49 protein-coding genes, 1 rRNA gene and 1 pseudogene (1 of these 51 only partly in view) are annotated in these 56,856 nt (G+C 75.4%); 31 read left to right on the top strand and 20 right to left on the bottom strand.

From position 1 onward, the window contains the following. The 4 genes from SNE206_RS23320 to SNE206_RS23305 form a co-directional block, all read left to right on the top strand. On the top strand, positions 1–14 hold the final stretch of the coding sequence (locus SNE206_RS23320; RefSeq protein WP_407915428.1) for a glycosyltransferase family 4 protein. Its footprint begins 1,177 nt before the window's first position; only the last 14 of its 1,191 coding nucleotides appear in the window; the start codon falls outside the window, past its left edge; it ends in the stop codon at positions 12–14. A 30-nt stretch (positions 15–44) separates the two neighbouring features. Next, complete coding sequence (locus SNE206_RS23315; RefSeq protein WP_407915427.1) at positions 45–770, top strand: sugar transferase; 726 nt, start codon at positions 45–47, stop codon at positions 768–770. A 74-nt stretch (positions 771–844) separates the two neighbouring features. Then, on the top strand, positions 845–1,468 hold the full coding sequence (locus tag SNE206_RS23310; RefSeq protein WP_407915426.1) for a NeuD/PglB/VioB family sugar acetyltransferase: 624 nt from the start codon (positions 845–847) through the stop codon (positions 1,466–1,468). A gap of 137 nt (positions 1,469–1,605) precedes the next feature. Next, positions 1,606–2,097 carry an NUDIX hydrolase gene (locus SNE206_RS23305; RefSeq protein ID WP_407915425.1) on the top strand — a complete coding sequence of 164 codons (492 nt, stop codon included), beginning with the start codon at positions 1,606–1,608 and terminating at the stop codon, positions 2,095–2,097. Here SNE206_RS23305 and SNE206_RS23300 read toward each other — a convergent pair. Both SNE206_RS23300 and SNE206_RS23295 read right to left on the bottom strand, forming a co-directional pair. Continuing rightward, a complete protein-coding gene (locus tag SNE206_RS23300; RefSeq protein ID WP_407915424.1) occupies positions 2,084–3,013 on the bottom strand; it encodes an NAD-dependent epimerase/dehydratase family protein in 930 nt (309 codons plus the stop codon). The two genes, SNE206_RS23305 and SNE206_RS23300, sit on opposite strands and share 14 nt — an antisense overlap. Positions 3,014–3,120: 107 nt before the next feature. After that, on the bottom strand, positions 3,121–3,660 hold the full coding sequence (locus SNE206_RS23295) for a PTS-dependent dihydroxyacetone kinase phosphotransferase subunit DhaM (protein ID WP_407915423.1): 540 nt from the start codon (positions 3,658–3,660) through the stop codon (positions 3,121–3,123). A gap of 283 nt (positions 3,661–3,943) precedes the next feature. Between SNE206_RS23295 and SNE206_RS23290 the strand changes: the two genes are divergently transcribed. The 3 genes from SNE206_RS23290 to SNE206_RS23280 all read left to right on the top strand — a co-directional run bounded on the left by SNE206_RS23290 (position 3,944) and on the right by SNE206_RS23280 (position 6,904). After that, the gene (locus SNE206_RS23290) at positions 3,944–4,180 is read left to right on the top strand and encodes a DUF397 domain-containing protein (RefSeq protein ID WP_407915422.1); all 237 of its coding nucleotides are present in this window, start codon (positions 3,944–3,946) and stop codon (positions 4,178–4,180) included. A gap of 740 nt (positions 4,181–4,920) precedes the next feature. Continuing rightward, entirely contained in the window at positions 4,921–5,415 is a 495-nt protein-coding gene (locus tag SNE206_RS23285; protein ID WP_407915421.1) for a hypothetical protein, read from the top strand. Positions 5,416–5,710: 295 nt separating this feature from the next. Further along, positions 5,711–6,904, top strand: a complete 1,194-nt coding sequence (locus SNE206_RS23280; RefSeq protein ID WP_407915420.1) for an acyl-CoA dehydrogenase family protein — start codon at positions 5,711–5,713, stop codon at positions 6,902–6,904. A 15-nt stretch (positions 6,905–6,919) separates the two neighbouring features. Here the strand turns inward: SNE206_RS23280 and SNE206_RS23275 are convergent, their stop codons facing one another. After that, on the bottom strand, positions 6,920–8,089 hold the full coding sequence (locus SNE206_RS23275; protein ID WP_407915419.1) for an aminoglycoside phosphotransferase family protein: 1,170 nt from the start codon (positions 8,087–8,089) through the stop codon (positions 6,920–6,922). Positions 8,090–8,530: 441 nt separating this feature from the next. On the opposite strand from SNE206_RS23275, the gene SNE206_RS23270 reads away from it, so the two are divergent. From SNE206_RS23270 to SNE206_RS23260, 3 genes are all read left to right on the top strand, one after another. Then, a complete protein-coding gene (locus tag SNE206_RS23270) occupies positions 8,531–10,006 on the top strand; it encodes a hypothetical protein (protein WP_407915418.1) in 1,476 nt (491 codons plus the stop codon). 563 nt (positions 10,007–10,569) lie between these two features. Then, the gene (locus SNE206_RS23265; RefSeq protein ID WP_407915417.1) at positions 10,570–12,015 is read left to right on the top strand and encodes a HEAT repeat domain-containing protein; all 1,446 of its coding nucleotides are present in this window, start codon (positions 10,570–10,572) and stop codon (positions 12,013–12,015) included. A gap of 94 nt (positions 12,016–12,109) precedes the next feature. After that, entirely contained in the window at positions 12,110–12,856 is a 747-nt protein-coding gene (locus tag SNE206_RS23260; RefSeq protein WP_407915416.1) for a DUF1775 domain-containing protein, read from the top strand. A gap of 94 nt (positions 12,857–12,950) precedes the next feature. On the opposite strand, the gene SNE206_RS23255 is transcribed toward SNE206_RS23260, so the two are convergent. After that, positions 12,951–13,793, bottom strand: a complete 843-nt coding sequence (locus SNE206_RS23255; RefSeq protein ID WP_407915495.1) for an undecaprenyl-diphosphate phosphatase — start codon at positions 13,791–13,793, stop codon at positions 12,951–12,953. A 297-nt stretch (positions 13,794–14,090) separates the two neighbouring features. Here SNE206_RS23255 and SNE206_RS23250 point away from each other — a divergent pair, with 297 nt between their 5' ends. Further along, on the top strand, positions 14,091–14,879 hold the full coding sequence (locus SNE206_RS23250) for an SDR family NAD(P)-dependent oxidoreductase (RefSeq protein ID WP_407915415.1): 789 nt from the start codon (positions 14,091–14,093) through the stop codon (positions 14,877–14,879). An 11-nt stretch (positions 14,880–14,890) separates the two neighbouring features. On the opposite strand, the gene SNE206_RS23245 is transcribed toward SNE206_RS23250, so the two are convergent. The 5 genes from SNE206_RS23245 to SNE206_RS23225 form a co-directional block, all read right to left on the bottom strand. Continuing rightward, on the bottom strand, positions 14,891–15,742 hold the full coding sequence (locus SNE206_RS23245; RefSeq protein WP_407915414.1) for a biotin-dependent carboxyltransferase family protein: 852 nt from the start codon (positions 15,740–15,742) through the stop codon (positions 14,891–14,893). Next, complete coding sequence (locus SNE206_RS23240; protein WP_407915413.1) at positions 15,735–16,364, bottom strand: 5-oxoprolinase subunit B family protein; 630 nt, start codon at positions 16,362–16,364, stop codon at positions 15,735–15,737. The genes SNE206_RS23245 and SNE206_RS23240 overlap by 8 nt, the downstream gene beginning before the upstream one ends. Beyond that, positions 16,364–17,140: a LamB/YcsF family protein gene (locus tag SNE206_RS23235; RefSeq protein WP_407915412.1), complete on the bottom strand. Its 777-nt coding sequence runs from the start codon at positions 17,138–17,140 to the stop codon at positions 16,364–16,366. The genes SNE206_RS23240 and SNE206_RS23235 overlap by 1 nt, the downstream gene beginning before the upstream one ends. 168 nt (positions 17,141–17,308) lie before the next feature. After that, entirely contained in the window at positions 17,309–18,118 is an 810-nt protein-coding gene (locus SNE206_RS23230; protein WP_407915411.1) for a ferritin-like domain-containing protein, read from the bottom strand. Next, positions 18,115–18,717 carry a hypothetical protein gene (locus SNE206_RS23225; protein WP_407915410.1) on the bottom strand — a complete coding sequence of 201 codons (603 nt, stop codon included), beginning with the start codon at positions 18,715–18,717 and terminating at the stop codon, positions 18,115–18,117. The genes SNE206_RS23230 and SNE206_RS23225 overlap by 4 nt, the downstream gene beginning before the upstream one ends. Before the next feature lie 619 nt (positions 18,718–19,336). Here SNE206_RS23225 and SNE206_RS23220 point away from each other — a divergent pair. The 7 genes from SNE206_RS23220 to SNE206_RS23190 all read left to right on the top strand — a co-directional run bounded on the left by SNE206_RS23220 (position 19,337) and on the right by SNE206_RS23190 (position 31,206). After that, on the top strand, positions 19,337–20,359 hold the full coding sequence (locus SNE206_RS23220) for a TauD/TfdA dioxygenase family protein (protein ID WP_407915409.1): 1,023 nt from the start codon (positions 19,337–19,339) through the stop codon (positions 20,357–20,359). Between the two features lie 109 nt (positions 20,360–20,468). Continuing rightward, positions 20,469–21,968, top strand: coding sequence for a hypothetical protein (locus tag SNE206_RS23215; RefSeq protein WP_407915408.1), 1,500 nt, complete (start codon positions 20,469–20,471; stop codon positions 21,966–21,968). A 34-nt stretch (positions 21,969–22,002) separates the two neighbouring features. After that, positions 22,003–22,875 carry a hypothetical protein gene (locus tag SNE206_RS23210; RefSeq protein WP_407915407.1) on the top strand — a complete coding sequence of 291 codons (873 nt, stop codon included), beginning with the start codon at positions 22,003–22,005 and terminating at the stop codon, positions 22,873–22,875. A 136-nt stretch (positions 22,876–23,011) separates the two neighbouring features. Beyond that, complete coding sequence (locus tag SNE206_RS23205) at positions 23,012–27,592, top strand: hypothetical protein (protein WP_407915406.1); 4,581 nt, start codon at positions 23,012–23,014, stop codon at positions 27,590–27,592. Between the two features lie 107 nt (positions 27,593–27,699). Beyond that, positions 27,700–28,263: a GNAT family N-acetyltransferase gene (locus SNE206_RS23200; protein ID WP_407915405.1), complete on the top strand. Its 564-nt coding sequence runs from the start codon at positions 27,700–27,702 to the stop codon at positions 28,261–28,263. Positions 28,264–28,392: 129 nt separating this feature from the next. Beyond that, positions 28,393–29,157 (top strand): metallophosphoesterase, encoded by a 765-nt coding sequence (locus tag SNE206_RS23195; RefSeq protein ID WP_407915404.1) that lies wholly within the window; start codon positions 28,393–28,395, stop codon positions 29,155–29,157. Between the two features lie 90 nt (positions 29,158–29,247). Next, positions 29,248–31,206, top strand: coding sequence for an acyl-CoA dehydrogenase (locus tag SNE206_RS23190; RefSeq protein ID WP_407915403.1), 1,959 nt, complete (start codon positions 29,248–29,250; stop codon positions 31,204–31,206). A gap of 85 nt (positions 31,207–31,291) precedes the next feature. Here the strand turns inward: SNE206_RS23190 and SNE206_RS23185 are convergent, their stop codons facing one another. Continuing rightward, entirely contained in the window at positions 31,292–32,797 is a 1,506-nt protein-coding gene (locus SNE206_RS23185) for a SulP family inorganic anion transporter (RefSeq protein ID WP_407915402.1), read from the bottom strand. Between the two features lie 306 nt (positions 32,798–33,103). Between SNE206_RS23185 and SNE206_RS23180 the strand changes: the two genes are divergently transcribed. The 3 genes from SNE206_RS23180 (at position 33,104) to SNE206_RS23170 (ending at position 34,660) form a co-directional block, all read left to right on the top strand. Further along, positions 33,104–33,970: an SMP-30/gluconolactonase/LRE family protein gene (locus SNE206_RS23180; protein WP_407915401.1), complete on the top strand. Its 867-nt coding sequence runs from the start codon at positions 33,104–33,106 to the stop codon at positions 33,968–33,970. A gap of 142 nt (positions 33,971–34,112) precedes the next feature. Then, a complete protein-coding gene (locus SNE206_RS23175) occupies positions 34,113–34,310 on the top strand; it encodes a hypothetical protein (RefSeq protein ID WP_407915400.1) in 198 nt (65 codons plus the stop codon). 2 nt (positions 34,311–34,312) lie between these two features. Continuing rightward, positions 34,313–34,660 carry an ArsR/SmtB family transcription factor gene (locus SNE206_RS23170; RefSeq protein ID WP_407915399.1) on the top strand — a complete coding sequence of 116 codons (348 nt, stop codon included), beginning with the start codon at positions 34,313–34,315 and terminating at the stop codon, positions 34,658–34,660. A 62-nt stretch (positions 34,661–34,722) separates the two neighbouring features. Here SNE206_RS23170 and SNE206_RS23165 read toward each other — a convergent pair whose 3' ends face one another. Then, positions 34,723–35,121 (bottom strand): ArsR/SmtB family transcription factor, encoded by a 399-nt coding sequence (locus tag SNE206_RS23165; protein ID WP_407915398.1) that lies wholly within the window; start codon positions 35,119–35,121, stop codon positions 34,723–34,725. A gap of 113 nt (positions 35,122–35,234) precedes the next feature. Here SNE206_RS23165 and SNE206_RS23160 point away from each other — a divergent pair, with 113 nt between their 5' ends. Beyond that, complete coding sequence (locus SNE206_RS23160; RefSeq protein ID WP_407915397.1) at positions 35,235–36,326, top strand: NADH:flavin oxidoreductase/NADH oxidase; 1,092 nt, start codon at positions 35,235–35,237, stop codon at positions 36,324–36,326. 55 nt (positions 36,327–36,381) lie between these two features. Here the strand turns inward: SNE206_RS23160 and SNE206_RS23155 are convergent, their stop codons facing one another. After that, positions 36,382–36,696 (bottom strand): hypothetical protein, encoded by a 315-nt coding sequence (locus SNE206_RS23155; protein ID WP_407915396.1) that lies wholly within the window; start codon positions 36,694–36,696, stop codon positions 36,382–36,384. Between the two features lie 221 nt (positions 36,697–36,917). Continuing rightward, complete coding sequence (locus tag SNE206_RS23150) at positions 36,918–37,613, bottom strand: FadR/GntR family transcriptional regulator (RefSeq protein ID WP_407915395.1); 696 nt, start codon at positions 37,611–37,613, stop codon at positions 36,918–36,920. A gap of 111 nt (positions 37,614–37,724) precedes the next feature. On the opposite strand from SNE206_RS23150, the gene SNE206_RS23145 reads away from it, so the two are divergent. Together SNE206_RS23145 and SNE206_RS23140 are read left to right on the top strand one after the other, a co-directional pair. Continuing rightward, positions 37,725–38,264 (top strand): gluconokinase, encoded by a 540-nt coding sequence (locus tag SNE206_RS23145; protein ID WP_407915394.1) that lies wholly within the window; start codon positions 37,725–37,727, stop codon positions 38,262–38,264. Beyond that, positions 38,261–39,658: a GntP family permease gene (locus SNE206_RS23140; protein WP_407915393.1), complete on the top strand. Its 1,398-nt coding sequence runs from the start codon at positions 38,261–38,263 to the stop codon at positions 39,656–39,658. The genes SNE206_RS23145 and SNE206_RS23140 overlap by 4 nt, the downstream gene beginning before the upstream one ends. Positions 39,659–39,923: 265 nt before the next feature. On the opposite strand, the gene SNE206_RS23135 is transcribed toward SNE206_RS23140, so the two are convergent. The 5 genes from SNE206_RS23135 to mmuM all read right to left on the bottom strand — a co-directional run bounded on the left by SNE206_RS23135 (position 39,924) and on the right by mmuM (position 46,260). Next, entirely contained in the window at positions 39,924–41,519 is a 1,596-nt protein-coding gene (locus SNE206_RS23135) for a glycerol-3-phosphate dehydrogenase/oxidase (protein ID WP_407915392.1), read from the bottom strand. Positions 41,520–41,667: 148 nt separating this feature from the next. Next, on the bottom strand, positions 41,668–43,206 hold the full coding sequence (glpK, locus tag SNE206_RS23130; protein ID WP_407915391.1) for a glycerol kinase GlpK: 1,539 nt from the start codon (positions 43,204–43,206) through the stop codon (positions 41,668–41,670). 106 nt (positions 43,207–43,312) lie between these two features. Continuing rightward, entirely contained in the window at positions 43,313–44,155 is an 843-nt protein-coding gene (locus SNE206_RS23125) for an MIP/aquaporin family protein (RefSeq protein WP_407915390.1), read from the bottom strand. A gap of 200 nt (positions 44,156–44,355) precedes the next feature. Beyond that, positions 44,356–45,120 carry an IclR family transcriptional regulator gene (locus SNE206_RS23120; RefSeq protein WP_405014277.1) on the bottom strand — a complete coding sequence of 255 codons (765 nt, stop codon included), beginning with the start codon at positions 45,118–45,120 and terminating at the stop codon, positions 44,356–44,358. Between the two features lie 93 nt (positions 45,121–45,213). Next, entirely contained in the window at positions 45,214–46,260 is a 1,047-nt protein-coding gene (gene mmuM, locus SNE206_RS23115) for a homocysteine S-methyltransferase (protein WP_407915389.1), read from the bottom strand. A gap of 314 nt (positions 46,261–46,574) precedes the next feature. Here mmuM and SNE206_RS23110 point away from each other — a divergent pair, with 314 nt between their 5' ends. From SNE206_RS23110 to SNE206_RS23085, 6 genes and pseudogenes are all read left to right on the top strand, one after another. Continuing rightward, on the top strand, positions 46,575–47,429 hold the full coding sequence (locus tag SNE206_RS23110) for an NUDIX hydrolase (protein ID WP_407915388.1): 855 nt from the start codon (positions 46,575–46,577) through the stop codon (positions 47,427–47,429). Continuing rightward, complete coding sequence (locus SNE206_RS23105; protein WP_407915387.1) at positions 47,426–48,487, top strand: molecular chaperone DnaJ; 1,062 nt, start codon at positions 47,426–47,428, stop codon at positions 48,485–48,487. Before SNE206_RS23110 ends, SNE206_RS23105 begins: the two co-directional genes overlap by 4 nt. Before the next feature lie 9 nt (positions 48,488–48,496). Then, positions 48,497–49,489 (top strand): hypothetical protein, encoded by a 993-nt coding sequence (locus SNE206_RS23100; protein WP_407915386.1) that lies wholly within the window; start codon positions 48,497–48,499, stop codon positions 49,487–49,489. Positions 49,490–49,656: 167 nt separating this feature from the next. After that, positions 49,657–50,748 (top strand): annotated as a pseudogene (locus SNE206_RS23095) (adenylosuccinate synthetase); the annotation flags it as partial. A gap of 240 nt (positions 50,749–50,988) precedes the next feature. Then, the gene (locus SNE206_RS23090; RefSeq protein ID WP_407915494.1) at positions 50,989–51,537 is read left to right on the top strand and encodes an NUDIX domain-containing protein; all 549 of its coding nucleotides are present in this window, start codon (positions 50,989–50,991) and stop codon (positions 51,535–51,537) included. 214 nt (positions 51,538–51,751) lie between these two features. Then, positions 51,752–53,770, top strand: coding sequence for an acetoacetate--CoA ligase (locus SNE206_RS23085; RefSeq protein WP_407915385.1), 2,019 nt, complete (start codon positions 51,752–51,754; stop codon positions 53,768–53,770). An 84-nt stretch (positions 53,771–53,854) separates the two neighbouring features. Here SNE206_RS23085 and ptsP read toward each other — a convergent pair whose 3' ends face one another. Further along, a complete protein-coding gene (gene ptsP / locus SNE206_RS23080) occupies positions 53,855–55,525 on the bottom strand; it encodes a phosphoenolpyruvate--protein phosphotransferase (protein ID WP_407915384.1) in 1,671 nt (556 codons plus the stop codon). Between the two features lie 78 nt (positions 55,526–55,603). Beyond that, on the bottom strand, positions 55,604–56,053 hold the full coding sequence (locus tag SNE206_RS23075) for a PTS glucose transporter subunit IIA (RefSeq protein WP_407915383.1): 450 nt from the start codon (positions 56,051–56,053) through the stop codon (positions 55,604–55,606). A gap of 733 nt (positions 56,054–56,786) precedes the next feature. Between SNE206_RS23075 and SNE206_RS23070 the strand changes: the two genes are divergently transcribed. Further along, positions 56,787–56,856: ribosomal RNA gene (locus SNE206_RS23070) — 16S ribosomal RNA — on the top strand; the annotation flags it as partial.

The following is a 56,856-nucleotide window of genomic DNA, read 5'->3' as shown; positions in this document are numbered from 1 at the left end:
GGACGGTCGGCTGAGGCCGCACACCACACACCGTTGGGGGAGACATGCAGCCTGCTGGGGGAGGGATCGGGCGCGGAGGCGACCTGCTGATCGCCGCGCTCGCCGGGATCGTCGCGCTACCGCTGGGCCTGCTGATCGCCGTGCTCGTCCGCTGCACCATGGGCGGCCCGGTGCTGTTCCGGCAGACCCGTACGGGCCTGCGCGGCGACGAGTTCGACATCCTCAAGTTCCGCACCATGCGGGACAAACGTTTCGCCGACGAGCCGGACGCCCCGCGCATCACCCGGCTCGGACGGCTCCTGCGCACCACCAGCCTCGACGAACTGCCGCAGCTGTGGAACGTCGCCCGAGGCGAGATGGGCGTCATCGGGCCCCGGCCGACCCTGCCCGAGCAGGTCGTCCACTACACCGACCGGCAGCGCGGCCGCCTCGCCGTCCGGCCCGGCCTCACCGGCTGGGCCCAGGTGCGCGGCCGCAACTCGATCAGCTGGCCGCAGCGCATCGAACTCGACCTCTGGTACATCGTCCACCGCTCGGTCCTGCTCGACGTCCGCATCCTCGCCCTGACCGTCGGGGTGCTGCTGCGCCCGCACGGCGTCACCGCCGCCGGGGGCGTCAACCCGGGATTCCCGGTCCCGGTCCCGGCCGCGGCCGCGGCGTCCGCCGGGACCAATCCGGCGGTGACCGAACTGCCGACCGCCCGGGTCGTCCTGCCGCGCCACGTCGCCGCGGCGCGGCTCGGCCGGGCGGCCGTCGAGGAGGCGTCCTGACCGGGGCCCGCGCCCTGCCCGCCGGCCGGGAGGGCCGCGGGCCCGTACCGCAGCCGTGACCCGATGATGGAGCCATGACCGACGCACCGCTCTGGATCGCCGGCGCCGGGGGCGTCGGCCGTGAGGCCTACGACACCGCCCTCGCCGCCGGCACCCCGGTCGCCGGGTTCCTCGACGACCGGGCCCGCGGCACCACCGTCCGCGGCCTGCCGGTGCGCGCCCCCGAGGACCTGCCGCCCGGCGCCCGCTACCTCGTCGGCATCGCCGACCCGGCCGTCCGGCTGCGGCTGGCCGCCCTGCTCGACGCGGCGGGCGGCACGCCCGCGGTGCTCGTCCACCCGCGCGCCCTGATCGCCCCGGAGACCGAGCTCGCCCCCGGCTGCCTGGTCATGGGCGGCGCGTACGTCTCCAGCAGCGTCCGGCTCGGCGCGCACGGCCAGGTGCACTACAACGCGACGGTCGGCCACGACACGGTGCTGGGGGAGCGGGTCACCGTCTACCCGGGAGGCAACGTGTCGGGGTCGGTACGGCTGGGGGACGGCTCCACCGTCGGCTCCAACGCCGTCGTGCTGCAGGGCCTCACGGTCGGCGCGGGCGCCTTCGTCGGGGCCGCCGCCGTGGTCACCCGGGACGTCGCGCCCGGCGCGGTGGTGGCGGGCGCGCCCGCCCGTCCGCTCGTCCGGCGCCGCGCCGACTGAGACCGGCGGCCGACCCGGGCCGACCCGACCCGACCTGGGCCGACCTGGGCCGGGACCGCGCAGACCCGGACCGACGGGGACCGGCCGCCGACGGGGGCCGGCGGCCGACCCGGGCCGGTCGGTCTAAGGTCGGGAGCATGGCCATTCCGACCTTCCTCGCCGAACTCCGTGCCGTCGTCGGCACCCGCCCGCTCTGGCTCTCCGGTGTCGCCGCCGTCATCGTCGACGACCGGGGCAGAGTGCTGCTCAACCGCCGCAGCGACAACGGGAAGTGGGCGCTGATCGGCGGCATCCTCGACCCGGGGGAGCAGCCCGCCGAGGGCCTGGCCCGCGAGTGCTTCGAGGAGGCCGGCGTGACGGTCGAGCCCGAGCTCCTCACCTCGGTCAGCGTCTCCCCGGAGATCCACTACCCGAACGGCGACCGGGCGACCTACCTCGACCTGACGTTCCGCTGCCGCGTGGTGGCGGGGGAGGCCCACGTCAACGACGACGAGTCGCTGGAGGTCGCGTGGTTCGGGCCCGACGCCCTCCCCGAGCTCGACGACTACACCCTGGACCGGCTGAAGACCGCCCTGTCCGGCGCGGACCGGACGGTCTTCGCGTTCGCGCCGCCGGTCAGCGGGAGCTGAACCACTCCGCCGTCCGCTCCAGGCCCTCCCGCAGCTCCACGGGCCGGACGTCCGGGAACAGCGCCCGCAGCCGCCCGTTGTCGGCCTGCGAGTCCCGGACGTCCCCGGCCCGCGGCTCGGTGTGCGCGGTCTCCAGCGGCCGTCCCAGCACCGACCCCAGCTCGGCGACCAGCTCCATCAGCGTCGTCCGGGTGCCGAACGCCAGGTTGACCGGGTCCGGGTGGACGACCCGGCGCAGCACCGCCTCGGTCAGCACCTGCGCCACCGTGCCGACGTACGTGAAGTCGCGGCTCTGCCCGCCGTCGCCGTGCACCGTGAGCGGCCGGCCGGCGATCGCCGCGTCCAGGAACGCCGGCACCACGGCCGCGTACGCGTGCCCGGCCGGCTGCAGCGGGCCGAAGACGTTGAAGAACCGCAGCGGCAGCACGCCGAGCCCGTAGCAGTGGTGATAGGCCGCCAGGTACGCCTCCGTGGCGAGCTTGCTCACCGCGTACGGGCTCATCGGGGCGGTGCGCATCGTCTCGCGCTTCGGCAGCTCCCGGTTGGCGCCGTACACCGAGGACGAGGAGGCGGCGGCGACGTAGAGGCCGCCCGCCCGGCGGGCGGCCTCCAGCACCTGCAGGGTGCCGGTGGCGTTGGCGTGGTGGCTGGCCAGCGGGTCGGCCACCGAGCGCGGCACGGACGGCAGCGCGGCCAGGTGCACCACCGCGTCGGCGCCCGCGAAGGCGGCGTCGAGCAGGGTCGGGTCCAGCACGGTGCCGTGGTGGAAGGTGATGTCGAGGCCGTCGAGGTTCGCCTTGTCGCCGGTGGACAGGTCGTCCACCACCCGGACCTCCTCGACCTCCGGGCGGGCCAGCAGGGCCCGCGCCAGGTTCGCGCCGATGAAGCCGGCTCCGCCGGTGACGACCACGCGCATGCTGGGATCCCCTTCGCAAGGCCGGAGCCTCCCCGCCCCGGCACCGCCCCGATGCTAGCGGCGCACCCGGCCGTGCCGCGGGCGAACCCCACATGTGGGGCCGGACCTCACAGGGGAGGCCGACCCGTCTTGTGCTGCCGGAACGTCTCCTCCGCGGCGTCGAGCACGGCCGTCAGGTCGCCGCCCGCGGTGGCCGTCGCCACGGCCGCCACCGCGCCCTCCACGAACGGCGCGTCGGCGAAGCGCACCGGGAACGGCAGCCCGTGCTCGTCCGCGTCGGCGATCAGCGCGAGGACGGTGGAGACCGTGCCGTCCAGGTCGGAGAGCACCGCCACCCCGTGCCCCTGGTCGACCCGCCGGGCCGCGGCCGCGACGAGCACGGCGCTCGTGCCCAGCCCGTCCGGGCTGCCGCCGGCCGCCGCGACGGGCGCCGGGTCGTCGCCGTGCGCGAGCGACAGCGCGAGCTTCCGTACGGCCAGGGCCAGTTCCTCGCTGTGCGACACCAGCACCACGCCGACCCGGCCGAGCCCCGCGGGCCGGCCGGGCCGCGGCACCGGTGCCGGCCGGGCCGCGGGCGCGACGGCGGCGGGGGCCGACGGTGCGTCGGAGATCGGGATCACGTCGCGCGTGCCGGCCCGGCGGTCCATCAGCGGCTCCCTGGGGCTGCGGTCCTGTACTGACGAGTCCGGTACGGACGGGTCCGGTACGGACGGGTCCGGTACGGACGGGTCCGGTACGGATCCGAAGGCTCGAAGCAACCACTCTGGCAGCCCGGCGCGCCCGACCCGGCCAATGGGCGGCCGTGTCTACCACAACGGCCCGGTGCCGGACGGGTGATCCGCGGAATCCGCTCCCCGGAGCGGGAAGCCGGCGACCCGGCGGCGGCCCGCTGACTACGCTGGAGGCCGGACGACGGCGGAGGAGCACGGCATGACGGCCAACACCGTGACGGGCGCGGCGGACACCGCGAAGCACCGGCCCGATCTGGGCGGCGCGGAGTGGCTCTCGGGGAGCCGGGGAACGGGCGACGTGCAGATCGCGTTCGTCGACGGCTGCATCGCGATGCGGGACGGGCGGCAACCGGACGGGCCGGCCCTGATCTTCACCCCGGCGGAGTGGCGGGCCTTCGTCCTCGGCGCCCGGGACGGCGAGTTCGACCTCGGCTGAGGCGTACGCCGCGACGGCGGGCGGCCGACGCGCCGCGGACCTGGGGCTGAACCGGCGGTGACGGCCGGGAGGTCACAAATGAATTCTGATGGTCCGAAACTCGTTGACTGCCGCACGAGCCGCGGCTCACAGTATGGAGCAGGCAGACGCCGTGCCGACCGCCCCCACGCGGTCGTGCACGGCGCCCGCTGTGCTGCCCGCCACCGGCTACGGCGACGGACTCCTCCCGTTGTGTCCCCACGCACCGGAGTGCGTCGGCCGGCCCGGCCCCGTGGAGGGCCGGTGTCGCCGGGAGGCAGGCACCACGACCGAGAGCTACTCGGTCAAGGTGCCGGTGTGTCCGGGATCCGCACGCCCCCACGCGGCGGTGTCCCGGACAGGTCCGCGGAAGCGACGGGCCTGGGGCCCCGCGAACCTGGCTCTTGGTGTTGTCCGGTCACGACCGGCCGGCCCCGCACCGGCGTCCGGGCGGACGACGGTGCCGACGACGGTCGATCAGGTCTGTTCGCACGACGGTGTGCTGGATGAGGTACAGCGTGGCATGGCACGCCTGAACAAGCCGCCCCCCGGTGGGACGTGCCCACAGCGGTTGTCGTGCTGAACCGAACGTAGCCCGGACGGTTGCTCAGAGTCAACATTGGTCTCTGAGCGTCGATGCCCGGCCGACGGCCGCCGCGCGCCCGCGTGCGCCGGGGCACCCGCGCGCCGTCCGGACGGCAACGGCCACGTACGATGGTGCCATGTCTTTCCTCCGCCGTCGCTCCGGCTCCCCCGCAGGCCCGGACTTCGACGTGCTCGCGATGGACCCGGGCGACTGGCCCGGCCACTTCGGGGCCATGACCATGACCGGCCAGGACGGCTCCTGTCAGGGGATCTTCCTGCGCTACGACCTCTTCGGCGGCCGCGGACCGGCCATGTTCATCGGCAACCTGCCGGACGGCTCGCCGGCCCGCGAGCCCGAGGACGGCGTGCCCTTCGAGATCCGGCAGCTGCTCGCCGCGCTGGAGAACGACGAGCCGGTGGACCTCGTCTCGACCGAGGACTTCCCCGTGCTGCTCGGCGACGACCTCCTCATCGTGAAGAAGGTCAAGGTCAGCGAGGGGCGGGTGTTCTGCTCGCAGTTCGGCCGCAGCGACGGCGTGCTCGTCACCATCGCCTCCTGGGACAGACCGATCGCCGACGACCTCTACCAGCTTCTCAAGCCGCTGCCCGCGGAGATGTTCCAGCAGGGCTGACCGCACCGGTACGGCCGCGCTTGACGGTGTCGATCAATGCTTCGTACAGTCACGGGCATGCCGTGCCGCCCCCTGCTCACCCGCCGCAGAGTCGTCGACCTGCGCCGTGACGCCGGCGGGACGTGTCCGGGCCGCTGATCGGGGGCCCCGCCTCCTCACCGTCCCCACGGCACCGGGTTCCCTCCGGCCGCCGCCCTCCACGCGGGACGCCGGTGCCCGCCGACCGCCGGGGCCGTACTGCCGGCCCCCGCGTGCCGCCCGCACCCTGCCGCGTCCCCAGCCCGGAGGCACCTCCATGACCCCGACGCCGCTGCCGGCCGACGACCGCGCCGCCGTCGCCGACGCCCTCGGCCGCCTGCCCCGCGTGGCCGACCTCCTCGCCGCCCGCGCCGAGGAGCACGACCGCGACGGCACCTTCCCCTACCAGGGGATCGAAGCCGTCCACGAGGCCGGTCTGCTCACCCTGACCGTCGCCCGCCGCCACGGCGGCGCCGGCGCCGGACTGGCCGACACCGTCCGCGCCCTGGCCGGTCTCGGCCGCGGCGACGCCTCCGTCGCCGTGCTCACCGCCCACACCCTGCTGCTCCACGCCGAGCAGGCCAGGGCCGGCCTCTGGCCCGCCGCCGCCTACCGCCGCCTGCTCACCGAGTCGCGCCGGGGCCCCGCCCTGCTCGGAATGCTCCGCACCGAACCCGGCGGCCAGGCGGGCGCACCGCCCGCCACCGTCGCCCACTGGGACGGCGAGGCCTGGGAACTGACGGGCCGCAAGACCGACTGCAGCGGCGCCGAAGCGCTCTCCTGGATGGCCGTGCCCGCCCGCACCGACGAACCGGTGCCCCGGACGGGCGTCTTCCTCGTCCGCGGCGACAGCCCCGGCCTGGAGATCGACCCGGTCTGGGACCAGCTCGGCCTGCGCGCGAGCGCCGGGCACGACGTCCTCCTGGACGGTGTGCGCGTCGCCGCCGACCACGCCGTGCGCCTCACCGTCTCCGGACCGGCCGACCCCGACCGGCACGCCGCCGCCGACACGTCACGGGCCTGGCACCTCCTCGCGCTGTCCGCCGTCCACCTCGGCATCGCCCGCGCCGCACAGGACTGGCTGATCCGCTTCCTCCAGCAGCGCACCCCGGCCAACCTCACCGAGCCGCTCGCCACCCTGCCGCGCTACCGCACCGCGCTCGGCGGCATCGAGGCCTCGCTGATCGGCGCCGAGGAACTCCTCGACGCCCTCGCCGCCGGCGTCGACCGCGGCGACCCCGCCGCCGCCGAGCGCGCCGCGGCCGGCCAGCTCCTCGCCAACCGGGCCGCCACCGACGCCGTGCAGCAGGCCGTCACCCTCACCGGCAACCCCGGCCTGAGCCGCCGCCACCCGCTGGAGCGCTACCTCCGCGACGTGCTCAGCGGCCGGATGCACTTCCCCGCCGAGGAGGCCGTGCTGGAGGCCGTGGGCCGCGCGGCGCTCGCCCGCGGCGGACCCCGCCGGGCCTGAGGTCCGGCCGGTCGGTCAGCGGGTGCCGACCGCCGTGCGGACGGCCCGGCGGGCGAGCGCCGCGTCGTCGTACAGCCGGCGGATCATGATGCGCTGCTCCTCGCCGGCGCCCGGCACGTCGTGCAGGCGGATCTCCCGCATCAGCACCAGCACCAGGTTGACCAGGAAGGCGTCCCGCGCCAGCGTGCCGCCCGACTGCGCGAGCTGGCTGATCTGCCGCCGGGCCGCGGTGTCGCCGGAGAGCACGCTCCACAGCACCGCCAGGTCGTAGCCCGGCAGGTACCAGCCGGCCTCCTCCCAGTCGAGCAGCACCGGGCCGGACGGCGCCAGCAGCAGGTTGCCGAGCAGCGCGTCGCCGTGGCAGAGCTGCCAGGGGGTGTTCGACAGGCCGTGCAGCAGCTGCCGCAGGTCGCCCGCGTCCCGGTCGGTCAGCTGGCCGACCGAGTGGAACCGCGCGATCTCCGTGCCGTAGTCGAGCGGCCGGCCGAAGACGTCCGCCGGCGGACGCCACAGGTTGAGGGTGCGCACCGCACCCAGCACCGCCCGCACCTCGCCGGGGGTCGGCGGGTTCACCGGGTGGCGCTCGCGCGCGGCCGGCCGGCCCGGCACCCGCTCCAGCACCAGCACGCAGCGGTCGTGGTCGGCCGCCACCAGCCGCGGCAGCCGTACCGGCGGACGGTGCCGGACGAACGCCCGGTACACCGCCACCTCGTGGTGGAAGCGCGCGATGAGCTGCTCGTCCCTGGCCGCCTGCGGGGCCAGGCACTTGGCCACCACCGGGGCCCGGCCGATCGTCCCGGCGATGATGATGTGCCGGCTTCCCTCCCGCAGCACCTGCCGCGGCAGGAAGGCGGGACATATCCGCGAGATGGAGGCGAGCGCCGCCTTCACGGCGGGCGTCTGCAGCGCCGCCGGGTCGACCCGGTCGACGAACCCCTCCGCGGTGCGCGTGGTCAGCACACGGCCGCCGAGCGGCCGGGGTGCGGCCTCGCCGGGCCGGGGCCCGATCACGGTGCGCGCCAGGGCGGCGCGGGGGTCGCGGACCTCGGCACCGCGGAGTGCGGGCCGGCCGCCGGTCGCGGTCGGGGGACGCAGGCCCGGGCGGGCCTGTCCCTGGGGGTGGCGTGCCGTACCCGGATCGGCGGCCGGGGTGGTGCGCGTGCCGGTGCTGGCTGTGGAGTACATGGGCTGGTGAGGGTCCCTTCCTGGCGACTGGGTGCCGTCGTGCCCGGCGGCGCCTGCTTCCTCCGCGGTGCCGTGGGCGGGCCCGGGTGGAGTGCGGGCGTCGGGCGCGGTGCCGGCGAGCCCGTTCCGTCCGCACCCTGGGGAGTGCGGTCGTCCCGTACTGCCGCGCCGTGCCCGACGCCCCCGCGCCACCCGGCTGCGCCACCCCCTCCACGAGACCCCTTCCGGGGCCCCGCCCGGTGCTCCTGACGGCCTGTCGGGCCGGAACCGTGGACGTTCCGGCCCCGACCGGATCCGAAGTCGGGGTGGCGCATTCCTACCTGACACCCCGTCGGTACTGGCACACCATGTGGCGTGCCCTGGCGAAGCCTGGCGAATGGTCGCCTGGCATGTGACAGAGCCACTACTGTCGAAAGCAGCCGAGGAACCTGGGGGCTTCACGTGAGCAAGGGGCCGAACACCAGACTCGCCGACCTCTTCGCCCTGACCGGATGGTCCAAGGGCGAGCTGGCCAGGCTGGTCAACCGGCGCGGTGCGGCGATGGGCCAGCAGCAGCTGTCCACCGACACCTCGCGGGTGCGGCGCTGGATCGAGCAGGGGGAGATCCCCCGCGATCCGGTGCCGAGGGTGCTCGCCGCGGTGTTCACGGAGCGGCTCGGTCGTGTCGTCACCACGGAGGACCTCGGTCTGGAGCGACACCGGCCCACCAGGGCTGGCACCCCCACGGAGACGGCGGCGGTGGTGCCCTGGCAGCCGGATCGGACAGCGGCGGTCCTCACCGAGTTCACGGGAATGGACCTCATGCTGAACCGCCGCGGACTGGTCGGCGCGGGCGCAGCCCTCGCCGCCGGCACCGTCATCGCCGACAACCTCCACGACTGGCTCACCGGCGACGGCGTCGCGTACGCCGCCGAACGCCCCGGGCCACGCCACGTGCTCACCCGTGGCGGCCCGCAGCCCGTCGTCGACGTCTACGACGCCGGCCCCGTCGGCAACGACGAGGTGACGGCCCTCGAACGGTCCGTCGACGTCTTCCGCGCCTGGGACGCCTCCCGCGGAGGCGGACTCCAGCGCAAGGCCGTCGTCGGCCAGCTCAACGAGGTCGGCGGCCTGCTCACCCACCGCCACGCCCCCGCCGTCGAGCGCCGGCTGTGGACGGTCGCCGCCAACCTCGCCGTCCTCGCCGGCTGGATGTCGCACGACGTCGGCCTGGAGCCCACCGCCCAGAAGTACTTCGTCATCGCCGCGCAGGCCGCCAAGGAGGCCGACGACCGGCCGCGGGCCGGCGAGGCCATCTCCCGCGCGGCCCGCCAGATGCTGCACCTCGGCCGCGCCGACGACGCCCTGGAACTGATGCAGCTCGCCCAGGCCAGCGCCGGCGACCGGGCCCAGCCCCGCACCCGCGCCATGCTGCAGACCGTCGAGGCTTGGGCGCAGGCCTCGCTCGGACGCTCCGAGGCCACCCGGCGGGTGCTCGGCGAGGCCGAGGACCTCTTCGTGCAGGAGGCCGACGAGCCGCCGCCGAGCTGGATGCAGCTCTTCAACGAGGCCGAGCTGCACGGCATGCAGGCCCTCGTCTACCGCACCCTCGCCGAGCACGACCCCGGCGCGACCCGGCTCGCCGAGCACCACGCCCAGCGGGCCATCGCGCTGCGCCCCACCGACGGCCGCGAGCGCTCCGCCCTGCTCGACCAGATCACGCTGGCCTCGGTCTACTGGATCTCCGGCGAGCCCGACGCGGCCTGCCTGCAGGCGAAGCTGGCGATGAACGCGATCAACCAGACGTCCTCCCTGCGCACCTGGGACCGGCTGCGCGAGATGTACCGCCTGGCCGGCCGCTACCAGGGCCTGCCGGAGGTGGCCGAACTGCGCGCGGAGATCGACTCCGTCATGCCCGACCGGCGCCGCCGGGTCTGACCCGCCCGCCGGCCGCCCGCCGCGGTCCCGCCCGGCGGATCCCGCCGGGCGGTCCGGCGCTGCGCGGCGCCGGTGCTGCAGGGCGCGTCCGGGCCTTGGGAGACGCCGGTCCGCGGCCGGGCCGGCGACCGGAGCGTCGGGCCGGCGACCGGGGCACCGGGGTGGTGCCGGAGGGCCGCATCGCCCCGCACGGCGGCCGACCTCGTCGCGGCGGCGGAACCCCGTCTCCCGGGTGCGCGCCGCGCTGGTGGCGCCGTAGCGGTCGGACACCCGTGCCGGGCCCGGGCTCCGGCGGGCCGTGTCCGGTCCGGGGGGATCTGCACACATCGGTGAAGATTCCTCCTCCGGCGCGGGCGGGTGCCCCGGCGGACCTCCGGAGGAGGGGCGTGCGGCAGGCCTCCGGGGCCGGGTGCGGGGGCCGTTCTGCCTTGCCCTGTGTGCGGACCGGGCGGTCAGGCGGTAACCTTCGGTGATTCCGGCGCCCGGGCGCCTGTCCAGGACATTCCACCCCCGGCGACGGAAATCCCGTTGCCACGACGACCGCCGCAACGGATGCTGACCTCATGTTCGAGCCAGTGATAGCGCCCAGTGCCAGCCTTGTCGGCCTCCTCCAGAGAGGCCGCGGCGACGGGCAGCTGCATGCCCTGGCAGCCGACCGGGCCGAGGCCGTCACCGCGCTGGAGACCTGTGTCACGCAGGACCCCCGGGCCGACTGGCAGGTCGAGAACCGCTCCCTCTACTACGCGCGCCTCTACATGGAGCTGGAGGCGCCGCTCACCGGCCTCCGCGGCCATCTGCACTCCGCCGACGACGCCCTCGACCAGGACGAGGCCCGGACGGGCCTCGCGCTCGCCGTCCTCGGCCACCTCGCCGCCTACGGCCGCCGCGACGCCCTCGACCTGCTGCGCGGCTACGCCGCCGCCGGCTGGAACTGGGCCTGGGCGCTGGACGAGCTGGCGCTGCGCGACGACGACCGGTCGCTGCTCGACCTGGCCCCCGCCGTCCTCGACCGCTTCCCCGCGGGCCCCGCCGGCGACGCCGACCTGCGGGCCGCCATCCGCGGCGCGTACGAGCCCCGCCCCTGGCGGCTGTGGGCCGCGCACCACCCCCGGGTGGCCGCCGCCGGTGAGCAGTCACCCTTCGACCTCTGGCAGCGCCAGCTGAACCGCGGCGGGGTCACCCCCGGCTGGAGCACCGCCGACGTGCTCGCCTGGGCCGACCGGCCCGAACCGGACGCCGCCGGCGAACCCGACACCACGGCCGCCGCACGCCGGGCCGCCGCGGCCGCCCGCTGCCTGGCCGCCGTCGTCCGCCCGCAGGACCGCGAAACGGTGCTCGACGCCGCCCGGCACGGTGAGCCGGGGGCCCGCAGAGCCGCCCTCCGCTACCTGGTCGACCAGAGCGATCCCGCGGCGGCCGGCCTGATCGAGGCGGCCGCCGCCGACGTCGACGAGCGCATCGTCACCGGCGCCCTGGAGGTGCTGGGCCGGATGCGCGGACCCGAGGCCCTCGGGCACGCCCGCCGCTGGGCCGACCCCGCGACCGGCGGAGCCGACAGCGCCCTCGGCGAGGCCGCCGTGCAGCTCCTCGCCGACGCCGGGGAGCCCGCCGACGGCCCGATGGTGGTGGACGCGCTGCGCCGCTGGATCTCCGCCCGCGGGGTCGAGGGCGCCGGACTGGCCACCCTGGTCGACGGCGTGGGGCGGCTGGCCGCCGCCGGTGCCGTACCCGCCCTGCGCCACGTGTACGGCGAGACCGTCTCCTCCGAGCTCCGCGGCCGCGCCGCCCGTGCGCTGGCCGTCACCGACCCGCACTTCGCGCAGGGACCGGCCGTCGAGTGCCTCTGGGACTGCGAGGAGTCGACCCGTGAACTGGCCGCGCGGCACGTCACCACGACGGGTGACGTGCGCGTGCTGGAGCGGTTGCGGCGGCTGGCCGCCGATCCGGCCGAGGAGGCCGAGGTGCACGCCGCCGTACGCGTGCGGCTGACCGCCCGGGAACGGCCCTAGATCATCGAAGGCGGCGATTCCGGACGGGGCGCGCCGGACCGTGCGGCATGATGGGCTGGCCCACCGTCAGCTCGCCCCTTTGGAGCACCGGCGCATGAACCGACCCCGTCTCCTCGCCCGCCTCGCGACGCTGCCGGCCGCCGTGCTGGGTGCGCTGGCCCTGGCCGGCCCGGCCTCCGCCCACGTCGAGGTCGAGTCCTCCCACGCGCAGGCGCTGGCCGTCGACGCCGTGATCGCCTTCGACGCCGAGGGCGAGTCCGCCACCGCCGGGATCGACAAGGTCACCGTCGCGCTGCCGGCCGGGATCGCGCCCGCGGACGTGACCCTCGTCGAGGCGCCGAAGGGCTGGACGTTCACCCCGACCCCGGACGGCTACCAGGTGGCGGGCACCGCGCTCGCCCCGGGGAAGAGCGCCGCGTACAAGGTGAAGGTCCGCCAGCTGCCGGACGCGTCGTCGGTCGCCTTCAAGTCGCTCGTGACGTACTCCGACGGGCAGGTCGACCGGTGGATCGAGCTGCCGAAGAGCGGCGCGACACCGGCGCACCCGGCGCCCGTGCTCAAGCTGGCGGCGGCCTCGCCGGGGGCCACGCCGCTCCCGGCCGCTCCGGCCCCGTCCGCATCCGTGCCCGCGTCCCCCTCGCCGTCGGCTCCGGCCCCGTCGGCGCCCTCCGGCGAGCCCTCCCCGTCGGCGTCCGCGGGCACGACGCCGTCCGACTCCTCCGGCGACTCCTCCGACGGCCTCTCCGGGGGCGGCATCGCGACGATCGTCGGGGTGGGTGTCCTGGCCGTGGCGATCGTGGCGGTGCTGGTGCGCCGCCGCCGGCTCGGCGGCCGGGACTGACCGCGGACGTGCCGGGGGGCCCGTCCGTACGGACGGGCCCCCCGGGCTGCGGCAGACGTGGTGGTGCGGCGGACGTGGTGTGCGGAGGCGCCGGTTACTCCACGGCCCCGGCGTCCGGTGCGAGCACGCCCGCGGTGACCAGCCCGATGATCAGCAGGCCCAGCAGCACGCGGTAGACCACGAACGGCATGAAGCTGTTGTGCGAGATGTACTTCAGGAACCACGCGATGGCGGCGTAGCCGACGACGAAGGCGATCACGGTGGCCAGCAGGGTCGGACCCCAGGCGGGCGCCGGGCCCTCGCCGATCTTGAAGAGTTCCAGCGTGCCGGAGGCGAGCACCGCCGGGATCGCCAGCAGGAACGAGTACCGGGCCGCGGCCTCCCGGCTGTAGCCGAGGAGCAGGCCGGCGCTGATGGTGCCGCCCGACCGCGAGACCCCGGGGATCAGCGCGAGCGCCTGCGCGAAGCCGTACGTGACGGCGTGCGGCAGGGTGAGGTCGCTGATCGGACGGGCGTTGCGCACCGCCCGGGAACGGTCCGCGACGGCGAGGATCAGGCCGAAGACGACGAGCGTCGTGCCGATCACCCGCAGGTCGCGCAGCGAGGTCTCGATGGTGTCCTGGAACACCGCGCCGAGGATGCCGATCGGGAGGGTGCCGACGATGACGAACCAGCCCATCCGGGCGTTGGGGTCGCTGCGGCGGGCGGGGTCGAACAGCGAGGCGAACCAGGCGCCGATGATCGCGGCGATGTCCTTGCGGAAGTAGATGAGCACCGCCGACTCGGTGCCGAGCTGGGTCACCGCGGTGAACGCCGCTCCCGGGTCGTCCCAGCCCAGCAGCGCCGAGGACACCCGCAGATGGGCGCTGGAGGAGACGGGGAGGAACTCCGTGAGTCCCTGGATGAGGCCGAGGACGGCCCCGTGGAACCAGTCGATCACCGGGCACCCGCCAGGGGTGTCCGTCGGTCGGTGCGCATCGGGTCGGGTGTTTCCTGTTCTTGTGGTGGCGGCCGTGCGCGCCGGGGTGCGGCCGCGGTCGCCGCGGCGTTCCGCACCGTCCGGCGCAGCTGGAGGATAAGCAGCCAAGATGGCCGGGACCTGTCCGCACGGTCAAGATCCGGTATCGGGAGCCCCTCCGGGCCGCAGCCGTGGCCGGACTGACGGCATGTCAGCTCTCTCCCGGGCGGTCGCCGCGGCATGCTGGGCGGGCACACCACGGACGGGAGCGGCGGCATGGGCGATGGCGTGGGCGTGGGCGTGGGCGGACGGCTGGCGGGCAGGTCGGCCCTGGTGACGGGTGCCGCCCGCGGCATCGGACGGGCGACGGCCGAGCTCTTCGCCGCCGAGGGCGCGCGCCTGGTGCTCGCCGACGTCGACGGCGACGCCGTCACCGCCCTGGGCGGAGCCCTCACGGCCGGCGGCGCCGAGGCCCGCACGGTGACCGGGGACGTCTCGGTGCCCGCGGACGCCCGGGCGATGGTCGACGCGGTGGTGGACGCCTACGGGCGGATCGACGTGCTCGTCGCCAACGCGGGCGTCCTCCCCCTGCACACCGTCGCCGAGGCCACCCCCGAGGACTGGGACGCCGTGATGGCGGTCGACGGCCGCGGCATGTTCCTCACCTGCAAGTACGCGATCGAGCGGATGGCGGCGGCCGGCGGCGGCTCGATCGTCTGCCTCTCCTCGATCTCCGGCGTCGCGGGCCAGGCCGGCCAGGCGGTGTACGGCCCGGCGAAGTTCGTCGCCACCGGGCTCACCAAGCACCTCGCGGTCGAGTGCGCGCCGCAGAACATCCGGGTCAACGCCGTGGCCCCCGGCACGATCCGCACCGACCGGGTGATCCGGCTCGCCGACGAGCCGGGCGGGCCGGAGTACCTCGGCGCGATCGTCGGACGCCACCCGATGGGCCGCCTCGGGGAGCCGGCCGAGGTCGCGCGGGCCGTCCTCTTCCTCGCCTCCGACGAGGCGTCGTTCGTCACCGGCGCCGTGCTCCCGGTGGACGGCGGCTACCTCGCGCAGTGAGGCGGGCGCGGTCAGCGCGCCGGGCGCACCGGCAGGAAGCGCAGCGGCGTACCCGGGCGGGCCTGGGCGGCCGCGGCGAGGTCGGCCCGCGGCACCACCCCCACGACCGGGTAGCCGCCGGTCGTGGGATGGTCGGCGAGGAACACCACCGGCAGGCCGTCCGGCGGCACCTGCACGGCGCCCAGCACCATGGCCTCGCTGGGCAGTTCGCCCGGCCGGGCACGGTGCAGCGGCGGCCCTTCGGTGCGCAGGGCGATCCGGTTGGACGCGGCGGCCACCGTGTAGCCGCCGCGGGGCGGCGCGTCCTCGAACCAGTCGTCGTGCGGGCCGGGCAGCAGCCGCAGCAGCAGCTCCGCGGGCGGGCCGGGCAGGGCGACCGGCCCGGCCGCCGCAGGGGTGCCCGGCGCGCCGACCGGCAGCCGGTCGCCCGCCGCGAGCGGTGCCGGGCCCAGCCCGGAGAGCAGGTCCGCCGAGCGGCTGCCGAGCACCGGCGGCACGGCGACCCCGCCCGCCACCGCCAGGTAGCTGCGCACGCCGTGGGTGGCCGTCCCGACCTCCAGGACGGCCCCGGCCCCGACCCGGACCGCCGCACCCCACGGCACCGGGCGCCCGTCGACGCGCACGGGTGCGGGAGCGCCGGTCACGGCCACCACCACGGGGGCGGTCACCCGGACGGCGACGCCGCCGAGCGTCGTCTCCAGCGCGGCGGCCCCCGGCGCGTTGCCGAGCAGCCGGTTGGCGGCGACCAGTGCGGGCTCGTCCAGCGCCCCGGCGCGCGGCACCCCGAGATGCGCCACGCCCCGGCGGCCGAGGTCCTGCACGGTGGTCAGCGGCCCCGGCCGCACCACCACGAGCTCAGCCATCCGTCGCCTCCGCCGTGAAACGCACCCGGGTGCCCGGCGCCAGCAGCGCGGCGGGCTCGCGCGCCGCGTCCCACAGCGGCAGCGCGGTGCGCCCGAGCAGCTGCCACCCGCCGGGCGACGACCGCGGGTACACCCCGGTGTACGGGCCGGCCAGCGCCACCGACCCGGCCGGCACCGCGCTGCGCGGCGTCGACCGGCGGGGCACCTCGTACCGCCCGGGCAGACCGGTGAGGTAGGCGAAGCCCGGGGCGAAGCCGCAGAACGCCACGCGGTACTCGGCCCCGGTGTGGATCCGGACGGCCGCCTCGGGGGAGACCCCCCAGCGACCGGCGACCTCGGCGAGGTCGGCGCCGTCGTACACCGTCGGCACCGTCACCAGCGGGCCCGCCACGGGCGGGTGCCCGGGCAGCGTCCAGCCGTCCAGCAGGCGGGCGAGCGCGGCCCGGTCGGCGACGCCGTCCAGCAGTACGGTCCGCGCGGCGGGCACGATCTCGGCCGTCTCGGGGAGGTCGGCGCGGTGCTCCAGCAGGGCGGCGTACAGCGCGGCGACCTGCTCGGCGGAGTCGGCGCCGACGAGCAGGGCGTCCTCGCCGACCGGACGGAACGTCAGCCGGCCCGCCATCAGGTGAAGGCCTCCACCCGGACGCCCGCCGTGGCCAGGGCGCCGCGCACCCGCCAGGCCAGCTGCGCGGCCCCCGGCGTGTCGCCGTGCACGCACAGCGAGCGGGCCCGCACCGCCACCCGCTCGCCGCCGGCCGCGGTCACGGCGCCGTCCCGGGCGATCCCCACCGCCCGGGTGATCACCGCCTCCGGGTCGTGCACCACGGCGTCCGGCTCCCGGCGCGGCACGAGCGTGCCCGCCCGCGTGTAGGCCCGGTCGGCGAACGCCTCGGCGACCACCGGCAGGCCGACGCCCTCCGCGACGGCCAGCAGCCGGGAGCCCGGCAGGCCCAGCACCGGCAGCGGGCCGTCGCAGACCGCCCCCGCCCGCAGGACCCCGGAGACCACCGCCTCCGCCTGCTCGTCGTCGGCGACCACCCGGTTGTAGAGCGCGCCGTGCGGCTTGACGTAGCTGACACGGGAGCCGGCCGCCCGCGCGAACACCTGCAGGGCGCCGATCTGGTAGGCGATCTCGTCGGCCAGCTCGTCCGGCGGCACGTCCATCGCCCGCCGCCCGAACCCGGCCAGATCGCGGTACGAGACCTGCGCCCCGATCCGCACACCGCGCTCCGCGGCGAGGGAGCAGACCCGGCGCATCGTGGACGGGTCGCCCGCGTGGAAGCCGCACGCGACGTTGGCGCTGGTCACCACCGACAGCAGCGCCTCGTCGTCGGTCAGGGTCCAGCGTCCGAACCCCTCGCCGAGGTCCGCATTGAGATCGATCACCGCGTCCGACACGCGTCGCCCCGCCTTCCAGCTGCTCCTGGGGGTGATCGTAGGGCCTGATCGTTTGCCCGGGCGCCGGGCCCGTTGGCGCGGGGCCGCGTTTTGCCGGACGTTCGCCCTCCGTTCGCGGCCGCCCGGCGCCGCCGGGTGCCGGCCGGCCCTGCCCCGGAGGGGAACCGTTCACGGCGTCGTCCGGAGCTCGCGTGCGACCTGTCCGGCCAGTGCGGCCCCGTCCAGGAGGAACCGCAGCCGGCCGACCCCGAGCAGCCGCAGCGCCGGGCCGTGGTCCAGCGCGACGAATCCCCCCGCTGCCACGGCCAGCAGCCGCCAGCCGGTGGCGGCGGGCGCCCGCAGCGGCCGCGGCAGCGCGGCGAGGGACTCGCGCAGCCTGCAGCAGTGGAAGGGGACGTGCCGCACCTCGTCGGCCAGGACGAGCCCCGCCGTCTCCGCGATCAACGGGTCGCGGGCGCCGTCCCGCACCGCGCGGTAGTACCGCACCGCGACGACCTCGGCGACCAGCAGCACCATGAGCTCCAGCCGCAGCCCCAGCAGCCGCCGGAACCGGACGAAGAGGGCGTCGCTCCAGTGCGACCCGAGCAGCGGCACGCCGCCGGCGTCGAGCAGCCGGGCCAGCAGCCGGGCGTGGTTCTGCTCCTCGGCGACGAACAGCCGCAGTGCGGCCGTGTACGCGGGGTCGCCGAAGGCCTCCGCCTTGGCGATCAGCTGGGTGCCGTCGCCGTCCTCGCCGACCTGGAACCGCTGCAGGCTGCGCCAGAGGGCGGGGTCGGCCGTGGCGCCGCGGGAGGTGTCCGGGTCGGCGCGGCGGCTGCGCCGGTGGGCCTCGGCGGTGAAGTGGGCCACCCAGCCGGGATGGTCGAGCACGGCCGGAGGGGCGGGGGCCGGGGCAGCCGCCCGGGCGGTGGCGGTGGCGGTGTCGGTGGTGGCTGTGGTGGTGGTGGTGTCGGCGGTGGCGCCGGCCGGCGCGGTCATCCGGCGGCCGCCGTCCGGGCGAGGCCCGGGCGGGTGCCGCCGGGGTCGGGGTGGGCCCCGTCGAACAGCGCGACGGCGAACGGGGGCGCCGCGACGGCCCGGGCCCACTCCAGACGGCGGATCGCCCGCAGGACGACGAGGAGCGGGACCGCGCCGACGACACCGAACGACATGTCGATGAATCGCCACATGAGCGGGATCTCGCGCAGCGGGCCGCAGATCAGGGCGAGCGGGACGACACCGGCGCAGGCGAGCAGGGCCCAGCGGATCACCCAGACGTTGCGGAGGGGGTCGCGGAGCGGTCCCCAGAAGGCGGTGGCGATCACCAGGTGGGCGAAGGCGAGCCAGTCGGTGCCGTACGCGAGGAAGGGGTGGCGGAGGTTGGTGTCGGCGACGCCGTCGCGGACCCGGTCCGTCCAGCCGGCGATGCCGGGCCAGTGCTCGCCGAGGCCGCTGCGGTGGACGGCGTCGGCCAGCCAGCGGGTCTCGGTCTCCAGCGGGAAGGCGGTGAGCCCGCTGAGCGCGAGGCAGACGATGAAGATCCACAGCCAGGTGCGGATCTTCCGGAGCTCGGCCCGGGGGCCGGGTTCGGTGGTCATGGGGCACTCCCGGGACGGCGCGTCGAAGGGGGGGCGGCCCGGGGTGTCCGGGCGGCGCAGGATCACTGTAGACCTCAGTATTGAACATGTTCAAGATGGGAATTGAACGCGTTCAGCATGGGCCTCGGGGAGGGGCGGCGAGCATCCGCGACGCCGCCCGGACACCCGCCGGCGGACCCTGCCGGGTGCGGCGGCGCGGACGCCCGCCATGACCCGCAACATGCTGAAACGGCACCGCAACACCCACTCCCACCAGGCGAGATGGCGATTGACAGCAGCCTGGTCGGGTGGCCAGCATGATGCTGTCGAACCCGCCGCGACCCAGAGGAGGACGCCGAACCATGAGCCGTGTCAGCTGTCCCCCGTGTCGCCGCGCGACCGCCTCCTGAGCGAGTCGCCACCCCACTCCCGGCGCTGACCGCCATCCCTTGCGCTGCGCCCCCTTGCGCTGCGCCGCCGTACGCTGCGCCGCCTTGCGCCGGGCTGCCGTGCACCCGCTCCGCGTCGCCCTGCACCGTTCCGTGTCGCCCTGCTCCGCCGCGCCTCCGCCGTGCCCGCCCTGCCGCCGGCCCGGACGCGCCGCCGGGCCCCGTCGTGCCGAGAAAGCCGAGGATCCGCCATGACCGCTGTCGCCACCGAGATCGCCACCGACACCGACACCGCCACTGCCGCCGCCGCCCCCGCCGCCACCGCCCCCGTCGAGCTCCGCCTCACCCCCGTCGCCGGGCGGATCGGCGCGGTCGTCCACGACGTCCGCCTGGGCGGCGACCTCGACGCCGCCACCGTCGCCGCGGTCGAGACCGCGCTCCACCGCCACAAGGTGCTGTTCTTCCGCGGCCAGCACCACCTCGACGACGCCGGCCACGAGGCCTTCGCCCGTCTGCTCGGCCACCCCGTCGGCCACCCGACCGTGCCGAGCGCCGACGGCCGGTACGTCTTCGAGCTCGACGCCACCAAGGGCGTGCGCGCCAACAACTGGCACACCGACGTCACGTTCGTCCCGTCGTACCCGAAGGCGTCGATCCTGCGCGCCCTGGAGCTGCCGGAGGCGGGCGGCAGCACGGTGTGGGCCAACACCGCGACCGCCTACCAGGACCTGCCCGCGCCGCTGAAGGCGCTGGCCGAGAGCCTGCGCGCGGTGCACACCAACGACTACGACTACGCGGCAAGCCTCGCGCTCGCCCCCGAGCTCGCGGACGACGCGGAGGTCGCGAAGCTGTTCCGGCAGGTCTTCGTCTCCACCACCTTCAGGACGGAGCACCCGCTGGTGCGCGTCCACCCGGTGACCGGCGAGAAGAACCTGCTGCTCGGCTCGTTCGCGCAGCGCGTCCAGGGCGTCTCCGGCGCCGACAGCAAGGCGCTGATCGCGCTCTTCCAGCGCTACGTGGAGCGCCTGGAGAACACCGTCCGCTGGAACTGGCAGGTCGGCGACGTCGCGATCTGGGACAACCGCGCCACCCAGCACTACGCCGTGGCCGACTACGGCGACCAGCCGCGCCTGGTCCGCCGGATCACCCTCGACGGCGACCTGCCGGTGGGCGCGGACGGCGTGCCGAGCCGCCTGCTGGAGCCCGCCGACCCGCCGGCCGTGGCGGGCCTGGTGCCGGCCGGGCAGCTGGAGGCCGCGGCGCTCGGAGGCTGACGACCGGGCCCCCGGCGCGCAGCCGCGCCGGGGGCAGGGGCGCCGCCGGAACCGGGGCAACCACGGCCGTTTCGGATGTTGTCGGTGCGAACCTCTAATCTTGTCCACCGTGACCGCGATCGCTGACCAGCCCACCAGGCCCGCACCCGGCCCGGCCGCCGACGAGGGGCTCGCCCGCCGGCTCAAGGCGCTGGCCTGCACCGCCCCGCTGCACGACCTCGACATGCGCAAGGTCAACCTCGCCGGCGAGTACAGCTCGTACACGATGGCCGAGATCGGGCTCGCCGCGATCGACCTCGTCACGCTCAACATGGACTTCGACACCGGCGCCGACCGCGACATAGTGCTCGGCCGGCTGCACCCGCGGATCGCCGCGCAGAACCCGGGCCGCGACCCCGCCGAGCACGCCCGCGTCGGGCGCTGGGTGCTGGAGTCGCTGATCAACGTCGGCAGTGTCGACCGCGGGTTCCGCGCCGTCTACGGCACCTTCGGCGCCGACGGCGGGTACGTCCGGCGCGACTACGACTTCAAACTGATCGAGGAGGTGCCGGGGCCCGACGGCGGCGTCTACCTGCGCACCACCGACGAGGCCGTCAACGTGCTCGTCGGCGCCCTCGACACCGACGTCACCTCCGCCCAGATCGCCGCCGAGGTGAAGCTGGAGGTGCTGATCCGCCGCGGGCGGCTCGCCGACGCGCAGCTCGCCGCCGAGCAGGCCCGCTACCGCACCGTCCAGTACGCCGAGACGCTGCGCCGCGCCCTGGAGGCCACCCGCCGCAACGTCCGCGCCGTCGACTGGATGGAGACCGTCCCCGACCTGATCGACGAGGCGCTCGACCACATCGCCGACCGGTACCGGCACGAGAACGCCATCCTCACCAACATCCGCCGGGCCCGCGACGAGGCCGTCGACCCCGAGCACAAGCGCCGCGCCGCCGAGCTCGTCGACATCGTCAAGGACTGCATCCGCCGCCACACCCAGCTGCAGACCCGGCTGCTGGAGGCCGGCCCGCTCTTCCGCGCCGAGCAGGACCGCCAGGCCTTCGCCGCGCCGAGCGCCCGCAGCGGCATAGACCTGTACGGGCACCTGCTCGCCCCGCTGCTGGAGCTGCCGCTGGAACGCGCGGTGCGGCCCACCGACGCGTTCTTCGCCCGCGGTGCCGGCCTGCGCGTCGCCGCGTCCGTCCGCGTCGCCGACCTCGTCGACCTGCTGCTCACCCCGCCCGTCGAACGCGAGCACCTCGGCGCCGAGCTCCCCGAGCCCGACCTCGTCGCCACCCCCGACGACAGCCGGTTCACCGAGGCCCAGCTGGAGGCCGCGCTGGACCTGCTCGACCTGCCCGCCGACGCCCCGCGACGCCTCTCCGGCCTGCTCGCCGACGCCCGCCGCCAGGACCCCGACCTGCCGTACCTCGTCGCGCTGCTCGCCGTGCACGCCGCCAGCCCGCCCGTCGGCACGGCCTACCGGCAGGGCGAGGAACGGCTGCTCTTCGCCGTCGACGACGGCACCCGCCTCGACGACCCCGAGTTCGGCGGCGCCGACCTCATCGTCGGCAGCGCCCTGCTCGACGCCGCCGGCATGGCCGCCGACCGCAAGGAGGCGAGCTGATGTCCCACCCCTCACCGCGCAAGGAGCCCCGCCCGTGACGACCCTCCACGAGCCGGCCTGGGCATCCGAACCGGAGCCCGCCCCCGCCCAGCTCACCCCCGCGGACGTCACCGACGCCGCCCGGCTGGTCTCCTTCGGCCTGCAGGCCAAGCTGCTGCCCGCCCGCGACGCCGAGTACGCCGAGCTGGTGCGCCGCCACCGTGAGGACCCGCAGTTCGCCCGGCTCGCCGACGCCGTCGCCACCGGCATGGGCCTCGTCGTCCTGGAGGTGTCGCCGCGCGCGGGCATGGCCGTCGCCGCCGCCGAGGACTCCGTCTTCGCCGTCCGCATGGGCGACTACTCGCGGCGCGCCGCGTCCGAGTCGACCGACCGCTTCCTGCACGGCCTCGCGCACCTCGCCGTCGCCGCCCTGGCCTTCCCCCGCCCGGAGGACCTCGCCGACGACGGCTACCTCGGCCGCGTCACCGTCAACGGCGTCGACGCGTTCGTCCGGCAGGCCTGCCGCCGCCTGGAGGAGCGCGCGGAGGCCGAGGGCGCCGTCACCGACCCCGCCACCGACGCCCCCGGCCTGGAGGCCGCGTGGCGCGTCTGGGCCCGCCGCTCCGCCACCGGCGCCACCAAGGACGCCCGCCGCCTGGCCGGCTCCACCACCGGCATCGTCTCCAAGGCCGTGCTCTTCCTCGTCGACTCCGGCTTCCTCCAGAAGACGTCCGACGACTCCGGCGGCACCTACCGCACCACCGCCCGCTACCAGCTGCAGGTCCGCGACCTCGCGGGCGGCGCCGCCATGGCCGAGCTCACCGACCTCGGGGTCGTCCCGGTCACCGACGGCACCGCCACCCTGCTGCCGCCCGACCACACCGACGAGCTGGTCGCCGACGCCGGACTGCCGTTCCACGCCCTCTGACCCGCCCGGCACACCGCCCGGCCACCGCCCCGCCCGGCACACCGCCCGCAGACCGGCCGCCGCCCGCCCCGCCGGGCACACCACCCCGACCGGCACACCGCCCCCCGCCTGACCCGCCCCAGGAGAACCGCCGCACATGTACGAGCTCAACCGGGTCCGCCTGTACTCGATCGGACCGGCCGGTGCCCGCTATGCCGACACGGTCCTCGACCTGCGCGGCGTCGGCGAGCCGGTGGCGGAGCCCGCCCCGCAGCAGATCGGCCTCTTCGGCGAGGAGCCCGAAGGACCGCGCCGCCGCCCCGCCCCCGCGGGCGTCCTCTTCCTGGAGAACGGCGGCGGCAAGTCCGTCCTGCTCAAACTGATCTTCTCGGTGATGCTGCCCGGCCACCGCAACACCCTGGGCGGCGCCAGCTCCGGCGTGCTCCGCAAGTTCCTCCTCGCCGACGACTGCGGGCACGTCGCCCTGGAGTGGCAGCACACCGTCACCGGCGAACTCATCGTCGTCGGCAAGACCAGCGAGTGGCGCGGCCGCCAGGTCTCCTCCGACCCGCGGAAGTTCGCCGAACTCTGGTACTCGTTCCGCCCCGGCCCCGGCCTCACCCTCGACTCGCTGCCCGTCGCCGAACGCCTCGCCCTCGCCCCCGAGGGCAGGGCCCGCGGCCGCCGCCGCACCATGAAGGGCTTCCGCGACGCCCTCACCGAGGCCGGCAAGGCCCACCCGCACCTCGACCTCACCTTCGAGGAGATCCACGACCGCTGGAACGAACACCTCGGCGCCCTCGGCCTCGACCCCGAACTCTTCCGCTACCAGCGCGAGATGAACGCCGACGAGGGCGAGGCCGCCGGCCTCTTCGCGGTCAAGCACGACTCCGACTTCACCGACCTGCTGCTGCGCGCCGTCACCGACACCCGCGACACCGACGGCCTCGCCGACCTCGTGCACGGCTTCGCCGCCAAACTCGGCCGCCGCTCCGAACTCGCCGCCGAACGCGACTTCACCGCCGGCTCCCTCGACCTCCTCCAGCGCATCGTCGACGCCACCGCCGCCCGCGAGACCGTCCGCGAGACCCACCGCGCCGCCGAACGCCGCACCCGCCGCCTCGTCCACGCCCACCTCGGCCGGGCCGCCGCCGAACGCGACCGTGCCCAGGACCTCGCCGTCGAGGTCGCCGCGGCCGCCGGCGCCGTCACCGCCGCCGAGGCCGACCGCACCCGGCACTCCCTCATCACCGCCGAACTCACCCACCGCCACGCCACCCTCGGCCTCGCCGCCGCCACCTCCGACGCCGCCGCCCTGCGCCGCGAACTCATCGAGGCCCGCACCCTCCACTCCGCCTGGCAGGCCGCCGAGGCCGCGCTGCGCCACCGCGCCGCCGCCGACCGCGCCGCCCGCGTCTCCGCCGCCATCCGGGAGGCCGAGCTCGACGCCGCCCCCGCCCTCGCCGCCCGCGCCCGGGCCGCCGGCGCCCTCGCCCGCGCACTGGAGACCGCCGCCCTCGCCGCCGAGGCCCGCGCCGACCAGGAGGAACTGCGCGCCGGCGAAATCCAGGAGGACGGCTCCGCCGCCCAGACCGAGGCCACCGCCGCCGCCACCGCCGCCCAGAAGGCCCGCAGCGAGGCCGAGCACCTGCGCCAGCGCCTCGCCGAGGTCGAGCAGGAGACCGAGGCCGCCGTCGAGGCCGGCTGGATCGACGCCACCGAGGACCCCGACCCGGCCCGGGCCGCCCTGCACGCCTCCGACGCCGAGAAGGCCGCCGCCGCCGCGCTCACCCAGGTGCGCGCCGCAGCCGAGCAGGCCGCCGCCCGGCTCCGCGAGACCGCCGCCGCCGAGGCCCGCGCCGAACTCGCCGCCGCCCGCGCCTCCGACGCGCGCGCCGCCGCCGAACGCGCCCTCGCCGCCGAGCACCGCACCGCCGCCCTGCTCGCCGCCGAACCCCGGCTCGCCGACCTCCTCTCCCTGACGCCCTACCAGGAGACCGCCGACGAGGACGAGGGCTTCCTCACCCCCGCACTCCTCGACACCAACGCGGAAGCGCTGCGCGAGCAGCTCGACCAGGCCGTCGCCACCGCCGAACGCACCCTCTTCGACCTGCGCACCGCCGCCGCCGACGACTCCCGCATCCTCGCCGCCCTCGGCGACGGAGGCCTCCTGCCGCCCGGCCCGGACGTGCTCGCCACCGTCGAGCACCTCGGCGAGCACGGCATCCCGGCCCTGCCCGGCTGGCGCTACCTCGCGCAGTCCGTCGACCCCGCCGACCACGACGCGATCCTCGCCGCCCGGCCCGAACTCGTCGACGGCGTCGTCGTCACCGACCCCGCCTCGCTCGACCGCGCCCGCGCGGCCCTCGCCGCCGCCGCCCTGCTGCCCCGCTCCACCGTCGCGGTCGGCACCGCCGCCGCCCTCATCGCCCCCATCGAGGGCGAGCCCGCGTTCTTCCTCGTACCGCCCAACCCCGCCATGCACGACGAGCGCGCCGCCGACGACGAGCGCCGCGAGCTCCGCACCCGGGCCACCGCCCGCGAGGAGCACATCCGCGAACTCGCCGCGCGCCTCGGCCACGACCGCGCCCTCGCCGCCCGGCTCGCCTCCTGGCACGCCCAGTGCCCGCCCGGCACCCTCGCCGAACTCGCCGCCGCCGCCCGCGCCGACGGCGAACAGGCCGAGACCGCCGCCGCCGTCCTCGCCACCGCCCGCGCCGAGCACACCGAGGCCGAGGCCGACCACGCCGCCGCCGTCGGCGTGCACGAGGAACGCCGCGAGGCCGTCCAGCAGGCCCGGCGCCGCGCCGACGCCCTCGCCGGCCTCGCCTTCCGCCTGCGCGAGCGCACCACCTGGGCCCGCCGCCGCCGCGAACTCGCCGACGACGCCGCCGAATGCGACCAGCGGCAGGCCACCTGCGCCGACCGCGCCCGCACCTGCGACGAGGACCGCCGCGCCGCCCAGCGCGCCGCGGACGACGCCCGCCGCACCGCCCGTACGCTCCGCGCGGAGCGCGCCGAACTCTCCGCCCTCGCCGAGGACGCCCCGGAGCCCCACGGCGCCGCCGCCTCCCTGCCCGCCCTCCGCGAGGCCTACCGCGCCGCCTCCCAGGTCTACGAGAAGGTCGGCGTCGGCGCCGACCTGCGCGCCGAACAGGCCCGCGCCGAAGGCGAGGAGGCCGCCGCGGCCATCGAACTCGACCGCCTCACCAACAAGGTCCGCACCCGCGCCGAGGAACTCCTCGCCAGCCCCGACGGCGCCGACGGCCCCGCCCGGCAGGCCGCCGCCACCCGCGCCGAGGAACTCGTCGCCACCATCGAGGCCCGCTCCGCCGCCGCCAGCGAACAGCTCGGACGGCTCCGCGGCGAGGCCGAACGCTCCGCCCCCGCCGACGGCGAGGCCCACACCGAACTCCCCGACGAACTCGTGCCCACCGACCCCGAGCACGCCCAGGTGCTGCTCCGCACCGCCACCACCCTCCTCGCCGAGCGCCGCGAACGCCTGGAGACCGCCCGCACCGAGCACGCCGACCTGCTGCGCACCTTCGACGCGGCCCAGGCCGCCGCGGCCGACTTCGAGGAGATCGCCGCCCAGCTCCGCGACGGCCTGCGCGACCACGCAGACGAGCCCGAGCAGAGCGCCGAACCGTACCTCGGCGGCCTCGCCGAGGCCCGCACCGGCGCCACCGAGACCCGCCGCACCCTGCGCGCCGCCGCCGCGGAGCTCAGCAGCGCCGAACTCGCCGTCCGCGACGCCTCCGACGCGCTCATCCGGCACGCCAACGCCGCCCGCTACGAGGCCGTCCGCACCCCCGCCCGGCAGCAGATCCGCGAGCTGCCGACCGCGGCCCTGCCCGAGCACGCCGCCGCCTGGGCCGCCGCCTTCGCCCCCCGGCTGCGCGTCCTCACCGACGAGCTCACCCAGCTCGAACGCAACCGCGGCTCCATCGTCGACCGCCTGCGCGGCCTGGTGGAGAGCTCGCTGACCACCCTGCGCGCCGCCCAGCGGCTCTCCCGGCTGCCCGAGGGCCTGGGGGAGTGGTCCGGTCAGGAGTTCCTCCGGATCCGCTTCGAGGACCCGGACCACGCCCTGCTCGTCGAGCGCCTCGGCGAGGTCATCGACGAGGCCACCCGCGCCGCCGTCCGCAAGAACAGCGACCTGCGCCGCGACGGCATGTCGCTGCTGCTGCGCGGCGTCGCCGCGGCGATGGGCCCCAAGGGCGTCAGCGTCGAGATCCTCAAGCCCGACGCCGTGCTGCGGGCCGAGCGCGTCGGCGTCGGCCAGATGTCCGACGTCTTCTCCGGCGGCCAGCTCCTCACCGCCGCCATCGCGCTCTACTGCACGATGGCCGCGCTGCGCGCCAACGACCGCGGCCAGTCGCAGCTCCGCCACGCGGGCACGCTCTTCCTCGACAACCCGATCGGCCGCGCCAACGCCACCTACCTGCTGGAGCTCCAGCGGGCCGTCGCCGACGCGCTCGGCGTACAGCTGATCTACACCACCGGCCTGTTCGACACCACCGCGCTCGCGGAGTTCCCGCTCGTCATCCGGCTGCGCAACGACGCCGACCTGCGGGCCGGTCTCAAGTACATCTCCGTCGAGGAGCACCTGCGTCCCGGCCTGCCCGCCCCGCAGGACCCGGACGGCCCGGCGATCCACGGCGAGATCACCGCCACCCGGATGTTCAAGCGCCCCGCCGAGCCCGCCGAGCCCGCCGAGCCTGCCGCGGCGGAGTAGCGCCCGCGCTCCCGGGGGCCGCCGGACCCGGACGCCCGGACGCCCGGTGGCCCGGTGGCCCGAAAACCGTTCGCGCCGCCGGGCCGTGGCGCCCTACCCTGCGCGCCATGACCCCCCGAGAGCCGGACCACGCCGCCCGCCACGCCGTCCGCGCGGAGGGCGGGGCCGACCGCGCCGCCGTCGCCGCCCTGCACACCGCGGCGTTCGGCGACGACGGCCACGTGGCCGCCCTCGTCGAGGCCCTCCGGCCGGCCCCGCTGTCGTTCGTCGCGACCGACGGCGGCCGCGTCGTGGGGCACGTCGTGCTCAGCCCGGCCCGCCTCGACGCACCCCGGCGGCTCGTCGACGTGCTCACCCTCTCCCCGCTGGCCGTCCTCCCCTCCCACCAGGGCCGCGGCCTCGGCACCCGGCTGATCGCCCACGCCCTCGCCGCGGCCGACGCCGCCGGCGCACCCCTGGTGTTCCTGGAGGGCCCGCCCGACTACTACGGCGCCCGCGGCTTCGACCGGGCCGACGAGCACGGCTTCCGCAGCCCCTCGCTGCGCATCCCCCCGGCGGCGTTCCAGGTGGCGCGGCTCGGCGGCCACGAGCCGTGGATGACCGGCACCTTCGTCTACCCGGACGTCTTCTGGGCCCTCGACTGCGTCGGCCTGCGCGACCCGGAGGCCTGACCCGACCCCGCCCTCCGGGCCCGGTACCGCAGCCGCGGGCGAAGCCGCCACCGACGCGCCCCGCCCGGCGTAGAGTCCGAGCCCCGGCCCCTGCGCCGGGCCCGACGACCCGACCCGAAGGGAACGCCCATGCCGGTGCTCGCGCACCTCAGCGACATCCACCTCGGCCAGGACCACGGCGGTGACGGCGGCGCCCGGGCGGAGGCGCGCGCGGCGCGGGTCATGGCGTACCTGGAGGCGCTGCCGGGCCCGGTCGACGCGGTGCTCGTGACCGGTGACATCGCGGACCACGGCCGTCCGGAGGAGTACGCGGCAGCCGCCCGCGTGCTGGCGTCGGCCCGGCACACGGTGCTGACCTGCCCGGGCAACCACGACGTGCGGGAGGCGTACCGGGCCGGTCTGGCGGGGGAGGAGCCGTCCGCCGGGCCGGTGAACCGGCTGCACGAACTCCCCGGCCTGACCGTGCTGATGCTCGACTCCTCCGTGCCCGGCCGGGACGAGGGCCGGTTCGACGAGGAGACCATCGCCTGGCTGGACACCACGCTCACGCACGCCCGCCGCGACGTGCCCGCCGTGGTCGCGCTGCACCACCCGCCGGTGGCGTTGCACCAGCCGTCCGTCGACCGGATCCGCCTGCAGGACACGGAGCGGTTCGCCGCGGTGCTGCGCTGCCACCGGCAGGTGGCGGCGGTGCTGTGCGGTCACGCGCACACGGGTGCGGCGGCCCGGTTCGCGGGCCTGCCGCTGGCGGTGGCGCCCGGGGTGGTGTCCACGGTGACGCTGCCCTGGGAGGGCGGGCCGGGCATCGCGTTCGACCACCCTCCGGTGATCGCCTTCCACGTGCTGGACGAGGACGGCGGGCTGACGACCCATCAGCGGGTGGTCGTCGGCTGACGGCCCGGATGCCGGCGGGCCGTTGTGAACTCCGGGTAAATCGTTTCGCCGGGGTCGTTCCCGCACGGGGCGGCGCTCGTTGGGCCGGTCATGATCACTCCCCCTCCCGGCGGCCCGGACGGCCGTTCCGGACGCAAGGCCGTGCTGACGGCCCTGGCCTCCGCCCTGTTCGACGAACCCGGGCCGGGGCGCGACCCGGGCCACGAGCACTGGGCGCACCTCGTGTCGCGCGCCGAGTTCGCGTACCGGGCCGGCCTCGGTCACCACGAGCGGGCCGAACTCGCCTACGAACGCCTCCGGTTAGTCAACGACTCGGTCGCCGACCCGCAGGCGCTGGCCGGTGACGTGCACCGGCTCGCGGCCCTGCACGAGTGGACGGCCGTCGTCGACGGCTCCCTCGCCACGGTCGCCGGCATCCACTACAACCTCTTCCTCGGCAGCCTCCTCGACCACGACCCGCACCCCGCACGGCGGCGCCACCTCGACGACCTGCTGGCGATGCGGCGCATCGGCACGTTCCTGTGCACCGAGCTCGACCACGGCAACGACGCCGCGGCGCTGGAGACCACCGCCACCCTCGACCGGGACACCGGCACGTACGTGCTGCACACCCCGCACCCCGGCGCCCGCAAGTACATGCCCAACACCAGTGCGGCGGGCGGCCCCAAGAGCGCCGTCGTCGCGGCGCGGCTGCTGGCCGACGGCCGCGACCACGGCGTGTTCCTCCTCCTCGCCGAGCTCGCCGACGCCGACGGGCCCCGGCCCGGCGTGCACGTCGAGCTGCTGCCGGAGCGCACCGGCACCCCGGTCGACCACTGCCTCACCTCGTTCGACCGGGTGCGGCTGCCCGCCTCCGCCCTGCTGACCGGCGACCACGGCCGCCCCGGCCCGGACGGCTCGACGCTCTCCGGGCCCGGCAGCCGGCGCAAGCGGTTCCTCCGGTCCATCGGCCGGGTCACCGAGGGCAAGCTCTGCATGAGCGCCGCCGGGGTGGGCGCCGCCCGCGCCGCCCTCGCGATCGCCGTCCGGTACGCCGGGCTCCGGCACATCAGCGGCACCGCCGCCGGCAGCCGCGTGCCGCTGAGCGCGCACCGCTCGCACACCGACCGGCTGCTCGCGGCCTGCGCCACCGCCTACGCGATGACGTTCCTGCACCGCACCGCGACGCGGGCCTGGGCCGACCACGAACCGGAGGGCCGCGCCCGCGCCGAGCGGCTGGTCGCCGTGACCAAGGCGTGGAACACCTGGCGCACCCGGGACGTGCTCATCGAGTGCCGCGAACGCTGCGGCGCCCAGGGGCTCTTCCCGGCGAACGGCCTCGCGGAACTCCCGCTGAACGTCGAGGGCGCCATCACCGCCGAGGGCGACAACCTGGCCGTCTGGGTCAAGGCCGCCGCCGAGCACGTCTTCGCGCACGAGGAGCCCCGCCCGGTCCGCGCCGCCGCCGGCCCCCCGGCCGACCCGGACGCGCCGCACGAGCCGGACGCGCCGCACGAGCCGCACGCGCCGCGCGAGCCGGACACGTCGGCCGGGGCGGACACGTCGGCCGGGGCGGACACGCTGCGCGACCCGTACGCGCTGCGCGACCTGCTCGCCGCCGACGAGGCCCGGCTGCGCCGCCACGCCGCCGCGCGGATCCGCTCGGGTCCGTCCGGCGACCCGCTGGCCCGCTGGAACCACGCCTCGCCGGCCGCCCAGGACGCCCTGGCCGCGTACGCGCTGGTGCAGGCCGCGGACGCCTTCCTCGACGCCGTCGGGACGGCCGGCGACCCGCAGGCGCGGGCGCTGCTCGCCGACCTGTGCCGGCTCTTCCTGCTGCAGCAGGTGCACCCGCGCAGCGGCGACCTGGCCGCGGCGGGGCTGCTGTCCGTGCAGCAGGCGGGCGGGATCGTCGCGGAGTCGGAGGCCCTGCGGGTGCGGCTCACGCCGCACCTGGAGACGCTCACCGAGGCCTTCGCCCTGCCGGCGCCGCTGATGGACCGGCTGCCGCTGACGGCCCGCCTGCCCGCCGCCCCGGTGTCGGCCGGTCCGGTGCCCGCCGGCCGCTGAGCCGTACGCCGACGGCATGCCGACGGCCCGCCGCGCCGCAGGGATCGCGGTCCGGCGGGCCGTCCGGCGCCGGTCCGACCGGTGCTCAGACGGCGGCGAGTTCGCCGCTGAGGGTGGTGTGCAGGTGGGCACTGGGGGCGTTCAGGCCCGTGATCTCCAGGGTCTTGCCGCGCTGGGCGTAGCGCGCCGCGACGGCGTCGAGCGCGGCGACGGTCGAGGCGTCCCAGATGTGCGCGGCCGACAGGTCGACGACGACCCGGTCGGGGTCGTCCGCGTAGGCGAAGTGCGGGGCGAGGCCGTCGGCCGAGGCGAAGAAGAGCTGGCCGGTGATCCGGTACACCACCGTGGTGCCGTCGGCGGAGGTCTCCGCGGTGATCCCGGTGTGCCGGGCGACGCGCCGGGCGAAGAGCGCCGTCGCGGTGACCGAGCCGACGACCACGCCGACGGCCAGGTTGCCGGTCGCCACCACGCAGACGACGGTGACCACCATGACGGCGGTCTCCCCGGCGGGCATGCGGCGGAGCGTCGCGGGCGCCACCGAGTGCCGGTCGAACGTCGCCCACGACACCATCACCATGACGGCCACCAGCGCGGCCATCGGCATCCGCGACACCACCGGGCCGAACAGGACGCACAGCACCATCAGGAACGACCCGGCGAGGAAGGTCGACAGGCGCGTGCGGGCGCCCGACACCTTCACGTTGATCATCGTCTGGCCGATCATCGCGCAGCCGCCCATGCCGCCGAAGAGCCCGGTGACGATGTTGGCGACGCCCTGGCCGACCGCCTCGCGGGTCTTGTCGGAACGGGTGTCCGTGAGGTCGTCGACGATCCGGGCGGTCATCAGCGACTCCATCAGGCCGACCAGCGCCATCGCGAAGGCGTACGGGGCGATCGTCAGCAGGGTGTCGGCGGTGAACGGCACGTCGGGCAGGCCCGGGTGCGGCAGGGCGGACGGCAGCTCGCCCTTGTCGCCCACGGTCGGCACGGAGATGCCCGCCGCGACCGTGACGGCGGTCAGGGCGACGATCGACACCAGCGGGGCCGGCACCGCCGTGGTGAGGCGGGGCAGGAGCACCAGCAGGGCGATCCCGGCCGCGAACAGCGGGTAGACCGCCCACGGCACGTGCTGCAGCTCCGGGAGCTGCGTCAGGAAGATGAGGATCGCCAGCGCGTTGACGAAGCCGACCATCACGGACCGCGGGACGAAGCGCATCAGCCGCGCCACCCCCAGCACGCCCAGCACGATCTGGAACACCCCGGCGAGCAGCACGGCCGCGACGAGGTGTCCGAGGCCGTGCTCCCGGTTGAGCGGGGCGATGACCAGCGCGACCGCACCGGTGGCGGCGGAGATCATCGCCCGCCGCCCGCCCACCACCGCGATGGTCACGGCCATGGTGAACGCCGAGAACAGGCCGATCTTCGGGTCGACCCCGGCGATGACGGAGAACGAGATCGCCTCGGGGATCAGCGCCAGCGCCACCACCAGGCCGGCCAGCACCTCGGTGCGCCACACCCCCGGGTCGGAGAGCCAGTCGGGGCGCAGGCCGCGGAGCCGCGCGGCGGCGGCGGACGGGACGGGGAAGGGCACGGGGAGCGGCTGCCTGTCGTGAGGACGGCCCGCCGGGCGGGCCGGAAGCGTGCGGAGGGCTGCGGAGGGCTGCGGCCCTGCAGGTCGCCCGGGGGCGTCGTCGGTCCCGGGCGCGGGCGGAGCGGTCCGGCGCGGCGGCCGTCAGGTGCGCTGTGCCCCCCGAGACCTTACCGGGCCGTCCGGGGGAGGCCGCCCGCGGCCCGGCCCGGTCCGAGGTGCGGACCCCGGTGCGGAACGCGCTCTCCGGCGCCTAGGATCATCGTCCCCCCACAGCTCACACCGGCCCCCTCCGTCCCTGGAGTAGACATGCCCCGCACCCTGCACGCCGAGCTCGCGGTCGCCGACCGCCTGCACCTTGCCGAGAGTCCGCTGTGGGACGACCGCGTCCAGCTGTTCCGCTGGGTCGACATCATCGCCGGTCACGTCCACAGCTGGGATCCGGCGACGGGGGAGCGCACCCGCTTCGAGGCGGGCCTGCCGGTCGGCGCGGTCGCCCTGCGCGCGGCCGGCGGCCTCGTGCTGGCGGTGGCCGACGGCTTCGCCGTCCTCGACGAGGACGGCGCGCTCACCCGGATCGCCGACCTCGACTCCGCGGGCGGCACCCTGCGCATGAACGACGCCGTCTGCGACGCCGAGGGCCGCCTCCTCGCGGGCACCATGGCGTACGACCACACGCCCGGGGCCGGCACGCTGCACCGCCTCGACGCCGACGGCACCGTGCACACCGCGCTCGACGGCGTGACGATCTCCAACGGCCTCGACTGGTCGCCCGACGGCGCCACCGCCTACTACGCGGACAGCCCGACCCGCCTCGTGCACGCCTACCGCTACGAGGCCGGCCGGCTGCACGACCCGCGGCTCTTCGCCGAGATCGAGGGCGGCGTGCCGGACGGCATCACGGTCGACACGGAGGGCGGCGTCTGGGTGGCCGTCGCCTTCGGCGGCGAGATCCGCCGGTACCTGCCCGACGGCACGCTCGACACCGTGGTGCGGGTGCCCGCGACCATGACGACCAGCTGTGCCTTCGGCGGCCCCGCCCTGGACACCCTCTACATCACCACGGCCACCGAGAACCTCACGCCGGCCGAGCTCGCCGAGCAGCCGCTGGCGGGCGGGATCTTCACCTGCACGCCCGGTGTCACGGGCCGCCCGGCGCACCGTTTCCGCGGCTGAGCGGGAGGCCCGTTACACCTTTCGGCAGGCGTTGTGTCCCAGTCGGCCGGAAACTTGAAGAAGTCTTCCCAGTCTTGGATGCTGGACCCTCCCGGGTGTGCCCGGGCGGCGGCCGGCGCAGCTGCCGGCAACGGAGGTCAGCGTGACGGACCTGTTCCGCGAGGAGCTCGGGGCGCAGTTGGTCCAGGCCCGCGGCGACCTCGCCGCCGCACGCGCGGCGGGTGACGACGACGGCGTCCAGGCCTACCGGGGGCGGATCGCGAGCCTGCTGCGGATCGCCGCGCGGCACGGCATCGACCTGCCGCACGCGCCGGACGAAGAGGAAGACGAGGACGACTGAGCATGCCGGTCCCGCTCTACCAGGCCAAGGCGGAGTTCTTCCGCACCCTCGGTCACCCGGCCCGCATCCGTGTCCTCGAACTCCTGCAGGACGGCCCCCGCCCCGTCCGCGAGCTGCTGGCGGAGATGGACATCGAACCGTCCAGCCTCTCCCAGCAGCTCGCGGTGCTGCGGCGCACCAACCTCGTCACCGCGACCCGTGAGGGCAACACCGTGGTGTACGAGCTCAGCACGCCGGACGTCGCCGAGCTGCTGCGGGCCGCGCGCCGGATCCTGACCGAGATGATCACGGATCAGGAGGTCCTGCTGGCGGAGCTGCGCGGCGGCGGACAGGCCGTCCCGACGCCCTGATCCGTGTCCGTCCGGTGCCCCGATCCGTCCGGTGCCCCGATCCGCCCGGGGCCCGCGGTGTGTCAGTCCCGCGGTGCGGTGGTGGTGGCAGCGGCAGTGCCGGCAGCGGCGGCGGTGGCGCGGTGGCCGGTGACGACGCTGTCGAGCAGGCCGGGGAAGCGTGCCGCGAGGTCGTCGTGGCGCAGCGAGTTCATCTTGGAGGTGCCGCGACGCACCTGCCGGATCACCCCGGCCTCGCGCAGCACCCGGAAGTGGTGGGTCAGCGTGGAGCGCGTCACCGGCACGTCGAAGGCCACGCAGTTGACCTCGGCGCCGTGCTGCGCCAGTGAGGCGACGATCCGCAGCCGGACGGGATCGGCGAGCGCGTGCAGCACGCACTCCAGCCGGATCTCCCCGACCGCGGGCTCGGGGAAGACGCCGGGCTCGGGGCAGGCGGCGGTCGCGGGGCTGGTGTCGGTCACGCCTCATCGTACGACGGATCTCGTAGTTTGACAGACTTCGTCGTACGAGAGTTATCGTCGTCACTCCGAACCGCCCCGGCCGATTCACCCCGGCCACCGTCCGAGGAGCCCCCGTGAGCGTCCTGTTCGAGCCGATCACCCTCCGTTCGCTGACCGTCCCGAACCGGGTCTGGCTCGCTCCGATGTGCATGTACTCCGCGGCGCCGGACGGCCCCGAGCAGGGCGCGGCCACCGACTTCCACCTCGCCCACCTCGGCTCCCGCGCGGCCGGCGGCGCCGGTCTGGTGATGACCGAGGCGGTCGCGGTCCGCCCCGACGGCCGGATCTCCCCGTACGACCTCGGCCTGTGGAACGACCGGCAGCAGGAGGCCCTCGCCCGGATCGCCGCCCTGATCACCGCGCACGGCTCGGTGCCCGCGATCCAGCTCGCCCACGCCGGCCGCAAGGCGTCCACCGGTGGCCCGACGGGCGGTTCCGCGCCGCTCGGCCCCGAGGAGGGCGGCTGGCCGACGGTCGGCGCCTCCCCGGTGGCGTTCGGCGCCAACCCGGTGCCCGACGAGCTGACGGAGGAGCAGATCGCCGTCCTCGTGCAGGACTTCGCCGCCTCGGCGGTCCGCGCCCGGGAGGCCGGCTTCCTCGTGGCCGAGGTCCACGGGGCGCACGGCTACCTCGTGCACTCCTTCCTCTCGCCGCACTCCAACCACCGCACCGACGGCTACGGCGGCAGCTTCGCGGGCCGGGCCCGGTTCGCGCTGGAGGTCGCCGCGGCCGTCCGCGCGGTCTGGCCGGACGACCTGCCGGTCTTCTTCCGCGTCTCGGCCACCGACTGGCTCGACGGCGAGCCCGGCTGGACCGTGGACGAGTCGGTGCTGCTCGCCAAGGAGCTCGGGAGGATCGGCATCGACCTGGTCGACATCTCCAGCGGCGGCAACGCCCCGCACGCCCGCATCGAAACCGGCCCCGGCTACCAGGTGCCCTTCGCGGAGCGCATCCGCAGCGGGTCGGGCGTCCCGGTCAGCGCGGTCGGCCTGATCACCGAGCCCGCCCAGGCGGAGGAGGTCCTCACCGCCGGCCGGGCCGACGCCGTGATGCTCGGCCGCGAACTGCTCCGCGACCCGTACTGGCCGCTGCACGCCGCCCGGGTGCTCGGCGCCGAGCGCCGCTGGCCCCGGCAGTACGGCTACGCGGTCGGCCCGCGCGGCTGATCCGGCGGGGCTGATCCCGCGCGGCTGATCCGGTGGGGCCCGCCCTGCCGGGCCGTCAGCCCTGCAGCGGCGCCCGGCGACCCGCCGGGCGCCGTCCGCGTTCCCGGCTGCCGTCCAGCGGCGACGCGGAGTTGGGCCCCCGGCGCTTCTGCGCCGCGATCTGACGCGACACCAGGATCTCCAGCAGCCCCCACGCCGTGCCGAACACCCCGATCGCCATCACCACCAGGGCCGGTGTGAGCAGCGTGGTGCCCGCGTACGAGGCCAGGACGGCGACGATCAGGGCCACCAGCATCAGGGAGAACGAGAGCCCCGCCCGGACGGCGGCGGCCCGCACCTCGTCCGGAAGGCGGCGGCGAACGGTGGACATCGGCGACCCCCAGCGCTGACGTTCGCAGAGCTGCGCCCGGCGTACGGACCGGCGGTCGGGCCGGCGGGTGCACGGGCGGGCAGGTGCGTGTGCGGACAGGTGCCGGTGGTGTGCGCGGGCGCGCACCCCTCCGACACCCCCACCCTGCCCCACCCGGGGGCCGCCATGCGGCGGAAGTCCACGATCGGGCCCGGAATTCGGCGGGCGTTCAGGTACGAACCTCAGTCGAGGGTGGCGTTCAGCTCGTCGAGCGCCCCCGTCACGATGGTGCGCATCGCCCGTTCGGCGAGCGCGGCGTCGCCGGAGCAGATCGCGTCCGCGACCTCGCGGTGCAGCTGCACGGCGTACGGCCGCGGCCGGTGCGGCATCAGGTGGTGCTCGGTCCGTCCGGTCAGCACGGCGCCCACGGTGTCGTGCAGGTGCGCGAACATCTCGTTGCCGGAGGCGCGCAGCACCGTCGCGTGGAAGGCGATGTCGTGCTGCAGGAAGGCCTCCAGGTCGGCGGCCCGGGCGGTGACCGTCAGCTCGACCGCGAGCGCGGCGAGGGCCCGGCGGTCGTCGTCGCTCGCCTCCACCGCGGCCAGCGCCGCCGCGGCGGGCTCGACCGCGACCCGCAGCGAGCCCAGCGAGCGCAGCTGCGCCGCCCGGTCGGCGCCGGCCAGCCGCCAGCGGATCACCAGCGGGTCGAAGACGTCCCAGCCGGCCCGGGGCTGCACGGTGATGCCGACCCGGCGCCGCGGGGCGACCAGCCGCATCGACTCCAGGATGCGCACGGCCTCGCGGACGACGGTGCGGGAGACCCCGTAGCGCTCCTCCAGCTCCTCGGTGCGCAGCACCGTGCCCTCCGGGATCTCGCCGGAGGCGATGGCGGGGCCGAGGTCGGCGAGCAGGCGGCCGGGCAGGCCCTGGATCTCCATCCGGCCAGACTAGCGGGAAGCAAAAGTATGACGATTAAGTTTCAGGGGCTTGAATAAGTCATACCTTTGCGCGACAGTTGGCGCGGATCAGGCAGAAGAGGAGCACCACCCATGGCTCTCAGCGTCGAGGACCAGCCGCCCGTCATCGTCGTGATGGGCGTCTCCGGAGTCGGCAAGACCACCGTCGCCCGGCAGCTCGCCGACAGGCTCGGCCTCCCGTACGCGGAGGCCGACGACTTCCACCCCGCCGCCAACATCGCCAAGATGAGCGCCGGCACCCCGCTCGACGACCACGACCGCGAACCCTGGCTGCGCGCCCTCGGCGCCTGGCTCGGTGCGCAGGCCGCCGACGGCACCGGTGGCGTCGTCACCTGCTCGGCACTCAAACGGCGCTACCGCGACACCCTGCGCGCGTCCTGCCCCGACGCCTTCTTCCTGCACCTCAGCGGCAGCCACGAGCTCGTCCGCGACCGCCTCGTCCACCGGGCCGGCCACTTCATGCCGCCCTCCCTCCTCGACTCCCAGTACGCCGCGCTCGAACCCCTCGGGCCCGACGAGCGCGGAGCCGTGCTGGACGTCGGCCCCACCCCGGAAGCACTCGTCGAGAAGGCCGCAGCACTGCTCGGCCCCGTCAACGGAGACCTCGCGTGACCACCCCCACCCTCCTGCTCGCGGCGGCCGCCCCGGCCCTCCCGCACACCGACAGCGACGGGCAGCTGCTCGTCGCCGTCCTGGTCAGCATCGCCTCGATCGTCCTGCTCATCACCAGGCTGAAGCTGCACCCCTTCCTCGCCCTCACCCTCGGCTCCGCCGTGCTGGCCGTCCTCGCCCGGGCGCCGTTCGACAAGCTGCTCGCCAGCTTCGCCACCGGCTTCGGCTCGACCGTCGCCGGTGTGGGCCTGCTGATCGGCCTCGGCGCGATGCTCGGCAAGCTGCTCGCCGACTCCGGCGGCGCCAACACCATCGCCGACACCGTGCTCGCCCGCACCGGGCGCCGCGGGCTGCCCTGGGCGATGGCCCTCGTCGCCGCCCTCCTCGGCCTGCCGCTCTTCTTCGAGGTCGGCGTCGTCCTGCTGATCCCGATCGTGCTGCTCGTCGCCCGCCGCGGCAACGTCCCGCTCATGCGGATCGGCATCCCCGCCCTCGCCGGACTCTCCGTGCTGCACGGCCTGGTGCCCCCGCACCCCGGCCCGCTGGTGGCCGTCGACGCCCTCAAGGCCGACCTCGGCGTCACCCTCGCCTTCGGCCTGCTGATCGCGGTGCCCACCCTGATCGTCGCCGGCCCGCTCTTCGGCCGGGTCGCCGAACGCTGGGTCGGGCCGCTGGAGCCGCCCACCGAAGCCGCCCCCGCCGCCGACACCGTGCCGCACGAGCGCAGCCCCCGCTTCGGCGCCGTGCTCGTCACGATCCTGCTGCCCGTCGTGCTGATGCTCGGCAAGGCCCTGGTCGACGTCGTCGTCGACGACCCGAAGGCCGTCCTCCAGCGGATCTTCGACTTCGTCGGCTCGCCGCTCATCGCGCTGCTCGCCGCCACCCTGCTCGGCATGCTCACCCTCGGCCGGGCGGCCGGCTTCACCAAGGCCGAGATCTCCCGCACCGTCGAGAAGTCGCTCGCGCCGATCGCGGGCATCGTCTTCATCGTCGGCGCAGGCGGCGGCTTCAAGCAGACCCTCATCGACGTCGGCGTCGGCGACGCCGTCAGCACCTGGGCCGGCACGTGGCACATCTCCGCGATCCTGCTCGGCTGGCTGATCGCCGTCCTCATCCGGCTCGCCACCGGCTCGGCGACCGTCGCCACGATCACCGCCGCCGGCATCGTCGCCCCGCTCGCCGCCGACCTGTCGACCAGTCACGCCTCGCTGCTCGTCCTCGCCATCGGCGCCGGATCGCTCTTCTTCTCCCACGTCAACGACGCCGGCTTCTGGCTCGTCAAGGAGTACTTCGGCCTGAGCGTCGGTCAGACGGTGAAGTCCTGGTCGGTCATGGAGACCGTCATCTCGGTCACCGCGATCGCCCTGATCCTGCCGCTCAGCCTGATCGTCTGAGCCTGCCCGACCCCGCAGGACCCCCGACTCGCAGGACCCCGGCCACCTCCCCGCGCCGGGGTCCTGCGGCATTCCCGCCGGCGGAGCGGGCGCGCTGCCGGACGGCCGGTGCGGCGGGCCGCCCCGACCGCTCCGGTCCCCCCGGCCGGCGCGCCTGAGGGCGGGCACCTCCCCCGTGGGTGCCCGCCCTCCGCCGTACTCCGCCTGCCGCGCCCGCGCTCCGCGGGGCTGTGTCCACCTGGTCCCGCGCTCCGCGAGGCTGTGTCTACCTGGTCCCGCGCTCCGCGAGGAAGGCCTCCACCTTGGCCCGCACCTCCGGGGTGTCGAGGCCGCGCACGGTCATGGTGGTGCGGCGGCGCAGCACGTCGTCGACGGTGTACGCCCACTCGTTGTCGGCGGCGTAGGCGACCTGGGCCCACACGTCGGGGCCGTCCGGGTGGACGGGCTCGCCGAGCTGGGGGTTGTCGGCGATGAGGTGGGCGATCTCGAAGGAGAGCGTGCCGTAGTGGCTCGCCAGGTGGCGGGCGACCAGGGGCTCCATGCGGGAGCCGGGCTCGCGGTCGACGAGCAGCCGGTGGGCGACGGCGTTGGGCGCGCCGACGCCGGGCAGCGGCACGGTCGCGGGGAACGGCGACATGTCCTCGGCGAGGCCGGTGCCGGGCACGTGCTTGAGCTTCTCCAGCACGGCGCGGCCGATGTGCCGGTAGGTGGTCCACTTGCCGCCGGCGACGGAGAGCATGCCGCCGCGGCCCTCGGTGACGACGGTCTCGCGCTTGGCGGCGGCGGTGCCGCCGGGGCCGCCGGGCAGCACCCGCAGGCCGGCGAAGGCGTAGGTGATGAGGTCGCGGTCGAGGTGTTCGTCGCGGATGGCGTGCCCGGCCTCGTCCATGATCTGGTCGATGTCGGCCTCGGTGGCGCGGACGTCCGTCGGGTCGCCGGTGTACTCCTCGTCGGTGGTGCCGAGGAGGACGTGGTCCTCCCACGGGATCGCGAAGGAGACGCGGTACTTGTCGATGGGGATGGTGAGCGCGGCGCGCCACGGGGTGCGGCGCTTCACGACGACGTGCGCCCCCTTGGAGAGGCGGATCGAGGGGGCGGCGCCGGCGTCCTCCATGGTCCGCAGGTGGTCGACCCACGGGCCGGTGGCGTTGAGGACGAGGCGGGCGGAGACACCGAACTCGGTGCCGTCCATGCGGTCCTTCAGTTCGGCGCCGCTGACCCGGCCGCCGGTGAAGCGCAGACCGGTGACCTCGGCGTGGTTGAGCACGACGGCGCCGGACTCGACGGCGGCGCGGACGGTCATCACGGCGACCCGGGAGTCGTTCATCTGGTGGTCGCCGTAGACCGCGACGGCCTGCAGGCCCTCGGTGCGCAGGGCCGGCACCTGCTGGGCGGCGTGGGCGGCGGTGGAGACCCGGCCCATGCCGTCGCGGAAGGCGGAGAGGGCGGAGTAGAGGAAGACGCCGGCGCCGAGCTTGGGGGCGCTGTGCGGGCCGCCCTTGTAGACGGGCACGAAGAAGGTCAGCGGGTTGACCAGGTGCGGGGCGACGTCGGTGGCGAGCGCCCGGCGCTCCTTGTGGTTCTCCGCGACCAGCCGGACGGCGCCGGTCTGCAGGTAGCGCAGGCCGCCGTGGACGAGCTTGGAGGACGCGCTGGAGGTGGCGCCGGCGAAGTCGCCGGCGTCGACCATGGCGACCTTCAGCCCGGCCTGGGCCGCCGTCCAGGCGGTGGCGGTGCCGAGGATGCCGCCGCCGATCACCAGCAGGTCGTAGGTGGCCCTGCCGAGGAGCTCGCGGGTCTCGGCGCGGGAGGCGGTGTGGCCGGTGGTGTAGCCGGCGCCCAGGGTCGGGATGGTTGCCATGGTGTGTGTACGGCGGCCCGGTCGGGGGCTGCCGTGTCTCCTCTCGGTGTGCGGTGCGGTCTCGCGGGAGACCGGGTCCGGCCCGGTGCGGGCGGGCCGGGGAACGGGTGAGCCGGCCGGGGCGGTGCCGCCCCGGCCGGCGTACGCGTCAGCCCTGCTCGTCGTCCTCCTCCACCCAGCCCATCGTGCGCTCGACGGCCTTGAGCCACTTCTTGTACTCGCGCTCCCGGGTGGCGCCGTCCATCCGCGGGGTCCATTCGGCGGCGCGGTGCCAGTTGGCCCGCAGGGTGTCGAGGTCGTTCCAGAAGCCGACGGCGAGGCCGGCCGCGTAGGCGGCGCCCAGGGCGGTGGTCTCGGCGACGAACGGGCGCTCGACGGGGGCGTCGAGCACGTCGGCGATGTTCTGCATGAGCAGGTTGTTGGAGGTCATGCCGCCGTCGACCTTGAGGGCGGTGAGCTCGACGCCGGAGTCCTTCTGCATGGCGTCGACGACCTCGCGGGTCTGCCAGGCGGTGGCCTCCAGCACGGCGCGGGCGAGGTGGCCCTTGGTGACGTACCGGGTGAGGCCGGCGATGACGCCGCGGGCGTCGGAGCGCCAGTACGGGGCGAAGAGGCCGGAGAAGGCGGGCACGAAGTAGGCGCCGCCGTTGTCCTCGACGGTGGAGGCGAGGGTCTCGATCTCGGCGGCGGTGGAGATGATGCCGAGCTGGTCGCGCAGCCACTGCACGAGCGAGCCGGTGACGGCGATCGAGCCCTCCAGGGCGTAGACCGGCTTCTGGTCGCCGATCCGGTAGCCGACGGTGGTCAGCAGGCCGTGGTAGGAGTTGACGATCTTCTCGCCGGTGTTGAGCAGCAGGAACGTCCCGGTGCCGTACGTCGACTTGGCCTCGCCCTCGTCGAAGCAGGTCTGCCCGAAGAGGGCGGCCTGCTGGTCGCCGAGCGCGGAGGCGACGGGCACGCCGGCGAGGTCGCCGACGGCGTGGCCGTACACCTCGGCGGAGGAGCGGATCTCCGGGAGGACGGTGAGCGGCACCTCCATCGACTCGGCGATCTTCTCGTCCCACGCCAGGGTGTGGAGGTTCATCAGCATGGTGCGGCTGGCGTTGGTGACGTCGGTGACGTGCCGGCCGCCGTCGACGCCTCCGGTGAGGTTCCAGATGACCCAGGTGTCCATGGTGCCGAAGAGGATGTCGCCGGCCTCGGCGCGCTCGCGCAGGCCCTCGACGTTGTCGAGCAGCCAGCGGATCTTCGGGCCGGCGAAGTAGCTGGCCAGCGGCAGGCCGGTTTCGCGGCGGTAGCGGTCCTGGCCGACGTTGCGGCCGAGCTCGCGGCAGAGCGCCTCGGTGCGGGTGTCCTGCCAGACCAGCGCGTTGTGGACGGGCTTGCCGGTGTGGCGGTCCCACAGCACGGTGGTCTCGCGCTGGTTGGTGATGCCGATCGCCCGGATGTCGTCCCTGGTCAGGCCGGCCTTCTCGAGCGCACCGCGGACGACCGACTGCACGCGGGTCCAGATCTCGGCGGCGTCGTGCTCGACCCAGCCGGGCTGCGGGAAGATCTGCGAGTGCTCCTGCTGGTCGACGGCGACGATCCGGCCGTCCGCGCCGAAGATGATGCAGCGGCTGGACGTCGTGCCCTGGTCGATCGCGGCGATGTAGTTCCCGGTGGGCGCGGTGGTGCCTGAAGTCATGGGGTCCTCGGCTCTGGATGAGGGTTTCAGGGGCGGGCGGTCCTGACCTTGGGTCAGTCCCCGTGCGTGGGTGGCGGGCAAACCAGGGCCCGTCCGGCCCGGAGGATCAGAAGGCGACGTTGTACAGGCCGCCGGCGAGGAGCGCGCCGATGACCGGGCCGGCCACCGGGATCCACGCGTACGACCAGTCGGAGCTGCCCTTGTGGGGGACGGGCAGCAGGCTGTGCACGATGCGCGGGCCGAGGTCGCGGGCCGGGTTGATGGCGTAGCCGGTCGGGCCGCCCAGGGAGAGGCCGATGCCGACGACGGTGAGGGCGACCATCAGGACGCCGGTGCCGGAGAGACCGAGGCCCTTGTTGAGGCCCTGGGTGAGGATGGCCAGGCAGAGCACCAGGGTGCCGATGATCTCGGTGAGGAGGTTCTGCACCGGGTTCCGGATCTCGGGGCCGGTGGAGAAGATGCCGAGGGTGGGGTCCTCGTTGGCCTGGAACTGCCCGAGGTAGGTGACCCACACCAGGACGGCGCCGATGACCGCGCCGAGCATCTGGGAGGCGATGTAGAGCGGCACCTTGCTCCAGTCGCCGGTGTCCGTGGCGATGGCGATGGTGACGGCCGGGTTGAGGTGGGCACCGGACTTGGGGGCCGACATGTAGGCGGCGACGAGGACGGCGAAGCCCCAGCCGAAGGTGATGGCGAGCCATCCGGCGTTGATCGCCTTCGACTTCTTGAGGGTGACCGCGGCGCAGACGCCGCCGCCGAGGAGGATCAGCGCGGCGGTGCCGAGGGTTTCGCCGACGAAGATGTCGCCGTTGGAGAAAGCGGACACAGAGACTCCCTTGTCCTGGTGGCCCGGAGGAGCGGGTGGGGGCAGGTGGGCCGGGCGATCCGTTGCGTGGTGAGCGCGAGGGGAGTGGATCTCCGGCCGCCGTTCGACAATGTCGACCGACATGCGGAAGCTTCCACCGCGCCCGCCCTCCGCGTCAAGGCAGGGTTACGCACTCGTGACGGACGGGTGCACCCCGACACACCCGGCCGGCCGCCGGGTCCGGCACCCCGGGCGAACCCGCCCGAACCCGGGCATGCGAAAGGGCGCGGACAGGCTCTCGCCCGTCCGCGCCCCGCGCGTACCGCCGCCCCAGGGGCGGCCCGTCAGAACCGGCCGGCGCCCAGGTCCCGCGAGATCGCCCGCGCCGCGCTGCGCACCGACGCCACCAGGCCGGGCTTCACGAACCCGTCCTCGGTGACGGTCTCCACCGCCCCGGTCACGCACACCGCGCCGACCGGGTTGCGCCGCCGGTCCTGGATCAGCGCGCCGACCGAGGCCACGCCCTCCCAGGTCTCCTCGACCGAGTCCGCCCAGCCCCGCTCGCGGACCAGCGCGCACTCCGCGTCCACGTCCGCCGGGTCGGTCAGGGTGCGCAGCGTGTACGACTGCAACGGTCCTTCGCCCAGCTCACCGCGGGCGACCGGGTCGTACGCCAGCAGCACCTTGCCCAGTGCGGTGGAGTGCAGCGGCTGCATCGAGCCGACCTCCAGCACCTGCCGGGAGTCGTCGGGGCGGAAGACGTGGTGCACGATCAGCACGCCCCGCTGGTGCAGGACGCCCAGGTACACCGTCTCGCCGCTGGCCCGCGCGAGGTCGTCGGCCCACACCAGGGCGCGGGCGCGCAGCTCGTGCACGTCGAGGTAGCTCTGGCCGAGCCGCAGCAGCTCGGCGCCCAGCTGGTACTTGCCGCTCTCCGGGTCCTGCTCGACGAACCCCTCCTGCTGGAGGGTGCGCAGGATGCCGTGGGCGGTGCCCTTCGCGAGATCCAGGGACGCCGCGACCTCGGAGAGGCCGAGCCGCCGCTCGCCGCCGGCCAGCAAACGCATGATGGCGGCGGCCCGGGAGAGCGACTGGATCGGGCCGGGCATGAGCTACCTCCCCTGACAGGCGGTCGACAATGTCGACCGGAGTGTGAACGCAACGAGTCTGCCAGGCCGACGGCCGGGCGTGCACCTTTCGCATCAGTCCGCACCGTGCACGGCGCGCGCCACATCCGCGATCTCCTGCTCCCCGACCCGGCAGCACCCCCCGACCAGCCGGGCCCCGGCCGCCAGCCAGCCTGCCACCCGTGCCGGACGGAACGCCGGCGCACCCCGCCAGCCGCGGGCGGCGGCGTCCCACCGCTCCCCGCTGTTCGGGTACACCACGACCGGCTTGCCCGTCACCTCCGCCGCCAGGGCGACCGCCCGGTCGGCGTCGGCCGGGGTGCAGCAGTTCACCCCCACCGCCACCACGGCGTCCACGTCCGCCGCCAGGGCGAACGCCTCGGCCAGCGGCTGCCCCGCCCGCGTCCGGTCGCCCGCCGCGCCGAACGACAGCCAGACGGGCACCCCCAGGCCCTCGACCGCGGCCAGCACCGCCTCGGCCTCCACGACGTCGGGGATCGTCTCCACCGCCAGCACGTCCGGCCCCGCGGCCGCCAGCACCTCCAGCCGCGGCCGGTGGAAGCGCTCCAGCGCCGCCCGGCCCAGCCCGTAACGGCCGCGGTACTCCGAACCGTCCGCCAGCACCGCGCCGTACGGGCCCACCGAGGCCGCCACGAACAGCGGGCGCGCGGCCTCGCCCCGCATCGCTGCCTCGCCCTGCGCCGGATCCCCGCCCCGCGCCGGATCCCCGCCCTGCGCCGGATCCTCGCCCCGCCCGCTCGGCCGCGAGCCCGTCGGCCGCGTGCCCGCCGACCGCAGGGCTGCGGCCTCGCGCGCCGCGTCGCGGGCCAGCCGCACGCTCAGCGCCAGCAGCCGCGCGGCCTCGGCCCGGCCCAGCCCGCGGCGGGCGAAGCCCTCGAAGCTCGCCTGGTAGCTCGCCGTGGTCGCGACCTCGGCGCCGGCCAGGAAGTAGCCCAGGTGCGCGGCGGTCACCGCCTGCGGCCGGTCCGCCAGCAGGCGGGCGCTCCACAGGGCGTCGGAGAGGTCGTGGCCGGCGTCCTCCAGCTGGTTGGACAGGCCCCCGTCCAGGACGAGCGGCCCGGCCGCGAGCGCCGCGGCGAAGCTCGGGGGAGTCGTGGTCACGGCGCACCTCCTGGTCTGCGGGCCGGTGCCAGCACTGTAGAGCCGTGCGCGGCGCGCCGGGACGCCAGGGCGGCGGAATTCCGCCCGGTCCCGCGCCGGTCCCGCCCGCCGGCCGCGCCGGTCCCGTGCCTGTTCTGCCCGGCCCCGCCCGGTGGCCGTCCCGGTCCGTGCGGCGCCGGGGCTCGGGGCGGCCGGACCGTGCGAGGTCGAGGTCCACCCGTACGAGTGATCGAAACGCACTGGCGGGCCGTCCGGGGCGTGCGCTACGTTCTTCTCAGGAAGAGAACAACCGGTCGAACGGAGCGAGGTGCGGCATGGCAGCCGATCACGACGACGCGGAGCGCGCCTGGCTGCAGGCGTACGACCCCCGCGCCTACACACCGGTCGCCGTCACCGTCGACGTCGTCGCCCTGACGCTCCGCAGGGGCGAGCTCCACGTACTGCTCGTCGAACGCGGCGAACCTCCCTACCAGGGCAGCTGGGCCCTGCCCGGCGGCTTCCTCCGGGCAGGAGAGGAGGACCTCCTCGGCGCGGCCACCCGCGAACTCGCCGAGGAGACCGGCCTGGAGGGCCGCCTGGAGATCGCCGCCGCGCTCAGCCGCACCCACCTCGAACAGCTCGGCAGCTACGGCTCACCGGACCGCGACCCGCGGATGCACGTGGTGTCCGTCGCCTACCTCGCCTTCGCCCCCGACCTCCCCGACCCGCAGGCAGGCACCGACGCGGCGGCCGCGGCCTGGCACCCGGTCACCACGCTCGACCTGCCCGCCTCCCGGACGGCCGGGCCGCCCGCCGACACCCACGGGGGTGGCGTCGGCGGGCGGCCCGGCACCCGGCTCGCCTTCGACCACGGCGTGATCATCGCCGACGGCCTCGACCGGGCCCGCGCCAAGATCGAGTACAGCCCCCTCGCCACCGCCTTCCTCGGCCACGACTTCACCATCCCCGAGCTGCGCGCCGTCTACGAGGCCGTCTGGGGCGAGCCCCTCCACGCCGGCAACTTCCACCGCAAGGTCCTCTCCGTACCCGGCTTCGTCGAGTCGACCGGCGCCACCACCCCCCGCGGCGGTACCCGCGGCGGCCCCCGCGCCCGCACCTACCACGCGGGCGACGCCCAACTGCTCCACCCGCCGCTGCTGCGGCCCGCCCAGGAGGACGGCATCCGGTGACCGCACCCCGTGCGGCCCGGCCGCCGACCACACCACGGACCTTCACCGAGGCGCTCGCCGCCGTCACCGCCGCCGTCCGGCCCGAGGAACTGTTCACCGGCGATCCCGCCGACGCGGCCCGCCGGTACCGCCGGCTCGCCCGACTCCTCCACCCCGACACCGCGCCGTCCGACCGGCGGGCGGAGGCCGGCGCCGCCTTCGTCGCCCTCGGCCGCCTCTGGGAGCAGCACCACCGCAGCGGCAGCGAGCACGAACTCCGCACCGCACGCCACACCTACCGGCTCGGCCCGGTCACCGCCCACGGCGACATCGCCGTCCTCCGGGCCGCCACCACCGAGCACGACGACCCGGTGCTGCTCAAGATCCCCCGCAGCCCCGCCGACAACGACCTCCTCGAACGCGAGGCAACCGCCCTCACCCGGCTCGCCCGGCACGGCGACCGCCGCTTCCACGCCTACGTCCCCACCCTCGTGGAGAGCTTCGAGCACGAGTCCGCCACCGACCCCACCGACCGCCCGCGCCGGATCAACGTGCTCCGCCGGACCGCCGGAGTCCGCCCCCTCACCGACGTCCTCCTCGCCCACCCCGACGGCCTCGACCCGCGCGACGCCGCCTGGATGTGGCGGCGGCTGCTCGTCGCCCTCGGCCACGCGCACCGCGCCGGCGTCCGCCACGGCGCCGTCCTGCCCGAGCACGTCCTCATCCACCCCGCCGAGCACGGCCTCGTCCTCGTCGACTGGTGCTACGCCACCACCGGCAGCCCCGCCGCCGCCCCCGCCCTGGTCGAGCGCCACCGCGCCCGGTACCCACCCGAGGTCCCCGCCCGCCGCCCCGTCACCGAGGCCACCGACATCCACCTCGCCGCCCGCTGCATCGAGGAGCTCATGGGCCCCAAGGCGCCCAAGCCCCTCCGCGCGTTCGTCGCCGGCTGCACCCTGCCCGCCGAACCCCGAAGGCCGCACGACGCCTGGCGACTCCTCGCCGAGCTCGACGACCTGCTCCACACCCTCTACGGCCCGCGCACCTTCCGGCCGTTCCACCTGCCCGCCACCACCTGAGGAGAACCCATGGGAAGCGGCTCCTGGTCCACCAACGTCTACGACGCGGCCGCGCACTACCGCGCCGGCACCGGCGCCAGCGCCTTCGCCTACAGCGACTCCACCACCCGCGGCTCCCGCTCCACCTGGAAGGCCCACCCCAGCCTCGACCCGCACGGCCTCACCGTCCGTGAGAGCCGCGACTCCGACGAACACCCCGTGTCCCTCGCCGTCGCCGTCCTCTTCGACGTCACCGGCTCCATGCAGACCGTGCCGCGCGTCCTGCAGACCAAGCTCCCCGAGCTCTTCGGCCTGCTCCTGCGCAAGGGCTACACCGAGCACCCGCAGATCCTCTTCGGTGCCGTCGGCGACGCCACCTGCGACCGCGTCCCGCTCCAGCTCGGCCAGTTCGAGTCCGACAACCGCATGGACGACGACCTCGGCAACATCCTGCTGGAGGGCGGCGGCGGCGGGCAGATGACCGAGTCCTACGAACTCGCGATGTACGCCATGGCCCGCCACACCGCGCTGGACTGCCTCGAACGCCGCGGGCGCAAGGGCTACCTCTTCCTCATCGGCGACGAACTGCCCTACGGCAAGGTCAAGGCCCGCGAGGTGCGGGCCGTCCTCGGCGAGGAGATCCCCGAGGACATCCCGCTCCCCGTCCTCGTCGCCGAGCTCCAGCGGCTCTACCACGTGTACTTCATCCTCCCGGCAGGCACCGCGTACGCCGGCAACGCCGAGGTCCTCGGCACCTGGCGCAAGCTGCTCGGCCAGAACGTCATCGAGCTCGACGACCTCGACGCGGTCTGCGAGACCGTCGCACTCACCATCGGCCTGGGGGAGGAGGCCATCGACCTCCAGGAGGGCCTCGCCGACCTCGCCGACCTGGGATCCGGCGCGGTCGCCACCGTCGGCAAGGCCCTCGACGGACTCGCCCGCGCCTCCCGCACGGTCGCCGTCCCGGGCCCCTCCCTGCTCGGCCCCGACGACCGCTCCGCCACCGGCACCACCCGGCTCTGACGGCCCCTCACCATCCGCCGGGGTGCGGGGCCGCCACGGCCTGCACCCCGCCGCACCCCCCGCCGTTACCCCGCCGTCCCCCGACTCCCCCCGCCGCCTGACTACCCCACCGTCCTGCCGCCTGACCCTGCCGTCCCGTCCCGTCGCCGAGAGAGGCAGACCACGCCGTGACCGACCTCCTCCCCGAGAGCCACGTGATCGTCTGCGACCTCGGCTTCGGCGACGCCGGCAAGGGCACCGTCGTCGACTACCTCTGCCGCCGCCCGCCCGGCCCGGACGGGCGACGCCCGGTCCGGACGGTCGTCCGGTACAACGGCGGCGCCCAGGCCGCCCACAACGTCGTCACCGACGACGGCCGCCACCACACCTTCGCCCAGTTCGGCTCAGGCACCCTCGCCGGCGTCCCCACCCACCTCTCCCGCTTCATGCTCGTCGACCCGCTCGCCCTCGCCGCGGAGGCCCACCACCTCACCACCCTCGGCGTCCCCGACCCCTTCGCCCTGCTCACCGTGGACCGCCGCGCCCTCCTCACCACCCCGTACCACGCCGCCGCCAACCGCCTCGGCGAACAGCGCCGCGGCGCAGCCCGCCACGGCTCCTGCGGACTCGGCATCGGCGAGACCGCCCGCTACGCCCTCGACCACCCCGACGACGCCCCGACCGCCGGTGACTGCACCAGCCCCGCGCGGCTCCTCGCCCGCCTCACCCTCCTGCGGGACCGCCTCGCCCACCGGCTCGGCCTCACCCCCGACCGCCTGCCCGCCCCACCGCCCGCCGACTGCGTCGCGGCCTTCGTGGCCTTCGCCACCCGCGTCCGCCTCACCGACGAAACGGCCCTCCCACAGCTCCTCCGGCAAGGGCCCGTGGTCTTCGAGGGGGCCCAGGGCGTCCTGCTCGACGAGCACCACGGCTTCCACCCCTACACCACCTGGTCGACGACCACCTTCGCCAACGCCGAGACCCTGCTGGCCGAGGCCGGCCTCCCGTCCGCCGCCCTCCGGCTCGGCGTGCTGCGCAGCTACACCACCCGCCACGGCCCCGGCCCGCTGCCCACCGAGGACAAGCACCTCGCCGTCCCCGAACCCCACAACGCCACCGGCCCCTGGCAGGGCCCCTTCCGGACCGGCCACTTCGACACCGTCGCCCACCGGTACGCCCTGGCCGTCGCCGGCGGCGCCGACGCCCTCGCCCTGACCCACCTCGACGCCCCCGCCCGCCACCCCGCCCTGCGCCTGTGCGACACGTACGACCTCGACGACGCCCCCCTGCACGCCCTCACCCCCGGACGGCCCGGCGACCTCACCGCACAGGCACAGCTCACCGAGGCCCTGACCCGCGCCCGCCCGGGCCGGCTCACCGACCCCGGCCCTGACCCGCAGGCCTGGTCGGCGGCGATCGCCCACCGTCTCGACACCCCGGTCCTGCTGGAATCGCACGGCCCGACAGCCCGTCGGAAACACCTCCGCCGGGCCCCCGTCGACAGCGTTACCATCCACCCCATGACCACACACGACGCCGACCGCACGTCCTACGGGCCCGGCTCGCACTGCCACTGGTGCGGTGCGCCGTACGCACCCGGCACCACCGGCTGGCCGCGGGCCTGCCCCGGCTGCGCCGAGATCACCTACCGCAACCCGCTGCCCGTGGTGGTCACCCTGCTGCCGGTGACCGCCCCCGAAGCCAACGGCCTGGTGGTCATCCGCCGCACCATCGAGCCCGGCTACGGCGAGCTCGCCCTCCCGGGCGGATACATCGACTACGGCGAGAGCTGGCAGCAGGCCTGCGTCCGCGAGCTCCGCGAGGAGACGGGCATCGAGGCCGACGCCGGCCAGGTCGCCCTGGTCGCCACCGACTCCGACACCTCCGGCGGATTCCTCTGCCTCTTCGGCATGCTCCCGCCCCGGCGCATCGACGAGCTCCCGCCGTCCGTCCCGACCGACGAGACCGAGGGCTGGCAGTTCCTCCCCAACCCCTCCCAGCTGGCCTTCCCCTTCCACACCCGGGTCAGCCACGCCTGGTTCAACGGCGAGTACGCACACCTGGCCTGACCGGCCCGCCCGTACGCGCTCCCGCCCCGGTGCGAGCGGCACCGGGCCCCCGGTCGGCCCGCGGCGCGCCACGGGCCCGGGCCCTGGCGCGCCCGACGATCACATGGCATGGTCTGCTCGTCAGCGACCACTCGGGCGGGCGCCCGCCACAAGCGGCCCCGTCCACCGCCCCCGGCCCCCGGGCGGGGGCGCACCACCCCGGGAGACCACCACCGTGAGCACCCCACCCGCCGACCGGCCGCTCTGGCGACCCGACCCCGCCCGCGCGGCCGCCTCCCGGCTCGTGGCCTTCCAGGCCTGGGCCGCCGAACACCACGGCGCCCCCGCCGCCCCGCTCGCGCCCGTGGCCGACGACAGCGAGGCCGCCGCCCGCTACGCCGCCCTCCACGCCTGGTCGACCGACGACCTCGACCGGTTCTGGACGGCCGTCACCACCTGGTTCGACGTCCGCTTCCGCACCGCCCCCGACGCCGTCCTCGCCGACCCCGCGATGCCGGGCGCCCGCTGGTTCCCCGGAGCCCGCCTCAACTACGCCGAGCACGCCCTGCGCGCGGCCGAGGACCCGAGCCGCGCCGGCCTCCCCGCCGTGCTGCACGTCGACGAGACCACCGACCGGCCCGTCACCCTCACCTGGGCCGAACTCCGCCGCCAGGTCGGCTCGCTCGCGGAGGCCCTCCGCGCGCAGGGCGTCCGCCCCGGCGACCGGGTCGGCGCCTACCTGCCCAACATCCCGCAGGCCGTCGTCGCCCTCCTGGCCACCGCCGCCGTCGGCGCCGTCTGGACCTCCTGCGCCCCCGACTTCGGCGCCCGGAGCGTCCTCGACCGCCTCCAGCAGATCGAGCCCGCCGTCCTCTTCGCCGTCGACGGCTACCGCTACGGGGGCAAGGAGCACGACCGCACCGACGTCGTCGCCGAGCTGCGCCGCGAGCTCCCCACGCTGCGCGCCGTCGTCCACGTCCCCCTGCTCGGCTCCCCGGCCCCCGAGGGCGCGCTCGGCTGGGACGACCTGGTCGCCGCCGACACCGACCCCGTCTTCGAGGCCGTCCCCTTCGACCACCCGCTGTGGGTGCTGTACTCCTCGGGCACCACCGGCCTGCCCAAGGCCATCGTGCAGAGCCAGGGCGGCATCCTCGTCGAGCACCTCAAGCAGGCCGCGCTCCACCTCGACCTCGGCCCCGAGGACCGCTTCCTCTGGTACACCTCCACCGGCTGGATGATGTGGAACTTCCTCGTCGCCGGCCTGCTCGTCGGGTCCACGATCGTCACCTACGACGGCAGCCCCGGGCATCCTGACACCGGCGCCCTCTGGTCCGTCGCGGCCCGCACCGGGGCGACCGTCCTTGGCACGTCCGCCGCCTACGTCATCGCGAGCCGCAAGGCCGGGCTCCACCCGGGCCGCGACCTCGACCTCTCGGCCGTCCGCTGCATCGGCACCACCGGCTCCCCGCTGCCGCCCGACGGCTTCCGGTGGATCTACGACGAGGTGAAGTCCGACGTCTGGCTCGCCTCCGTCAGCGGCGGCACCGACGTCTGCAGCTGCTTCGTCGGCGGCGTCCCCACCCTCCCCGTCCACCTCGGCGAGATCCAGGCCCCCTGCCTGGGCGCCGCCGTCGAGTCCTGGGACGTCCAGGGCCGCCCGCGCGTCGGCGAGGTCGGCGAGCTCGTCGTCACCAAGCCGCTGCCGTCCATGCCGATCGGCTTCTGGAACGACCCGGACGGCACCCGGTACCACGACAGCTACTTCGACATGTACCCCGGCATCTGGCGCCACGGCGACTGGATCACCACGACCGACCGCGGCACCGTCGTCATCCACGGCCGGTCCGACTCCACCCTGAACCGCCAGGGCGTACGGATGGGCTCCTCCGACATCTACGAGGTGGTCGAACGCCTCCCGGAGATCGCGGAGTCCCTGGTCATCGGTGTCGAGGAGGCCGACGGCGGCTACTGGATGCCGCTCTTCGTCGTCCTCGCCCCCGGGGCCGAGCTCGACGACTCCCTGCGCACCCGGGTCCGCACCCGGCTGCGCACCGAGCTCTCCCCGCGCCACGTCCCCGACGAGATCATCGTGGTGGACGGCCTGCCGCACACCCTCACCGGCAAGCGCATCGAGGTGCCGGTCAAGCGCCTGCTCTCCGGCACCCCGCTCGACCGCGCGGTCAACCCGGGCTCCGTCGACAACCTCGACCACCTGCGGTTCTTCGAACGGCTGGGCCGCGAGCGCAGGGCCTGAGCCCCCGGCACCGGGTACGGGTCAGGGGCGCTTCCAACCCCCACGGTGGAAGCGCCCCTGCAGCCCCGGCCCTGCCCGGGGCGTCTACTCGCCCGACAGCACCTGGTGGGCCGCCGCCCTGGCGTCGGCCGCGTTGTCCGCGGCCCTCGCCGCCGCGGCGGCCCGCCGGCACTGTGCGAGCGTGTACTTGGCGAGCGCGGTGCGCACGTACGGGATCGACGCCGTGCCCATGGACAGGCTGGTCACGCCCAGCCCGGCCAGCACACAGGCGAGCAGCGGGTCGGAGGCGGCCTCGCCGCACACGCCGCAGCTCTTGCCGAGCGCCTGCGCGGCCTCCGCCGACACCGCGATCAGGTCGAGCAGCGCGGGCTGCCACGGGTCCTGCAGCCTGGCGAGCGCACCCACCTGCCGGTCGGCCGCGAAGGTGTACTGCGCCAGGTCGTTGGTCCCCAGCGAGACGAACTCGACCTCCTGGAGGATCGACCGCGCGCGCAGCGCCGCCGACGGGATCTCCACCATCGCACCGAACTTCGCCTGCAGACCGGCCTCCCGGCAGGCCTCGGCGAACGCCCGGGCGTCCTGCCGGTCCGCCACCATCGGCGCCATGACCTCCAGGTGCACCGGCAGCCCCTCGGCCGCCTTCGCGAGCGCCCGCAACTGGCCCGACAGCACCTCGGGGTGCTCCAGCAGCGTCCGCAGCCCGCGGACCCCGAGCGCCGGGTTCGGCTCGTCGGCCGGCGTGAGGAAGTCCAGCGGCTTGTCCGCGCCGGCGTCCAGCACCCGCACGACCACCCGGCTCTCCGGGAACGCCTCCAGCACCTTCCGGTACGCCTCGTACTGCTTCTCCTCGCTCGGCGCCTGCGCCGAGTCGTCGAGGAACAGGAACTCCGTACGGAACAGCCCGACGCCCTCGGCACCGGCCGCCAGCGCGGCCGGCAGGTCGGCAGGCCCGCCGATGTTGGCCAGCAGCGGCACCCGGTGCCCGTCCGACGTGCGGCCCGGCCCGGACGACGCGGCGAGGGCGGCCCTGCGCTCCGCCGCCTTCTGCCGGAGCTCCTCCTGCTTCTCCTGCGCCGGATCCACCAGGACCTCGCCGCTGCTCCCGTCGACGGCGACCACGGTGCCCTCGGCCACCTCGGTCGCACCCGGCAGCGCCACGACGGCCGGCACGCCCAGCGCCCGCGCGAGGATCGCGCTGTGGCTGGTGGGCCCGCCCTCCTCCGTCACGAACCCCAGGACGAGCGTCGGGTCGAGCAGCGCGGTGTCCGCCGGCGCGAGGTCGTGCGCGAAGAGCACGTACGGTTCGTCGCTGTCGGGCACACCCGGCATCGGTACGCCGAGCAGCCGCGCCACGATGCGGTTCCGGACGTCGTCGAGGTCGGCGACCCGGCCCGCGAGGTAGTCGCCGGCCGCGGCCAGCAGCGCCCGGTAGGCGGCGAACGCGTCGTAGATGCCGCGCTCGGCACTGCTGCCCACCGTGATCCGGCGGCTGACGTCCGCCATCAGTTCCGGGTCCTGCGCCATCAGGGCCTGGGCCTCCAGCACCGCCTGCGCCTCGCCGCCGGCGAGGTTCCCCCGGGCGATGAGGTCGGCCGCGACCGCGTCCACCGCGGCCTGCGCCCGCGCCTGCTCGTGCGGCGCCTCGTCACTGGGAATCTGGGTGGCGGGCGGCTCCAGGACCGCCGTGCCCATGTGTCGCACCGGGCCGATGGCGACTCCGTGGCTGACCCCTACGCCGCGCAGCATCGCTTCCACGTTCTGACTTTCCTTTCACCCGGCAGGTTCGTGCCGTCCGCAGGGTGCGCGCCGTCCGCAGGCGCGCACCGGTCGATCTCAACTCCAGGTGAACAGCGCGCCACCGGGCGCGACGTCGCCGCTCTCCGCCACGGCGGACAGTGCGTCGGCGGTGGCCTCCAGCGCCACGATCGGGGAGATCGGGGACTTGCCGGCCTGCTCCACCGCCGCCGGGTTCCACCGGATGACCGGCTGGCCCCGCTTGACCTCGTCGCCCTTGGCGACGAGCAGTTCGAAGCCCTCGCCGTTCAGCTGCACGGTGTCGATGCCGAGGTGGGTCAGCACTCCGTGACCGGCGGCGTCCACCACCACGAAGGCGTGCGGGTGCATGGAGACCACGAGGCCGTCCACCGGGGCCACGGCCTCGGTGGGTTCGCGCACCGGATCGATGGCCGTGCCCGGGCCGACCATCGCGCCGGAGAACACGGGGTCGGGCACGTTGGCCAGCCCGACGGCCCGCCCGGCGAGCGGCGAGGTCACAGTGGTCATGGTGGAGCCTCCCAGGTGCGGAGTTGCAGCGTGCGCGGCCGCAGGAGAGCGGCATGGGCATCAGCTGAAGCCTAAATCATGTCAACTTCGGACATACCGGTCCCTGATCACCGGGTGCGCCGAGTGGGGTCAACGCCCACGGCCGGCGCACGGAACCCCTTGCTGTCGGCCGGGGCCCCAGTAACGGCGGGCCCTCGGCGTCTCAAGTGGTCTAGTCCTCTGGTCGATGCGCCGCACTCTACGCCATGCCGCAGGCAGTCGCCGATCCCCTCCGCAGCAGGTCCGGCGCGTCCGCCCGCCGCGGCCCCTCACCCGCCGCCGCACTCCCCTCTACGCCGGACGAGTGACCTGCCCGCGGCCGATTAGGCGCTCGGCCGGGGAACGGCTATCGTTGCTCAGGTCGCCGCGAGGCGCTGGTTAACTCCGCGAGTCGGGAACGAAAAGCTCGGGTTAAGAGCCCGAAAACGTTCTGATAAGCTGGGAACACGAAAGAGCGAAACACCCGGAGGATACGCTGGAAGGCGGTCCGAAGGAAGTGTCCGTTCCTTGAGAACTCAACAGCGTGCCAAAAGTCAACGCCAGATATGTTGACATCCCCGGCCTCGGACTTGTTCCGGGGTTGGAGATTCCTTTTGTAGTACAAAAACACAGCGAGGACGCAGTGCGCGGGACTTCCTATTCCGGGGGTTGCCGTGCCGCTCTGCGCGAGTGTGAACCCGATTACGGGTCATCATTCACGGAGAGTTTGATCCTGGCTCAGGACGAACGCTGGCGGCGTGCTTAACACATGCAAGTCGAACGGT

This window comes from Kitasatospora sp. NE20-6 (assembly GCF_045862635.1).
Note: the sequence above shows the minus strand (reverse complement) of the source record. Positions and strands in the feature narration are given on the sequence as shown.

Bases quoted from the DNA above. Each gene is read 5' to 3' on its own strand.
- SNE206_RS23315 (WP_407915427.1), top strand. From the start codon at position 45: ATGCAGCCTGCTGGGGGAGGGATCGGGCGCGGAGGCGACCTGCTGATC.
- SNE206_RS23310 (WP_407915426.1), top strand. From the start codon at position 845: ATGACCGACGCACCGCTCTGGATCGCCGGCGCCGGGGGCGTCGGCCGT.
- SNE206_RS23305 (WP_407915425.1), top strand. From the start codon at position 1,606: ATGGCCATTCCGACCTTCCTCGCCGAACTCCGTGCCGTCGTCGGCACC.
- SNE206_RS23300 (WP_407915424.1), bottom strand. From the start codon at position 3,013: ATGCGCGTGGTCGTCACCGGCGGAGCCGGCTTCATCGGCGCGAACCTG.
- SNE206_RS23295 (WP_407915423.1), bottom strand. From the start codon at position 3,660: ATGGACCGCCGGGCCGGCACGCGCGACGTGATCCCGATCTCCGACGCA.
- SNE206_RS23290 (WP_407915422.1), top strand. From the start codon at position 3,944: ATGACGGCCAACACCGTGACGGGCGCGGCGGACACCGCGAAGCACCGG.
- SNE206_RS23285 (WP_407915421.1), top strand. From the start codon at position 4,921: ATGTCTTTCCTCCGCCGTCGCTCCGGCTCCCCCGCAGGCCCGGACTTC.
- SNE206_RS23280 (WP_407915420.1), top strand. From the start codon at position 5,711: ATGACCCCGACGCCGCTGCCGGCCGACGACCGCGCCGCCGTCGCCGAC.
- SNE206_RS23275 (WP_407915419.1), bottom strand. From the start codon at position 8,089: ATGTACTCCACAGCCAGCACCGGCACGCGCACCACCCCGGCCGCCGAT.
- SNE206_RS23265 (WP_407915417.1), top strand. From the start codon at position 10,570: ATGTTCGAGCCAGTGATAGCGCCCAGTGCCAGCCTTGTCGGCCTCCTC.
- SNE206_RS23260 (WP_407915416.1), top strand. From the start codon at position 12,110: ATGAACCGACCCCGTCTCCTCGCCCGCCTCGCGACGCTGCCGGCCGCC.
- SNE206_RS23250 (WP_407915415.1), top strand. From the start codon at position 14,091: ATGGGCGATGGCGTGGGCGTGGGCGTGGGCGGACGGCTGGCGGGCAGG.
- SNE206_RS23245 (WP_407915414.1), bottom strand. From the start codon at position 15,742: ATGGCTGAGCTCGTGGTGGTGCGGCCGGGGCCGCTGACCACCGTGCAG.
- SNE206_RS23240 (WP_407915413.1), bottom strand. From the start codon at position 16,364: ATGGCGGGCCGGCTGACGTTCCGTCCGGTCGGCGAGGACGCCCTGCTC.
- SNE206_RS23230 (WP_407915411.1), bottom strand. From the start codon at position 18,118: ATGACCGCGCCGGCCGGCGCCACCGCCGACACCACCACCACCACAGCC.
- SNE206_RS23225 (WP_407915410.1), bottom strand. From the start codon at position 18,717: ATGACCACCGAACCCGGCCCCCGGGCCGAGCTCCGGAAGATCCGCACC.
- SNE206_RS23220 (WP_407915409.1), top strand. From the start codon at position 19,337: ATGACCGCTGTCGCCACCGAGATCGCCACCGACACCGACACCGCCACT.
- SNE206_RS23205 (WP_407915406.1), top strand. From the start codon at position 23,012: ATGTACGAGCTCAACCGGGTCCGCCTGTACTCGATCGGACCGGCCGGT.
- SNE206_RS23200 (WP_407915405.1), top strand. From the start codon at position 27,700: ATGACCCCCCGAGAGCCGGACCACGCCGCCCGCCACGCCGTCCGCGCG.
- SNE206_RS23195 (WP_407915404.1), top strand. From the start codon at position 28,393: ATGCCGGTGCTCGCGCACCTCAGCGACATCCACCTCGGCCAGGACCAC.
- SNE206_RS23190 (WP_407915403.1), top strand. From the start codon at position 29,248: ATGATCACTCCCCCTCCCGGCGGCCCGGACGGCCGTTCCGGACGCAAG.
- SNE206_RS23180 (WP_407915401.1), top strand. From the start codon at position 33,104: ATGCCCCGCACCCTGCACGCCGAGCTCGCGGTCGCCGACCGCCTGCAC.
- SNE206_RS23170 (WP_407915399.1), top strand. From the start codon at position 34,313: ATGCCGGTCCCGCTCTACCAGGCCAAGGCGGAGTTCTTCCGCACCCTC.
- SNE206_RS23155 (WP_407915396.1), bottom strand. From the start codon at position 36,696: ATGTCCACCGTTCGCCGCCGCCTTCCGGACGAGGTGCGGGCCGCCGCC.
- SNE206_RS23150 (WP_407915395.1), bottom strand. From the start codon at position 37,613: ATGGAGATCCAGGGCCTGCCCGGCCGCCTGCTCGCCGACCTCGGCCCC.
- SNE206_RS23145 (WP_407915394.1), top strand. From the start codon at position 37,725: ATGGCTCTCAGCGTCGAGGACCAGCCGCCCGTCATCGTCGTGATGGGC.
- SNE206_RS23135 (WP_407915392.1), bottom strand. From the start codon at position 41,519: ATGGCAACCATCCCGACCCTGGGCGCCGGCTACACCACCGGCCACACC.
- glpK (WP_407915391.1), bottom strand. From the start codon at position 43,206: ATGACTTCAGGCACCACCGCGCCCACCGGGAACTACATCGCCGCGATC.
- SNE206_RS23125 (WP_407915390.1), bottom strand. From the start codon at position 44,155: ATGTCGGTCGACATTGTCGAACGGCGGCCGGAGATCCACTCCCCTCGC.
- SNE206_RS23120 (WP_405014277.1), bottom strand. From the start codon at position 45,120: ATGCCCGGCCCGATCCAGTCGCTCTCCCGGGCCGCCGCCATCATGCGT.
- SNE206_RS23110 (WP_407915388.1), top strand. From the start codon at position 46,575: ATGGCAGCCGATCACGACGACGCGGAGCGCGCCTGGCTGCAGGCGTAC.
- SNE206_RS23100 (WP_407915386.1), top strand. From the start codon at position 48,497: ATGGGAAGCGGCTCCTGGTCCACCAACGTCTACGACGCGGCCGCGCAC.
- SNE206_RS23090 (WP_407915494.1), top strand. From the start codon at position 50,989: ATGACCACACACGACGCCGACCGCACGTCCTACGGGCCCGGCTCGCAC.
- SNE206_RS23075 (WP_407915383.1), bottom strand. From the start codon at position 56,053: ATGACCACTGTGACCTCGCCGCTCGCCGGGCGGGCCGTCGGGCTGGCC.